A 55,397-nucleotide genomic window follows, 5' to 3' on the forward strand; every position below is an offset into this window, starting at 1 on the left:
CGATAAGCCGCAGCGAGACGCACTGCCGTGCTCGCAGAAACACCGAATACAGCCGCCGCCGCACGCGCTGAATGGCCCTGCTCTATATATCTAACGATCCGTTCCCGAAGATCCAATGAGTACGGTTTGCCCATGAAGCACCTCCTGACGGAAGTGAATCACATAAATACACTAAGGGGAATCCCTTCAATGATTCCTATAAAACGCAAAATGCTTTAGTTTTATCGCAAATCGGCTGCGTTCGGGCTCCTGAAGTCGATGTTTGATGGGCGAAAATGCTTTTTCGGGTAGTTTTTTCAACCTTCCAACAATCTTGTGAAACGCAGAAAACCGGCCCGTTTCAAATTAATTTTCCACCTGAATGCATCTGTCTAAAAGGCGATGCTTGCATGACATGATCGAAGTTTGTATTAAGGCGCACCCACACCGGTACTTCCGGTGTGTTTGGTATGCTTGTGTGCGGGCGTGGCGGAACTGGTAGACGCGCTGGATTTAGGTTCCATCGCTAATATGTCCCACTAATGCACAACACCCTCCGAACGTAGAGCCAGCCTTGGTTTCAGGGCTGGTTTTTTCTTTGCCTCAATACATCCCACTTTGGCGATGGATATTGGTGCAATACCCCAATGGTGCAATGGCGGTGCAAAACCGCAGAAAACCGGGCCTCTCCAATTAGGTTGCACCTTAGATAAGCCGGTTACTTCCCCATGAGATTTACGCCAGCAAAAGGAACATCGAATGACCGCTACGAAACTTGATGAACTGAACCTGAAGACCACTTATGGCGAGCCTTTGGTTGCCCGTCAGATCGACCTGGAGCTTCGGATGTTGGGATTAGGTAAGGACGCTTTTCAGAAGAAAGTCACAGACGCCCGCCAAAAGAAGAACGAAGCCGGGACCCGGTATGGTCAAAGCCTGCTCCTTCATGGCCTTGATCCGGTGGTGAAGGGGATTGAAGATTTTATGGAACAGGCAAACAGTGGTCGGGCAGGTAAACGTCACACCGCTGTCCACTACTTCAACGAAATGGATAAGCAGGTCGCTGCTATGCTGGCGCTGCGGGTTGTCATTGATGGTGTAACAGCACGACGTACCCTTCAGGCTCTTTGTATCCAGATTGGGAGCCGTCTTGAAGTGGAGCGCAGGTTCCACGCATTGCAATCTCAGGATCGCGTGATAGACGGTGAGACAGGCAAGGAGAAGGAAGGTAAGACCATCAAGTATGTGAAGAAGAAGGTCGCCAAATCAGCGGACTTTGGATACCGCCGTAACATCCTTGCAGTGGCGATGACCCGTAATGACTTCGATTGGACCCCGTGGCCGGAGGTGGATAAGCTCCATGTTGGCCTGAAGATGCTTGAGATTATCATTGAGCGGACAGGTCTGGTTGAAATGATGGACATCCAGAAAGGTAAGCACAAGACCGTCCGCTATGTGGTATGCAGCGAAAAGACAAAGGGTTGGATTGATAAGCAGGTGGCCCGTTGTGAACTCCTGACCCCTCAATGGCTCCCTACAATCATCCCTCCTGTCGAATGGACCAATACCCGTGACGGTGGATATCATACGGATGCAGTGCCGCAACTCCCGCTGATCAAAGCTGTTAATCATAACTATCTGGATGAACTGGACCATCGCACGGATGGAATGCCGATGCTGTATGAGGCTGTTAACCGGCTTCAACAGTCGGCTTATCGTATCAACTCGGAGGTGCTTGAAGTGGCCCGCCAGATTTGGGACAGGGGCAACGATGTTGCAGGTCTCCCGATCCGTGACGACGTGAAGCATGTTCAATGTCCGAAGTGCAATGCCGCAGTGCCTCTAGGGACCACCGCCAGTGGCCGTAGAGAAGCTTGGGGTCACGAGTGCTTCGAAAATGATGAGAACGCCCTGAAGGACTGGAAACGGCGAGCAATGCGTATCCACGAGCTTAACCTTGCTATGGGGTCGAAGCGCGTCCAGACCAACCGCACTCTTTGGGTAGCTGATATGTTCAAGGACGATGCGGCGATCTACTTCCCGTATCAACTCGACTTCCGGGGACGTATCTATGCAATTCCCTCGTTCAATCCACAAGGCCCGGACCTGATGAAGGGTCTTTTGACATTCGCTGAGGGGAAGCCGATCAATGATGGTGTCGCCGCAGGTTGGCTTGCTGTGCAGGGTGCGAACGTCTTTGGATATGACAAAGCCAGTCTTGATGACCGCATCGGGTGGGTTGAAGATCGCAATGAGAAGATCAAAGCGATAGCTGAAGACCCGCTCGGGACAATGCACATGGATTTAGGGGAAGGTAAATCATGGTTGGATGCTGACAAACCTTGGCAGTTCCTCGCGTTCTGCTTTGAGTGGGCCGGTTTCCTGACCGAGGGTTACGGCTACAAGTCCAGCCTTCCTATCGCTTTGGACGGTTCTTGTTCAGGTATCCAACACTTCTCGGCAATGCTTCGCGATCCGGTCGGGGGCAAGGCTGTGAACCTTGTTCCATCTGATAAACCTTCAGACATCTATGGGATAGTCGCAGAGATTGTCAGGGAAAAACTGCGTCTAATGGGTTCCACAAGTGGGACGCATAAGCTTGACGCAGAGAAACTTCTTGCACTCGGGATCGACCGGAAGACCACCAAACGTCAGGTGATGACGTTACCCTACGGTTCAACGGTATTTTCGTGCCGGGAATATACGGAGCAATGGATGCGTGAAGAACGGGGTGATCGCCTTGGTTTCCCTGAAGAAGACCTGTTTCGTATGAGCCAGCTTCTCAGCACCCAAATTTGGGATGGCATCGGTGAAACTGTAATCGCGGCAAGGGCCGCTATGGAGTGGCTTCAGGGTTGCGCCAAAATCGTTGCAGGTGAGGGCCTACCGATCACTTGGACAACACCTGTAGGTTTCCCGGTGCTTCAGGAGTACCGGACCATTGAGCATTGCAGGGTTAAATCTAAGATGGGGGATAGCGTTATCTTCCTATCTCTCGCAAAGGAGAGCAAACGCCTAGACAACAAACGGATGCAGTCCGCAGTCAGCCCTAACTTTGTTCACTCAATGGACGCAGCCCACCTCATGATGTCCGTGGATTACGCGGCGCAGAACGGGGTGACACACTTTGCGATGATCCATGACAGCTTCGGGACACATGCAGCGGATACTCAGATGCTTGCTGCGTGTCTCCGGGAAGCCTTCGTGGATATGTATGAGGAACATGATGTTCTTCAGGAGTTTCGAGAGGCCATCGTCTCTCAAGTCTATGATGACGAGAAGAAACTGAAAATCAAACCGGTCCCGCCCAAAGGCACCTTGGATTTATCCTTGGTAAAAGGGTCGGACTTCTTTTTTGCTTAATGCATCCCACAAGTGAGATATAATCAGTAGACACCTGTTGGCACACCTTTAGCTCTCCCTATGCGGACAGTGAAATCTCGTTGTCCGCATTCGGCACACCTCAAGCGTCTCGTGAATGTCCAGATGCCAATCTCAAGGCCGACCATCTTAGCCAGCTCGGCGGGGGATTTGCTCACGTGGCGATGACAGGTCCGACAAGTGAAGTGGATTTCTTCATAGTCATGGCGGACCAGCTCCGACACCGGGACGCCCTCATTCTCAATATCCATGTGCTTCCTCAAAATAGAAGCACCCATGCCCTTCACAGACCTTAGCGGAAACCGAGGCAGACCGCCAGTTTCCAATTAGGTTGCACCTAAGAATGAACCAACGTTTTTACGTATCCGACAACCGGAAAGGAATACATATGGCTGAAGCCAAGAAGATCACCAAAGAAGTCATGAAGTCGGTCAAAGAGGACCACATCGTTCTTGAAATGGATATGAAGGAAGCGCGGGTGCTTCGCGCCCTTCTTGGGGCCTGTCGAACCAAAGGTAGTCCCTCGGGTGAGTTGAGCTATCGCATGTATTCGAAGCTACAAGATCAGCTCCTTAAGATGGGCGACTGTCAGATGGTAAGTTCCACCACCTACTTCGATCAAACTCCGATCTGGAGAGTTGACGCCAACATTGGCTAACCCGCAGCCAGCCTAAAGAAATCAATTAGGTTGCACCTAAGAATTACCAAGCCGGTCCTCATGTCGAGGGCCGGTTTTTCTTTTGGCGTTCTTACGCACTCGACAAATGAGAAAAAGGAAAACTCCATGCCTATCATTAAGCGCGAAGGTCCGGCCTTCATCCGAGAGAAAACGGTTGAGGTGACCACGAAGGAAATCCGCCAAGGTGTGTCTCGCTTCGGTGAGCTGTTTGTGCGTTGCTGTGGCCGTACCGATGCTGTGGTCCGCCTTGGTTTCAGTGCATCGCCTCTCGGACACCCTCCTGTCATTTTTGGTCTCGAACCGAAGGCTCTCCGGTCACTGGCTGAGACCTTTAACGGGCTGGCAGATGTTATCGAAGGGAACGACAATGGCGACTTTTGATATCGAACTCAGCACCCCGCAGCACCGTACCACTTGGTTGCGTGAAGCGGTGGCCGAAGCCCTTTTCAACGGCGCTTTCGGAAATGACCACGAGGTTATTTGTGACACCCCGGCTGAAGCCATTGCCTTTATCCGCGAGCTTGCCGCTGTTGATGCGTTCGACCTGATCGACCCGGCTTCCGTGACCATCACGGTTCGCTCAACGAACACCACGAAGAACCTTGACGTGGCCCTTTGTGAAATGGGTCGTCAAATGGATTTCGTGACCGGCAAGCTCCACAAAGTCCTGCTGGATTACCGCAACAAGCGTCCGCAAGGAGGTCTCAATGTCGCGGCTTGATCGGGACCTTATGACTAACCTGCCGGTTAAGGCTGCTGCGGTCTCGTCAATGACCGTGATTGATAGCCTTCAGGATATGACGCCGCATGAGCAAATGGTTGGCATCACGTCAACCTTCCTACTGGCCTGTGAGCATCACAAGGTCAATCCCCAGGACGCATTTACCTGCGTCGATAACATCATGAACCATGCAGAAGGCCGTCGTGCCGAGTTCATGGCGGTTCGCAAATACATGGAGAATGAGTGGTGAACAAACTCGAAGCTTTCTGCGGAAAGCACAACATCAAGCCGGACGTTACAGCTATTGTCGTCGGTATCCTTCTGATCCTGTTCGGGATCATATTCGCCAACTGGCCGTCCACCGCGCAAGCTGGTTATTCTTCCTTCCGTTCGACCCCGAGTTTCTCCCGGTCGTACTCCTATTCCCGACCGTCTTATCGGGCCACGCCAAGCGTACCCAAGGTCAGCTCCCCGAAGGTGACAGCGCCAAAGGTCAGCAGCCCGAAGCCCTCAACCACGAAGGCTTCAAGTCCGATCACGAAGACCCAACCTGCTGCCTCGGTATCTGCCCCGGTTGTGTCTTCGCCTTCTCCGCTTTGGTATATGGTGCCGTTCATGTGGATGGGGCTGGTTGACAACGACGGGCCAGACGCGGAGGGCGATGAATGACCCGACTTATTCCTGTTCTCGACCGGGTGAACACCAAGCGTCTTCTCGGTCATATGGATGTATCCGAATTCAACCGGCCACATAACCACTATACCGTTCACTACTTGGTGCAGGACGAGCCGCGCTATCGCGAGCCGTGGTCTCCATTCGTCGCAAACACCCGCCAAGTTCGGCTCCACGTTGAACATGTACCGAGTGCGGATGGATGGGATGTGGAGACCATCTTCCTTACCGATGCGCCTCTTGAAGACCTAATGAAACTCCGTCAGTTTCGCCCGATTACAGGACGTAACAGCCTGACCGCTTATGAAAAGGCACGGGAAGAATTGGAGCGTCTCTATCAGCGGCGACCTGATTTGTTTCATGTAAACCCCGCCTTACAGTTCCCCCGGTATCCCATCGCTTACCACCTGTAACCACAAGCCACACAAAGACAGCCGAAGGACCTACAACTGGTAATCGGCTGTCTTTAACTCTCCACATATGCAAAGGAAATACATGGCCCTTAAAACTGAATACAGCCCGAAAGGTAAATTCGTTTACCCGAAGTTTCTTGTAGCTGACACGAAGTTTGATGCTGAAGGTATCTATTCCGTGAAGCTGATCCTTGATGCGGACACCGCTGGTTCGTTTATCGAGAAGATCGACGCAGCCATTGAGGCTTCCTATCAGGATGCTCTTGAAAAAGCTGAGACCCCGGCCAAGAAAAAGAAGGTCAAGAAAGCAGACGCGCCTTACAGCGAAGTTCTGGACGACGACGGTAACGAAACCGGCGAGATCGCGATTAACTTCAAGCTGAAAGCCAAAGGCAAGAACTCGAAGACCGGCGAGACTTGGGATAACTCGGTCAAGATTTATGACGCCCGTGGTCGTGTCATCGCTGGTGCAAAACGCAAAGCCTTGAAGATTGGCTCCGGCACGGTCGGGAAGATCGCTTTCCAGATGAACCCATTCTTCACCGCACAGGTTGGTGCCGGTGTCAGCCTCCGTCTCCTCGGCGCTCAGATTATCGAGCTGGTCGAATTTGGTGGCGGTGATCTTGCTTTCGGTGCTGAAGAAGGCGGCTTCGACGCTGACGATATGGAAGATGGCTTCGGCGACGAAAGCGGCGAAGACCAGTCCGATGATGGCGATGATGCGGGTGACGATGAAGAAGACTTCTAATAGCAAGAAGTCTGCCTCCACGCCACAACAGGTCGGCCTTAAGTACGGCTTTCGGTCGGGGCTGGAAGAAACGGTAGCAAAACAGATTGAACGGGCAGGGCTGAAAGTCCGCTTTGAGACGGACGTAATTCGATACGTAAGACCCGCGTTCAATGCCAAGTACACCCCCGACTTCATCCTTGAAAATGGAATTATCATCGAGACCAAGGGACGGTTCGTAACCGAAGACCGCCAGAAGCACCTGCTGATCAAAACGCAGCACCCTGCGCTGGACATCCGGTTCGTGTTCTCCAATCCGAACTCCCGTATCTCGAAGCAGAGCAAAACGACTTACGCAATGTGGTGCGACAAACACGGCTTCAAGTATGCCAAGGGCACGATCCCCTTGGTATGGCTTGACGAAGCCCTGTCCACCGAACGCGGGGATGCGCTCTCTAACGTAGGTATCAACCTGAATGCGTAAGGTAACAGACTTCATCATCATTCACTGCGCTGCCACCAAGCCCTCAATGGATATCGGTGCAAAAGAAATCGACCGCTGGCACCGTGAGCGCGGCTGGCTAGGCATCGGCTACCATTGGGTCATCCGTCGCGATGGTACAGTAGAGCGTGGCCGCGATGTCAATCAGGTAGGCGCTCATGCCAAAGGCTTTAATGACAAGTCGGTCGGTATCTGCCTAGTCGGCGGTGTCCACGAGACGCTCATTAAGGATCGCCACCCGAAACCTGAAGCCAACTTCACGCCGGAACAATGGGAAGCACTGGATGTCCTCGTGGACCAGATGCTTGAAATGTATCCGGGCGCGGAGGTCATCGGTCACAACGAGGTGGCTGATAAAGCTTGCCCTGCGTTCAATGTGCAGGACTGGCTTGCTGATCGCAAGGTCAGCGAAGGTGAGCGAGACGGGCGGGCCTGTAAGGCTTGCAACCATTGCTCAAACTGCGGTGCCGCCAATTAGGTTGCACCTTAGATCAGAGTAGCGGCTGGTCATTTTCATCTCTCCCTGTCAGGGGCGGGCATCTTCGGGTGCTCGCCCTTTTCTTTTTCAGTTTCCAGCGCCGGTTTATGCGCAACCAACAGAAGGAAAGGAAACGTATGAGTAACCAATTTGAAGTAGGCATGGTCGTTAAGGCTTTGTCATCCGCTGGCCGTGCTGAAGGTCACGTCGGGGTTATCCGTGAGGTCAACGCCCGTGGTTATTTTGTCGAGTTCAATACCGACTTTGATGGTCACACAGGCAATGGCGTGGGTCGCCGTGCAGCCGAGCCGGGTATCATCGAAAAGCCTCATGGCTGGTATCTCAGCGGTCACGCCCTTGTCGCTGTCCAAAGCGAGGAAGCCAAGGAAGCCGGAATTATTGGTATCCCGGATATCCCGATGCACCTTCTGTCTCCGCAGGAACAGACCATCTTCAAACACATTGTCAGCGCCGGTCACATCACCGCCCTTGATGCGATGGTCAACTATGGGATCACCAGTGCTGCCTTGTCTCGCCGCATCTGCGACATGGAAGACCTTGGCGTCCGCTTTGAGCGTGAACGTCGTCAGCATCCGGTGACCAAGAAGCGTTACACCCGGTACAAATTCTCGGGCAGCTACAAATGAGAAAGGACCTCGTTGGGAATGCACTGGCAGTCGGTGACACGGTTGCTTTTGATGTCCTGAGCTACCGCAGCTCCAGCCTTCGCTGTGGCGAGATCAAGAAAATCACTGAAGGCACTTTCGGTTCTCACTACGCAACCATAGGCTATCAACTCCACGGGAAAAACCGAACCATCACCCGCTTAACCACGACGGTTATCAAGGCAATCAAGGAACTCTAAGAATGATCTTCAAGAAAAACCTCGACACCATCCTGTCCAACTTCCGCAAGACCCTCGACCAGCTCGAAGCCCACATGGAAACGACCGCCGATAAAATCCGGGCGAACCGCCAGATCATCAAGTCGATCCGTGAAGAAAACTCGGCGCTGGCCGACGAAAACAACCGCGCTTTCAAAGCTGCGAACAACCTGAAGACGTTCCTGGGCGAAGGTGCCTAAGACATTTTCGACGCTATAGGTAACCTGATTGCCGAGGGAGACCTTGTAGCCTGCAAACCTGATGGCATTTGTGAGCCTCGGGTAGGGCGCATCCTCTCCCTCAAGCAGTCCGATCAAGACCCTTCGGTGACTATCGAAATTATCACCAAGGGCATCATCGCTGAAATCACCAAGCACCCGCGTTTCACCCTGAAGGTGAGCCGGGTGTTTTAATTTGAAAGGGACTTCATGGGTCTTTTACTTGTTCTTCTGACCGTACTTTTCGTCGGTCTTAAACTTTGCGCTGTGATCGCTTGGTCGTGGATTTGGGTGCTCGCTCCTCTCTGGCTTGGCTTCCTGTGGGGCGTGATATGGGTCATCGTCATTGTCGTTGGCGGTCTTGTCCTAGCCTCTAAGAGCCGTTCTGTTTGGTGCTAACTTGACAGACCGCGACGATGACAGCGAGTTCCTTGAAAAGGGACCCTGCGAGGAATGCGGTTCAAGCGATGCCTGTGCTTTGTATTCAGACGGGCATCGCCACTGCTTTTCCTGTCACCACTACTACCCGCCCGAAGGCGAGGAACTCCCCCAACGAAAGAAAACCCGCGTGTCCGCAGACCTCCTAAAGGTCGAGCCAATCGACCGCGTGATCCGGGAGATAACCCCGGATACCTTCAAGAAGTTCGGATATGGTGAAGCCACCATGTCAGGCCAGCGTGTCCATGTTGCATCCTACCGCGATGAAAGCGGTACTGTGATTGCGCAACACGTTCGAACGAAAACCAAAGATTTCCCGTGGATCGGGGACAAGAAAAAGACGCAGCTATTCGGTCAGCACCTTTGGCGTGACGGCGGCAAGATGCTCACGATTACCGAAGGCGAACTTGATGCTATGTCCATGTCACAGATATGGGGCAACAAGTATCCCGTAGTCAGCATCAAGTCTGGCGCACAGGCTGCAAAGAAAGATATTGCGCAGTGGCTCAACTGGATCGAACAGTTTGAGACCGTCGTGTTTCTGTTCGACATGGATGATCCGGGACAGGAAGCCGCACGTGAATGCGCCCTGATGCTTACCCCCGGCAAAGCCAAGATCGCCTCGTTGCCACTCAAAGACGCAAACGAGATGCTCAAAGAGCGCCGAGGTAAGGAGCTAATCGACGCTGTATGGGGTGCAAAGGTCTATCGCCCCGAAGGCATCGTGACGCTATCAGACATCAAAGGTGAGGCCCTGAAGCCTATTCAGGTCGGTCTCCCTTGGGTCCTCCCGACGCTCACCAAGTTAACCCACGGTCGGCGCTATGGTGAAATCTACGGTCTTGGTGCCGGGACAGGGGTTGGTAAGACCGACCTCCTGACACAGCAAGTTGACTTCGATATCACCGAGTTGAACCAGAAGGTCGGGTTGTTCTTCCTTGAGCAACAGCCGGTCGAGACTGCCAAGCGCGTAGCAGGGAAGAATGCCGGTCGCCGCTTCCATGTCCCGGACGCAGGATGGACTGAGCAAGAACTTATCGACACCATTGAGAAACTCGAAGTCACAGGTAATCTCTATATGTTCGACCACTTCGGGACAGCCGATTGGGAGATCATAGAGAAGCGCATACGCTACCTGTATCACAGCGAAGGCGTCCGCATCTTCTATTTGGACCACCTGACGGCGCTTGCTGCTGCCGAGGAGGACGAGAAGAAGGGCCTTGAGCGGATAACTGCTGACATGGGCGGTCTGGTCAAAGAACTAGACATCATGATCATCCTCGTTTCCCACCTTGCGACACCTGATGGTAAACCGCACGAGGAAGGCGGGCGCGTTATGATCCGGCACTTCAAAGGCTCACGCGCTATCGGCTTCTGGTGCCATTATATGTTTGGCCTTGAGCGCAACCAGCAGGCCGAAGACGAAGAAGAACGCCAGACGACAACCTTCCGCGTTCTCAAGGATCGTTATACCGGCCAAGCAACCGGCCAAGTTTTCTATCTCGGATACGACCCCGAAGAAGGGCGACTATTCGAGAAGCCCGGAATGTTCGACGACGAAACCGGCGAGAGCTTTTAGCTTTTACATTCCACTAGTGCAATCCAGTTCTGACTTCCTCCCTCAACTTGCGGGGTCGCCTTCGGGTGGCCCCGTTCTTTTCCAGTCACTCCAGCGAGAGGACGCTTTTATGATTTTCAAAGCACCAAAGATTACAGGTTTTCGGACCACTGAGCTGCCGTTGCCTACGGTGGAACAACTGCAAGCCGGTCCCTGTGGTATCCACCGGGGCACCTATGGGGACGTTCTGGAACACTTCCCGGAGCTGGCTGCGGTCATTCGCTGCTCGCCTATCCCTCTCTTGGGGGACTATGAATACGATGTCAAAATCCACATGCTGTTCAAGGGAATGTATCCGTGCATCCCGAACTGGCACTGCGACAATGTGCCGCGTGGTGACGATGGGAAGCTTGATTACTCCAAAGTCGATCCCAATGCGGACCCGATGTTTCTTTGGGTGAGCGGGAAGCCGACCACCGAGTTCATGGGGCAGGGCTTCCAGTTCGAGTATGCACCGAAAGATCATGGTGACCTCGACCGTCATATGAAGAAGGACCCGCTGAAGGACCACAACTTCGCAGTTCCTTCCCAAGAATGGGTCCAGATGGATCAGCTCACCCCGCACCGTGGCACCGCCGCGACCGAGGATTGCTGGCGCATCTTCATCCGGGCAACTCCGAAATCCATTGCCCCAAGCCGTCCTGTGGTGAGCGTCGTTCGTCGCCATGCCCAGGTGTATCTCCCTCACGATTTTCACTGGTGATCTATGACAGCCGAAATCCCTTCTATGGAGATGGTTGCCCGTCTCCGAAATGAAGTGAAGCGGGCTGCTAAAGTTTTCAACCGGGCACCCTCGGTTAACACAGCAATCCGCCTTCAGAATGCAGCAGACAAATATGAAGCTGCTTTTCTTGCGCGGCGCAACTCAATGCGACTGGTTGTCGATAACGAGTGAACCGCCTGATCTTTGACTGCGAGACGAACGGTCTCCTAGATACGATGGATACCGTTCACTCGTTGGTCCTGAAAGACCCCGACGCCGGGGCAGTGCTCTCTTGTTGCGAGTGCTACAACGTTCTGGACCAGAAACCAGACGTTACCTACATGAGCATCGAAGACGGCCTTCGTCTTCTGATGGAAGCTGATCAGGTGATCGGCCACAACATTATCAACTTCGATATCCCCGCCCTCCGAATTGTCTACCCTTGGTTCAAGATCGAAGAAAGCAAGGCGCTGGACACCCTGATTATCTCCCGCCTTATCTGGCCGGAAATCCGGGACAACCACTTCAAGTTCGCCAAGAAACACCCTGAGTTCCCTAAGCAGCTAATCGGAAGTCACGGCCTCGAAGCTTGGGGTCATATCCTCGGCTTACACAAGGGCGACTACTCCAAGGAAATGAAGGCAAAGGGTCTTGATCCTTGGGCCGCTTGGAACATCGCAATGCAGGATTATTGCGAGCTTGACGTAGAAGTTACCCACGCTCTCCTCCTGAAGATCGAAGCCAAGGAATACAGCCAGCAGGCCATTGAGCTTGAACACAAGTTCGCTTGGGTCATCTGGAAGCAAGAACAGTTTGGCTTTCCGTTCAACTCCGAGAAGGCTTTTGAACTCCACCGGAAACTCCTGACCCGACGACTGGAGCTTGAACAAGCCCTTCAGGAAGCATTCCCGCCGTGGGAAGTGAAGACACCTTTCGTACCCAAGGCCAACAACAAGTCACGCGGTTATGTCAAGGGACAGCTCACCTACAAGACAAAGCAAATCGTCTTTAACGCTGGCTCCCGTGATCATATCGCAGATCGTCTCAAGGCTATCTATGGGTGGACACCATCTGAGTTCACGACCAACGGCAAGCCGAAGATTGACGAGACCACGTTGGATAAACTGGAGTGGCCTGAAGCCAAACTCCTGAACGAATACCTGATGATCCAGAAGCGCCTCGGTATGTTGGCTGAAGGCCGCAACGCTTGGCTGAAGATGGTGTTGTCCGATGGGCGTATTCATGGCCGGGTAATCACCAACGGCGCGGTCACTGGACGCTGCACCCACCGCAATCCCAACGTCGCTCAAACCCCTTCCGTTCGCGCCCCCTACGGCCATGAATGCCGAGAGCTTTTCTACGCCCCTGAAGGGTGGAAGCTGGTGGGGGCAGATGCCAGTGGTCTTGAGTTGCGCTGCCTCGGTCACTTCATGGCGAAGTACGATGCGGGCGCTTACGTTGCGATCCTGCTTAACGGGGATATCCACACGGTCAACCAATTGGCCGCTGGACTTCCGACCCGCGATAACGCCAAGACCTTTATCTATGCCTTCCTGTATGGGGCAGGGGACGAGAAGATTGGCTCAATCGTTCTTCCTCTCGCCAGCCCTCAGCTCAAGAAACAGAAGGGTAAGGCTCTCAAATCTAAGTTCCTGAAAGAGACCCCTGCGCTCAAACGTTTGCGCGAAGAAGTCGCAGCCGCAGCAAAGCGCAAGAAGTACCTCAAGGGTCTTGATGGTCGCCGTCTACACATCCGGTCGGCCCATGCTGCCCTGAATACCCTCCTGCAATCCGCAGGTGCGCTTATCGTCAAACAGGCGACGGTCTTCTTCTACGAGGAGCTGACCGCTCGTGGTTACGTCTTTGGCGTTGACTATGCCTTGGTAGCGCACGTCCACGACGAACTCCAGACACTCGCAAGAGAGGACATTGCCGATGAAGTCGGTCAAGTCGCAGTCGAGTGCATCCGCCGAGCCGGGGAGCACTTTGGCTTCCGTTGCCCTACCGATGGTGAATACAAAATCGGAAACAATTGGGCCGATACCCACTGATCACGAGGGCAAGAAACTCCTCAAAGTGATCCACCGGGCCTATCTCAAACCCTTCACCACCAGATCTAATTTCGCTCGGGTCCATGCCGAGGTCGTGGCTCAAGCTGCATGTTGCGGTCTGATCACCACAATCACCGATAAGCGGACCTTCAGTAACACCTTCAGGCCAACGCCGTTTGGGCTGGTTTATCTATGGGAGCACTTCAGTAGTGACTGATGCAGAACGTGAAGAAATCGAAGCCCTCGTTGAGGCGGCAGAGCAGCCTTATTGGGTGGTGTCCCGACCTGATATGACACCGCAGGAACGCGCTAAAGCCTATGCAGAACGAGAACGGAAGATGGCTAAGTGGAAACAAGGCCGCAACCGTCTTATTGAACGGATGCAGAAAGCCCTGAAGCGTGTGCTGGATAACCCGAAGCATTTTGAAGTATGGAGCAACAAATGACCCCCGGAGATTTGATCGGATATGGGCTTGCTGCGGTTGTATGGATGTTCGCCCTTATACTCGCTGCGTTCCTACTCCAAGTGGTTTTCGGGAAAGAACCTGAGAGCGACGTGGTGTGTTTCTAATGGCACATTACGATTGCTCCCGGTGCGGTCATCACCAAGGAATTGCGCCACCGTATTGCAAAGTCTGTACTACCCCTGAAGAACTCAAAGAACACGAGACTAGCTTACAAGAAGCCAAGGCCATCCGTGAGGTTCGCGAGGGTCTATCTGCTTTAGGGATTGATTTTATGGCTGACTACAACCGACGCAAGACCCTTGTTTCTCAACAAGTTTATAACTTCCTAGGTCCGCTTCCCGGTCTGGAAGTGAGGGAGGATACACCTGACAACACTTTTGATTGATGGCGATGTCGTCGCCTACAAAGCCTGCTCGTCATCCGAAGTTGCCGTAGAGCTTGAACCGTTCGAGTGGCAACTTTGGGTGAACGAAAAGGAAGTCCGCGCCAAAATCAATGCGGAAATCCAAGACTGCATGAAGAAGCTCAAAGCTGATAAGGCAGTCATTGCATTGACAGACAGTGACGGGAACTTCCGAAAGAAAGTACTGCCGACCTACAAAGGCAACCGTCTTAACACCCGCAAACCGATCGCTCTCAAGCGTATGCGTGAATGGTTGATCGAAGAAAGCGGGTACGAAACCTTCCTTCGTCCCGGTCTTGAAGGGGATGATGTCCTCGGTATTCTGGCAACGTGGCCGAAGTTCAAACGCGAGCACGGCCAGCCGATCATCGTCTCTCTCGACAAAGACATGAAGACCATCCCCGGTCTGTATTGCCGCCATCTTGAGGACGGTGTGCAAGAGATCAGCCCTGAGGAAGCAGAGTTCTGGCATATGTTCCAGACGCTCACAGGGGACACCACGGATGGTTACAGCGGTTGTCCGGGGGTAGGCGCAGAGAAAGCCCGGAAGGCGCTGGAAGAACTCCAGAAGCTCGTTCCATATCGCCATGAGATCACCCGAGGTAAGCGCAAAGGCCAGGTCGAAACCCGCTACGAGTTCGCAGACGCGGACAGCATGTGGGATGTCGTTGTGTCCTTCTACGTCGCTGCCGGTCTTTCTGAAGCTGAAGCCCTTACGCAGGCCCGAGTGGCCCGTATCCTCCATTACGAGGACTACGACTTCAAGAAAGCCAAGCCGATCTTGTGGTCTCCTAAATAAGGAACTCAATGCAATCAAATATCAACATGCCGGGGGTCCGTGAAGTGCCGGACCTCATAGGCATCTATTCCCCCGTGATGGGGAGCGGTAAGTCTGAAGTCGCTAAGGTCCTGATCGAAGAACACGGCTACAAACTCGTGAAGTTCGCCGGATGCCTCAAAGATATGACACGAGTGTTCCTTGATCATCTTGGGTTTGAACCTGAAACGATAGAGCGGATGGTTGAAGGGGACTTGAAAGAGGAAGGCATCGGTAACCTTCGCGGATGGGTCACCACCCGTCGTCTGCTTCAGACCCTCGGAACGGAGTGGGGCCGGGAGCAAATCCATAGTCACCTTTGGGTGGACGTGGTGAAAGCCCGTATCGAGAACCTGCTATCCAAAGGACATAACGTTGTCGTGGACGATATGCGGTTCCTTAACGAAATCGAGCTGATCCGTTCGCTCGGTGGCCGCACCATCAAAGTGACCCGTCCCTCCGCCAGTAGCACGACAAACTCCCACCCGTCCGAAGGTGCTTTGGATGGACTTGAAGTTTTTGACTACTGGCTTCTCAACAAGGGGTCCCTTGAGGACCTGAAGCATATGACAAGGAGTGTCGTGAAGTGAACGAAGAAGGCTTCATGAAGAAAGGAATGCGCTGGCTGGCGAAGACCAAAGCGGGCCGTGTTGTAATCCTTGTGTCCCTAACGCTCACGCTCCCATTCATCGTAGCGTGGTGTCTTGGGGAACATTTGGTCGATAATGTCTGGCCCGAGCTTAAAGAGTTTCTGAAGGATTACCGCGAGTTCTACGCCAACGGTTACGACTGAGCTTAATTAGGTTGCCCCTAAGAGGAAACCCTAGATGAACTCCAAGTCTATCCCATCCTGCCCTGACATCCCTCAATCACTTATTCGGTATTTGAAACATATGTTTCCCGAAAAGTCCCCGTCTCCGGGGGAGACCCATAGTGAACTCATGGTCAGGGCAGGGAACGCTGAAGTCGTTCGTCATATTATGATGAAGTACGACCAGCAGAATGAAGTCCAGTACGAGGATTAACTATGTGCGTGGGTAGTAAACCCAAAATCCCCGAAACCAAGATGCCTGAAACGCCCAAAGCTCCACCTGAGCCTGAGAAGGTCGCTGAAGCTCCTGAAATGCCGGTGGACCGTGAGCGAGAAGGTAAAGATGTGAAGGCGAAGAAGAAGGGGACTTCGGCACTTCGTATTGATCTTGCAGTGAACCAGCCTTCCGGCAACGGCCTGACCGTACCGCAGGGCTAGACCATATGGCAGATCAGAGTGTCGGCACTGCCGAAGCTCGCTATAATCTGCTGAAGTCTGACCGCCAGCCTTACCTTGACAGGGCAATCAAATGTTCTGAGTTAACCTTGCCGATGTTGATCACAGATCAGCACCGACCGGCAGGAAGTAAAGTCAAAACACCTTATCAGTCAGTAGGCGCACGTGGGGTTAACAACCTCGCGGCTAAACTGCTGCTTGCCCTCCTTCCTCCGAACAGTCCGTTCTTCCGCCTGATAATTGACCGGGCAGTATTGAAAGCGGACGATCAGGAGGAACTCAAGACTGAGCTTGATCAGACTTTAGCCGACTACGAGAAGGCAGTCATGGAGGACATCGAAACAGCCGGTGTCCGCCCCCAAATCTTCGAAGGTCTCAAACACATGATCGTAGGCGGGAACATCCTGTTCTACGATGACGATGATGGCACCCGAGCTTACCCGCTCAATCGCTATGTTGTTAAGCGTGATCCGATGGGGTCTGTGCTTGAGATCATCACACACGAACAAGTCGCGCCCGATACTCTTGAACCCGGCTTCCTGTCCCGCTTGAAGGGGCAACCGGACTACAAGGAGAAATCAGGAAGCGACCGCGTTCTAAACATCTATACCCATGTGAAGCTCTACGGCGACCAATGGCAGGTCTATCAGGAGTGCATGGGCCAAATGATCCCCGGTACGTCCGGGACATATCCCAAGGATGCCTGCCCGTTTATTCCGCTCCGCTTCAATCACATTGATGGTGAAGATTATGGGCGCGGGTATGTCGAAGAAATCCTTGGCGACCTGAAGACCCTTGAAGGTCTGACCAAAGCTATCACGGAAGGCGCGGCTGCTGCTGCCAAAGTCCTGATCTTGGTTAAACCGAACGGCTCGACCAGACCGGATACGATCTCGAAAGCCCCTAACGGTGCAGTCCGTAGTGGTGATGCTAACGATGTGTCCACCTTACAGCTCGACAAGTTCGCAGATTTCCGAGTGGCCTATCAGGTCATTGAACGCATTGAGGAACGGCTTGCTTTTGCCTTCCTGTTGAACACGTCAATCCAGCGGAACGGCGAGCGTGTCACTGCTGAAGAAATCCGGTATATGGCCGGAGAACTCGAAGATGCCCTTGGCGGTGTCTATTCGATCCTCTCCCAAGAATTTCAGCTTCCCTTTGTCAACGTCAGGATTAACCGCCTACAACGTGAAGGCAAGCTTCCGGTCCTCCCTAAAGATATCGTCAAGCCGACAATCGTAACAGGCGTAGACGCTTTGGGTCGAGGCCACGACCGTAACAAACTCGTGTCGTATCTCACAACCCTAGCACAAGCAGTCGGTCCCCAGGCTATCCCGCAGTATCACCATGTCGAAGAAATCTCAAAGCGACTGGCGATGTCGGAAATGTTGGACCACCAAGGGCTAATCAAGACACGCGAAGAAATCCAGCAGGAACAGCAGGCACAGCAACAGCAGGCCATGCTGGCACAGTTTGGACCCGAAGCCATGAAGCTTATGGCGCAAACCCCTCAAGCAACACAAGGAGAGTAACCTTTGAGTGAAGAAGCGAAAGGCTCACCGGCAGAGAAAGACGCACCCGTGATTGGTCGTCAGGATGCCAAGAAACCCAAAGCCAGCAGCCCGAAGATTGCCCGCGAAGTCAATAAAGCAAAGCCGGTCAGCACTTCGGAAATGCGTGGTGGCACCGTCCGTGAGGACTACTAATGACCACTTTCATTGAACCCGAAATCACCGGCCCGGACGCACCGAAGCCTGATGAAGCCCCCGAGGTAATCACCGAAGGTCAGCAGGCGGATGACCAGAAGGAAGCTGAAGAAACTCCGAAGACCGAAGATGCTCCCAAGCAGACTGAGGATGAAACCCCGGACCCCTATGGGCCGGTAATCAGTTCTGCATTCGATCAGGCCGGTTTAAATGCGGCAGAAGTGACCGCCCATTTTGAAGAACATGGCGAAATCACCCCTGACCATTATTCGGCGCTGGAAGGTGCGGGTTTCTCTCGCGATCTTGTAGACATCCACCTCGCAGGTGTCAAAGCCCTTAAAGCCGAGGCCGAAAAAGCCGAAAAGGCGCAGGAAGAACAGGTAGTTGAACTCGCTAAGGCAGATATCACCGCAATCAAAGCGGTTGCTGGTGGCGACGATGGTTACTCCAAGATGGTCAAATGGGCGCAGCAGGCACTACCGGATGCTCAACTTACCAGCTTTAATGAAGCCGTATCCTCGGGTAACCGGGCGATGGCGGAATGGGCTGTTAAAGGTCTCCATGCTGAGTTCATCAAAGCTACCGGATCGCGTCCGCAGTTCGTCCGTGGTTCGGCTGGTGATGATGGCCCGGTCGGCTTCCGGTCGCGTCAGGAACTTGTCGCGGCTATGAGTGACCCTCGTTACGGCAAGGATCGTGAGTTCACTGCTGATGTTGAGGCCCGTGTAGGTCGCTCAAGCATTTTCGGTCGTCGCTAATGATCCCTGCCGGTGCCCTAATCACAGGGGTCGTTACCCTTATCTCGAAGTTCTTTGAGCGCAAACAGGTGGAAGCTGAAGGCCGTATTGATATTGCCAAAGCTGAAACCCAAGCCAAGGTTCGTCGTGTTCTGTCCGAACAGGAAGCCGACCAGAAGTGGGATGAAGCCCAAGCTGAAGGTTCAAAGGACTCATGGAAAGACGAGTTCTGGACAATCCTGCTTGCTATTCCGTTGGTCATGCTTTTCTGGCCGGACCCTGAGATCAACAAAATTGCGTCATCCGGCTTTGCCCGCATGGATGCTGCACCCGATTGGTATGTGGGGGCTGTCATGTTGGCTATTGGCGCAGCTTTCGGATACCGGAAGTTCATCAAACCGTTCATTGAAAAGAACAAGAAGTGAGCTTCCAGACATCTTCCGGCTCACCCTTCGGGGTGGGTCGGTAAGCCTTTGTAACCCTGACTGAAATTCGACCGCGCACCTCTTTAGGTGGCGATCAGGAGGCCCGCTGTTGGGTCCCTGAGCTTATTTCAATTACAGGGAATAAAATACATATGGCTGATCTTACCCTTTCGCGTCCTGGCGTTGTTAACGCTGCTGACCCGGCTGGTGCTTCTTACACCTACGAAGAACGCACTGCGCTGTTCAAGGACGTATTCGCTGGCGAGGTCCTGACCGCCTATGAGAAGGCTTGCGTATTCAAGGAACTTCAGCTTGAGCGTACCATCTCGAATGGTAAGTCTGCTTCCTTCCCGGCCACGTGGCGTCTGTCCGCTCGTTACCATACTCCGGGCACCCCGATCCTTGGTTCTAACAAGCTGGAGATCAAAGAACGCATCATCAAGATTGACGACCTACTGATCGCTGACGCGGCAATTGGTGATCTTGAAGACGCTATGTCGCACTATGACGTTCGCCAAATCCACTCGACCGAACTTGGCCGCGCTATGGCTCAGGCTTATGACAAACGTGTTGCTCAGGTCATCGTGAATGCTGCCCGTGCTTCGGGTAACACCGCGTCGTCTCCGGGCGGCTCGCGTCTGACCAATGCTTCTGCCAAGACGGACGGCGAAGTTCTGGCTTCCATGATCTTCAACGCCAATCAGGTTCTTGATGAAAAGGATGCCCCGGAAGATCGCTTCTGCGCCGTTAAACCGGCTCAGTTCTATCTGATGGTCGAAACCACCAAGCTTCTTAACCGTGATTGGGGCGGCGCTGGTTCCTTCTCGGACGCGGCCCTGCCGAAGGTTGCCGGAACGCGCATCGTGAAGACCAACAACCTGCCGACCACGAATATTGCTACTTCGGTTGCAGGTGAGAACAACGATTACACCGGGGACTTCACCACGACTGCCGGTGTCGTTGCGACCAAACAGGCTGCTGGTACTGTCAAGCTTCTGGACCTGAAGATGGATATGTCGGGCAATGACTTCAACGTCATGTACTCGGCTACCCTGATGAAGGCTTCTCAGGCTGTCGGTCACGGCATCCTTCGCCCGGAATGTGCGGTCGAGCTGGCCACCGCCTAATCTTCCGACATTCTTCTTTTGGGGGCAGTCCTTTGGGCTGTCCCCTTTTTTTCTTGAGGCCCACCATGAGTAGCTTTGTTACCCCGACGACCGAACTTGAGGCCGTCAACATCATGCTTCGGACCATCAAGGAAGCACCTGTCAACAGCCTTTTGAACGATCAGATTGTTGATGCGGTCATCGCTCGTGATCTTCTCAGGGAAGTCTCCCGAGAGGTCCAAACCGAAGGCTGGTACTTCAACACAGAAATCAACTATCCGATTGTACCCAACGCCCAAGGAGAGCTTCGGCTCCCTGAGAATGGCGTAAGGTTTAAACCGGATCGCTACAAGACTTATGACAGGTCATCCCTCGTGATCCGTGGTCGCCGTCTTTATGACCGCACCCGGCATAGCTTCAAGTTCACCGAAGCGGTCTATGGTGAACTTCTCATTCTCCTACCTTTTGATGAACTCCCCGAAACAGCCCGCCGATACGTGCTTATCAAAGCTGCCCGAGTGTTTGTGAACAACACGTTGGGAGAAGGCGATCTTGAAGGGTTTGCTTTACGTGATGAATACACGGCCCGGTCTATCCTGATGGATGGTGAAACCGAGGACGGTGATCACAGCATCATCTTTGACGAGGTAGGGACCTTTGACATTCTTCGGAGGTAATATTGGCGCTCGTAAGCGATAGTATTCCAAACCTCGTAAACGGTGTCAGTCAGCAGCCCCCCGCCCTCCGCATGGCCTCACAGGCCGAATACCAGAAGAACTCCATGTCCTCTTTGGTTGACGGGATGGGTAAACGCCCCCCGCTCAAGCATGTATCCAAGGTGCATGATGGTTCATTAGGTGCTGCCTACACCCACACAATCAACCGTGATGTAGCCGAACGCTACAAGGTGATCATTCAAAATGAGAGCCTGAAGGTGTTCACCTTGGGAGGCGAGGAGCGCACCGTAGCTTTCCCGGAAGGGAAGGCATATCTGGCCTCAAGTAATCCCCAAGCTGACTTCAGGACTGTTACGGTTGCCGACTACACGTTCATCGTGAACCGCTCCAAGATCACGGGGATGGACAGCACGTCTATCCCTGAGAAACCTGTTGAAGCAATCATCTTTGTCAAGCAGGCAAACTATTCGACCGACTACAAGATCAAAGTCAATGGCACCGAACAGGCATCCTTTACAACAGGCTCCAGTGGCGACCTTAAAACCACGACGATTGCCGAAGACCTCAAAAGCGACCTAACGACCAATCTTGGGGAAGGCTGGTCTATCGTCCGTGAGGGCGCTGTTCTCCACATCAAGAAAAACGATGGGTCGGACTTCGAGATTAAAGCTGAAGATAGCCGGTCGGGTACGCAGCTTGTTGCGACGAAAGATGTTGCGCAGAAGTTTTCTGATCTTCCTACCGTTGCCCCTCGTGGTTTCACGGTTGAGATCGCAGGAGACGAAAGCTCAAAGTTTGACAACTATTACGTTGAGTTCAAACCAAACAACGACACTGCGGATTTTGATAGTGGCGTCTGGAAGGAGTGCGTTGGTCCGGGTATTCAAACCAAGATTGACCCCGCAAATATGCCTCATGCTCTTGTCCGTCTTGCGGATGGAACTTTCGAGTTCAAGCCCCTTGATTGGGCCGAGCGTAAGACGGGCGATGAAGATAGTAACCCTGATCCCTCGTTCATAAATCGCAAGATCAACGACATTTTCTTCTACAAGAACCGCTTAGGTCTCCTTGCAGACGAGAACGTGATCTTCAGCGAGGCTAGCGAGTTCTTCAACTTCTTCCGAACCACCGTCACCACGATTGTTGACAGCGATGTAGTGGACGTAGCCGCAAGTCACGTCAAGGTCTCCATCCTTCAACATGCTGTCCCGTTCAATGAACGCTTGCTGCTGTTCTCAGATCAGACACAGTTCACGCTTCCTGAAGGCCCGATCCTTGCTTCTGAGCCGCCTGATATTGAAGTGCTCACAGAGTTCGAGAGTTCGCTTCTGGCGAAGCCGGTAGGATCAGGTAAGACAGTGTTCTTCGCTACCTCACGCGGGGAATATGCGGGCCTGCGTGAATACTACGTCATGCCTGAAACCGAGATTAGCGATGCGGCTGACATTACGGCGCACGTCCCTGCCTACATCAAGGGTCGCATAACGAAGCTGGCTGTGTCCTCTAACGAAGACATCCTGTTCTGCCTGACCGACACCGAGCCTAACAAGGTGTTCGTCTACAAGTTCTTCTGGCAGGGCAATGAGAAGGTTCAGTCGTCTTGGTCGTTCTTCGAGTTTGAGCCTGAAGCTACCGTATTGAACGTGGACTTCATTGATAGTGAAGCATTCTTCGTCACTCAATATGCGGACGGTGTTTACCTTGACAAGATGCCAGTCCAGCCTAGCCCGGTCGATCCTAACGCGCCCTTCATGTATCTTCTGGACCGCAAGGTGTCGAACCTTGAGTGCCCTTCAGTTACCTACGATCCAATCACCAATTCGACCTCCTACGAACTTCCTTATGCTGTGCTTGGGGATATTCAGGTGGTCTCCCGGCACTATGATCCTTTAACCGAAAGCAGCCCAATCGCTTCGGGGGTTGTTCTCACGAAGGAAGAACAGTCCGGGAACATCGTTCGGGTGAGGGGAAATCACGCTACCACTCCAGTTTATATCGGATTGAGGTATGAACAGCGTTACCGCTTCTCCACGATCTATGTGAAGGCGGATGCATCGGGTGGTGGTAAGGCCGTGATCGGCACGGGACGTTTGCAGATACAGACGTTCACCGTCGTATTCTCGAAGTCCGGCTTCTTTTGGGCTGAAGTTACAGCTCAAGGTCGCGACATGAAGACCTACAAGTTCACGGGTAAGGTGATCGGTTCCAACAGCGCCGAGATTGGCAAAGTGTCACTCTCCGAAGGTTCCCATACTTTCCCGGTACTCTCGAAGAATGACCGAGTGACCATTGAACTTGTCAACGACACATATCTGCCAAGTAATTTCTTATCTGCCGAGTGGGAAGGGACCTTCTCTATGCGAAGCTACCGTTTGGGGAGCCGCCGATGACGCAGTATTGGAGACCTGCAACGCTTGAAGATGTCGATTGGGTAGCCCCGCGCCTGCGTAAAGCTGACGTGGAGGAGATCAAGGCGTCTTGCGGAACATCTGCTTACGAAGGGCTTTACGCTTCCTTCGCTGCAAGCAATCCTGCCCTGGCACTTGTGGACGGCGATGGTCCGCCTTTGGGTATCTTTGGTCTCGTACCGGATGCGGACGGTAATGCTTGCGTCTGGATGCTCGGGACCAGCGATATTGAGAAGTACCCGATGACGTTCTTGCGAAACTCCTTGGAGTGGGTCAGGCAGTCAAACCGTCAATATCCAATCCTTTACAACCAAGTGGATGCTCGCAATGGAGTTCACATAAAGTGGCTCCGCTGGATGGGCTTCACGTTATTCCGCGAAGTGATCTATGGACCGGAAAACAGGTTGTTCTACGAATTTTTCAGGATCGAACCATGTGTCCAGTAACAGGAGCCGCAGCAGGAACAGCAGCCGCAACAGCTTCAACAACCGCTGCCACCACTGCGGCAACAACAGCAGCCACTACCGCGAGTATGACTGCTGCACAGATGTTTGCGGCTAGCTTGGCAACAACAGCCCTATCTACCGCAGCATCGCTCGCTTCCTCCATGTATCAATCAAAGCAGCAGGCAAGCTATCAACAAAAGATGGCGGCTCGTAATAATGCTTTCCGCGAGGCGAACGCCAAGGCGGTAAATGAAGACTACATCGAGCAAGCTGCAACCAAGAACATTCAGCTCGGACAGGCGCAAGAGGCGTCCAGTCAGGAGCTTCAAGCTATCCAGCGCGAACGTCGGCGGGCGGAAGGTACTGCCGTTGCCAGCTCTAACGGGGCAGGGGTGTCCTTTGACATGCTTATGCGCGACTTCAACGCCGAGGAAGCCCGTTACCGCGATAGCGTCCGCCAGCAGCTTGATTGGGACTTTGATCAAGGCCAGCGGGAAATCGCCGGTATGAGGTCTCAGGCGGAAAGTGCAATCAACAGCGTTCAGCCCTACACCCCGCAGCCGATCAACACCCCGAGCCTCTTGGGGGCAGGCGCTCAGTTTGCCGGGGGTGCTCTTAGTGCCTTCGGGACGTATGCGCGATATGACCCTGACAAAGGGAATTATTCTTTCTAACAAGGACAACGAATGGCTGAAGTTAAATTCCGGCCCGGTATGCGGCGACTATCGCCCACTGCGTCTCCGGTCAGTACCTATGTCCGACCAGAAATGGGGGCGGCTCCGGTCGCTCCCTCTCAAACCAATGCCCTCTCGGAGCTGGCTTCAGGTCTCCAAGAGTTCAACCCAAAGCTCCAGCAGTTCTTTGCGCAGAAAAATGCAGATCAGCAGAAGCGCGATTATGAAACCTATGCGCTGAAGTTTGACACACTGCGCAAAACTTGGGCGCAAGCAGTGGAAGATGGGGATGTCCCGGTCGGAGCATCTCCCTTTGCCCGCAAGGGTTATCAGGAAAAGGCAGGCCAGTGGTCAGCTCAAAGTGACTACCATCTGAAACTCATGGAAGGCTGGAAGTCCTCCGGTCTAGCTACCACGAAATACGGTAGCGAAGTTGAAGCTGCCAACGCTTTCCGTGAATACATGGCCGAGAGCCGCAAGGGTTTCATCCGGGAGAACTTGGGTGAAGGGCAGATGGACGTTGACTGGCTCCGAGGTTTCGAAGGTTCGGCCAATGCGGTTGAACAGCAGCTTATCCAGCAGCACGTAACTGCCCGCGCCAAGTTCAATGAGGACAATCTGGAGGCTACCAGTCGGCAGGAAATCGGTAACATCTTCTACGGTGAAACCGATGACATCGCCGGGAAGATCGCAGAGTTACGTGACGGCGACCCTGTGAAAGCTACGGAGGGTCTCCGGGCACTCGGGATCACAGACCAGAAGTTCGGCTCTTGGGTTATGAGTGAAGCTAAGACGGCGGCTGAAAGTCTGGCCTATGCCGGTCACTTCCAGCAGGCCCGAGAGCTTGTAGTGCGACTTGATGAAATTCAGGACAGCACCGGAAGACCACTTGGAGAAACACCGGAAGGGCGCAAGGCGAAGGTCGATATGGAGGAGATGCTTACCCGCATCCAGTCCAACGCAGAGAGCCTTGAGTATTCCCGGATGACACGTGGGTGGGCCATAGCTGACCGGAAGCTTCAGCGCCTAATGCTGGAGAACAACGCGGCCAACATCCCATATATCCAGAAGCAGCGCGAACGTGCTGAGAAGGATCAGCAGGACGCAGACGCAAGAGACCTGAAGTTCGCTGAAAGCCTCTCAGCGGTGCTTCTGGAGCCGGGAAAGGACCATGAGCCGCTTCTGGCAGAACTTGCGAACGACCCGAACTATGCGCCGCTGGTCTCCCCATTGCGGTCTGCGTGGTCTCAGCGGTTGAATGCACAGGCCGACGTGAACATGACCCCGGAACTTGTAGCCGCTGCCGGTCAGCTTGAAGTGGACATCATCCGTGGTGATGCGACGGTTCAAGATGTTCTGGATAGCATCAAGGATCGCAGGATCGACGCTCCAACTATGGGTCGCCTTATCTCGACTTGGAGTTCCTCACAGCGTTACCAAGCGCAGCTCGAAGACAGCGGGGCGCGTGTGAAGGAGACTGCCGATGAAGGAGAGGTTTTCATAAGCCGTATCCTCTCAAAGGCCGATGCGATGGGGCAGGAAACCAACGGTACGCTCGTGATCCAAGCAATCATGCACTATCAGGACGAAATCCAAAGCTTCCTGATGGAAAATCCCCAAGCATCTCCTGCGGCTGTGCGTCGTAAACGTAACGAAATCATCAAAGAACTCACCGACGATCCTATCTATCAGGCGGATATGAACATGGGTGGGCGACCCTCAATCACCATCCCCGGTCAGCAGCCTGCAACAGGTGAACCTGATTGGGCGCAATAGGTAATGAATGGAAACACAAGCACCTACCCAAGAGGATATTCAGTATCTTCAGAATAACCCCGCGCTTGCCCCCAAGTTTGATGCCCGTTTTGGGGTAGGCGCTTCCTCCAATTTCCTCCAGTCAGCAGAAAGTACGGCTCAAGCCCCGCAAGAAGAACAACCTGAAGCCGGGCTTCTTGACACTTTAGGAGACATGGCGGCTGCTGTTCCTGACGGGGCGCTTACGGCTGTTCAAGAAACGGCCGATTTTATGGACGAAGTTATACCGCTCGGCTCAATTGGGGTGGGCGAGGAAGGAGTGGAGTTCACACCTCCACCTTCCGGCTCTTGGACACGTGATGTCATGGATACCGTGGGTATCACCGCACCTGAAGAACAGGGTGCTATGGCAGAAGAAAGCGCCGTCCGCCTTGATGAAGTTATTGACGACCCTGATACGGTCGCTGGTGGCATCACCAAGTCCGTCTCGCAGTTCGTCACAGGGTTTGCTGGTGGGGGTCGCGCTTTGAAAGCTGCCGGATGGGCTGCGGGTAAAGGTCCAGCGATGCTCCGAGCTATGTCTCAAGGTGGTATTGCTGACTTCTTCGCGTTTGATGAACATGAAGGGAATGTCTTCAACCTCGTTAACGACATCCTCCCTGAGAAGTCTGATCTGGTCGAAGAATGGTTCGCAACTTCGGATGAAGATGGTGTTATTGAAGGGCGCTTGAAGAACCTCTTTTCGGGGGCTTTGGTTGGCGCTGGTCTTGATATTGCCACCGGGGCAGGGAAAGCCGCATGGAACAGCTTGAAACGCTCTAAAGAAGCTGCTGCGCTTCGGTCGGCAGGTAAGCCGCAGGAAGCCGCTGAAGTATTGGCAACAGCAGCGGAAGAAGCTGATACGATCCTCAAGGGATCAGAAGAAACTCCTGTCAATATCCCAAAGGAAGGTAAGCCTGAAGCTGACCGGGTGAAAATGAAGGTTCTCAATAATTGGGAGCCTGAAATAAAACTGACTGAACCGGAAGCTGCTGCGGCTACCGCCTTGGGCGTAGATGCTTCACAGCTTAAGATGGTTACCAAACGTCTAGGTGAAGATAATATCCCGGCAATCATCCGTGAACTTGATGTTGATCTGAAAGATTGGGATGCGGATCGTGCCTACGGCGCAATCAAAGCCGTGGAAGACATGGTGAAGCAGTACCGTCCGGCATCTATCTCAGACACGATGACCGCTGCCAAGGTTAAGAAGATTGCTGAGAGCTACCTTCAAGAACCTGAAGCCCTCCTAAGTCGTCTTGAAGCGGACGCGAAGAACATGCACGAGGTTTCAGCCCGGATCGAAGCGACCGACGCTGTTGTGTCTGTGATGCTTCGCAAAGCGGCAGAGACCTCCGACGATGTGGAGTTTGACCGTCTCTACGATCTAATCGAGCAAACGATGTTTGACCGGGGGCTTGTCGCGACACATCTAGGGCGTGGCCTTCAGTCGCTCCAGAACCCGCGAACGCTTCTCCCCGACTTGGAGAACTCCGTAGACGCAGCCAAGAAAGCGGTCTCAACTCGCCGCAAGTATGGTGGAGACCGTCAACAGTTCCAACGTCGCTTGAAGCAGTGGAAGGACAGTCCGAACGTTGCCAAGCGTCTCGTAGCCCATGCTGCGACACATAAGACGTGGGATGTGGTCAACGAATATTGGCGCAACTCGGTCCTATCCGGTATCCCAACTCATGTCCTGGGGATGGCTTCAGGTGGCACCGAAATTCTGATCAAGCCACTTGAAAATGCAGCCAAGGTTGCGCTTGTTAATCGTTCCGGTGCTGATGGGGTACGCGCTTTGCGTGGTTCCTATGCCGGAATGTTCCAAGCCTCACGAGAGACCTTTGGTTATCTTGGGTCGGTCCTTCACGGCACTTTGGGTAAGCCGGGTGTTTGGGATGATGTCGCGATCAATAACCCGATGGGTAACGCGGTAAAGACGTTCAAAAGCGAACAACCCGTTCTTGACCCGATGGCTACATTCATGGACAGCACCGGCAACGAAGTCGATAGCACTGCGATCCGGGGAACTCTTGGGCGGGTTGTTCGTATTCCTCAGCGGGCTTTATCTGCTGCCGACGAGATCATGAAGGGCATCGCCTACCGATCCCAAGTCACCTCAGATGCTACGACTATGGCTTGGAAGCTGGTGGATGAAGGTGTCCTGACCAAAGACCAGATCGGCGCATTCGTTGCTAAGAAGGTCAAGGCCAGTGTTGATCCTCAGACAGGCGCATTCACCGACCCCAAAGCGATGCAGTATGCGCGTGAAGTTACCTTCCAGCAGGACCTCCCGGCAAACAGTTTCGGTAAAAGCATCCAGAAACTCGCCTCCGATGTCCCGGCACTTCGCACAATCGCCCTACCGTTCGTCAAAACCCCAATGAACCTTCTGTCCCATAACTTCGAGCGAATGCCTGCTATCGGTCTTCTGGCACGTCGTAACCGGGATGCACTGATGAAGGGGACACCAGAAGAACGCGCTGAAGTCCTCGTTAAGCAGGCTATGGGAAGCGCAACGTTGGGCGTCGGTATGCTCATGTCCGAGAACGGTTTGCTTGTTGGCAACCTCGGGACAGGCCGGGAGCGCACACAGGCTGAGATGGGTGGCAAGCTGTCCTACTCAATCAAGGTTGGTGACAGTTACGTCCAGTTTAGCCGGATGGACCCCCGGTTTATCACTTGGGGCCTACTTGCTGACTTCCACCAGATGCGCGGAGAAATGTCAGAGACGGAGATTGGTGAGTTCGTCGGCGCTTTTGGCGCTGTGACGAGTGAGCTATTCATGAACCGTGCTGTCTTTATGTCGGCCTCTAATTTCGTGGAAGCCTTTTCATCTGGTGATCCTGAGAAGACAAAGCAGTGGGCGGCTCGCTACATGGGAAGCTACGTGCCAACGGCCATTAGTAACCTGACGATGGACCGTGAAATCAAGGAAATCCGTGACCTCATGGACGGTGTTCTTGCCCGTGTTCCCGGCGCTTCCGGCATGGTCGAGCCTCGCCGTAATATCCTCGGTGAAGTGGTCGAACGTCCGGCTGGCTGGCCTGCAAGCTGGATGTCACCTATCTCCGTTTCAAAGCAGCTTGACGAACCTGTCCGTGAAATGCTGGCAGGCATGGAGCATGTCTTCACGCCACCCAAGCGCACTGAAGGTACGCTGGACTTTACCAAGCTCAAGTCACCTTCTGGTCAGTCCTTCTATGACCGCTGGCAGGAACTCACAGGCGAGGTGAAGGATAGCTCAGGGAAACGCTTGGCGGACCACCTGAACGCCTTTGCTGAAGACCCGCAGTTCCAGCAGCTTCTCAAAGTTGCCAACGAGACTGACCGGGAGCGCGGGTATGTGTCTAAAGCCAGCGAACTCATTCAGCGCGTTGTGCAAGGTTATCGGCAGAAAGCCTTCAACACTGCGATGAATGAAGCTGATTTCTCGAATGTCAAAGACGCCTACATCGCAGAACGCATGAAGATGAAGGCCGCGCCCACGATGGGCTTCAAGTCGGCTCAGGATTACCTCCAGAACCGCTAACCGACTTAAACACTGAATACTCCGGGACCGCTCGTGGCTAACGCTATGGGCGGTCTCTTTTTATGGAGACGCAATGTCCAAATACAGCGAAGAATTGGGATATGGTAACGGTTCAACGACCGTTTTCACAATCCCGTTCAAGTACCTCGCCAAAGATCACGTCAAAGTTTACGTGGATGGTGAGGAAGTGAGCTTTGAGTGGCTCACAGATTTCTCTATCTCCATCACCCCGGCACCGGCAGCGGGCGTTCCTGTCCTCCGGCGACGTGTAACCCCGATTGACAAGGCTGAAGTAGATTTTCGTGACGGCTCAAACCTTGAGGAGCGTGACCTTGACGTCCAGTCAGACCAGCTTCTTTTCGTCACGCAAGAAACGACTGATGCTTTGAACTCTCGACTGGCCGAAGATACCACTGGAGAATATGACGCTTTAGATAAGCGTATCCAGAATGTTGCCGATCCGGTTGAACCTGCGGATGCAGTAAACAAACAATATGCTGACCAGACGCTTGACGCTGTTGAAGCCGACCGTATTGCTGCTGAAGTAGCCCGCATTGGCGCTGAGACTGCACAGGTAGCCGCTGAGACGGCTCAGGGTGCATCTGAGACAGCTCAAGGACAGGCCGAAGCCAACGCCCTCGCATCCGCAGCCAGCGCACAGGAGGCCCAAGATTGGGTCGAAATGATTGGCAAGTATGATGTTATCCGCATCACTTCCAACTACAACCTGACAGCGGCAAACCTCGGCAACATGATTGCGGTCGATGCTTCGGCAGGCCCGGTTGACGTCAATGTGCCGAGCATTACCATTCTTGGCGAACCCTTCCATTGGCGCACCAAGAAAATTGACACGACCAACAATCAGGTTCGGGTTGTCTCACCGGATACCATTGATGGCTTCCCCGACCCTTACGTGATCACCGCGACAAACGCAGGGGCCACCTTCCAGACTGACAAAGACGTGGAAAACAATATCGTCACGTCTGCCTTTGGCGCATCGGCTAATGTCGTGTCCCGCCCGTTCTTCTTCACGGCAACCGAAGGCCAGACCACGTTCACCGGCCCGGACGACTATGGGAATACCTTGGCGTACACCCCCGGTAAACTCAATCAGGTGGTGGTTGACGGCGACGTTATTGATACCCGTGGCATGACCGCTGCGGATGGTATCAGCCTCGTGTTCCATGAGCCGCTTGTAGCTGGACAGCAAGTCTTCTGTGAGCCGTTCGCCTCGTTCGCCGTGGCGTCTACCTATTCCAGTGGTGAGATTGACAGTCTCCTTACCCGTGTTGCGAACGGTTACATCGGGGAAGTTATCCCGATGGCGGGTAACACGCTCCCGAATGGCCTGTTGTGGTGTGATGGGTCGGAAGTGAGCCGGACGACGTACCCGGACCTTTTCGCCTATCTTGGCACGATTTGGGGTGCTGGTGATGGTTCCACCACGTTCAACCTGCCGGACCTCCGCGAGTGGTTCTTACGCGGGGCCAGTGATGCTTATCCGGTTGGCTCCGAGCAACTTGATCAGATGCAACAGATCACCGGTTCTATTGGAACGCTAATGTTGCCGAATGGCACGTCGCAGGTAGGTGTAGGCGCGTTTACCTTTTCCAGCCTTGGTGTCGTTGCTGACGGTTCATCCAACAGCCGCGTGAAATACCAAGCGGATTTCGATAGCTCCAATTCACCCGGTGCCCGTACAGGTGACGAAACCCGCCCAAGGAACAAGGCGGTTCGGTTCGCTATCAAAGCGTTTCACCCGGTACGCATTCTGACTTCCGGTGCCGAAGGTGTTTCCAAATCTGGTGACCTTATGGAAGGCCCATTGCGGCTTGCGGGTGACGCCGTGCTGGAAGATGAAGCGGTCACGAAGCGTCAGCTCGACGCAGTAGACGCGAAAACCGATTTCACGATCATTTATCCGAATGGTGGGAGTGAAGTTTCACCGGCAAATGTAGTTTCACCAAACCGTTACGTAGAGGCTAACCCGTTTGCGGATAGCCGTGTTAACTGTCGCGTGGAGGTATTTGTGGGTGGCGTTTGGGCTGATCCGGGGTGGGCCTACATTACAGGTAACGGCGGCTATGGGGTGGTGGCAGGTCAAGTCGAAGATCAGATCATAGTGCAGACAGGTAGCTCGGCTTGCGTGGGCACAAGCCCTACGTGCGGAGGTCTTCACGGATATGGTGGGGCTGGCTTGACATCAGTGCCTTGTCGTGTGCTCGTGCATAAAACGAAAGGGACAGTACCGTGACCAGTCAAGCCTTTCAGATCGCGGCAGGTGTGCCCGGTCCACTACCGTTCCGCGTCCTTGTCTGGAAAGTCAAGGGGACGGTTGCGTAATGTCTGATCAATCAAACGACAACCCTGTGTATCTCATGCTTGGCCGGATCGAAGGTAAACTTGATGCCATGCACGGGAAGTCCCGTGAACAGGATGATCGGCTTAATAACCACTCGGAGCGCATCGGGCGCTTGGAGCGATGGAAGGTATGGCTTGTAGGGCTTGCAGCCGGAGTAGGCGCAGCCGCAAGCCAACTTCCCGAACTAATCAAAGGACACTAATGGGTAAACTTGATGAACTCCTAGAACAGCTTCATGAGGGACTTGCCCGAGACCTTCTGAAGCGCGTTACGTCAGGCGAAGCAACCGCATCTGACCTTAACGTTGTCCGCCAGTTCCTCAAAGACAACGGCATCGACAATGTTCCGAAGAAAGGTAGCCCGTTTGGTGAGCTGGTAAGTAGCATCCCGGACGATCTGCCGGACGAAATCCCCTACAACTAACACCCTCCAGAAGCCGCCCAGGAGTCGCTCTTAGCGTCTTCAGGTCCTCCAGCTATGTCTGCCTTCCGAAAACCCTGAGAGCTTCTCTTGGGGCTTCTGGCTGGCTTATGGAGACATCCCCTGCATGAGTGCAGAGAAAGCCGGGTGGTGGCGCAAAGAGTTTCCACCCGACCAATGGCGCATCTTCGAGGATTTCAGGTACTTCCTGCTTCTCGTATGGTTGCAGCTAAACCTTCCTCACCCCACACCAGTTCAATACGACATTGCCGACTTCCTGCAACATGGCCCACGGCGCTCAATCATTGAGGCTTTCCGTGGTGTCGGTAAATCATGGATCACCAGCGCCTATGTTATCTGGCTGCTTCTCCGTGATCCACAAATTAAGATTATGGTCGTATCCGCATCCAAAGAACGTGCGGACCAATTTTCGACCTTTACGTTGCGTCTCATTGCCGAGATGCCTCTCCTAAACCACCTGCTTCCCAAAAGTGACCAGCGGCAATCCAAGATCGCATTCGATGTTGGACCCTCGCAGGCTGACCACTCACCTTCGGTCAAATCCGTTGGTATCTTCGGACAGCTCACCGGCTCCCGTGCAAACGTGATCATCGCCGATGACGTGGAGGTCCCGAACAATTCCGAGACCCAAGGGATGCGGGACAAGCTTTCTGAGCGCGTGAAAGAGTTTGACGCAGTTCTGAAGCCGGGTGGCCGCATTATCTATCTTGGGACGCCGCAATGTGAGGACAGCCTTTACAACCAGCTCCCCGAGCGTGGGTATGAGGTCCGTATCTGGCCTGCGCGGTATCCGGCTGCAACAGCTTTAGGGACTGTCTACGGCTCCCGATTGGCTCCACGTCTCTTGGAGAAGCTTGAAGCTGACCCGAAGTTGGCTTTGAAGCCTACGGACCCCAAGCGGTTCTCGGCGGAAGACCTCATGGAGCGTGAAGCATCTTATGGTCGCTCCGGGTTTGCCCTTCAGTTCATGCTTGATACACGACTGTCTGACCAAGACCGTTACCCGCTGAAGCTTACCGAACTTATCGTCATGAGCCTCAACGACAAGGCTGTCCCTGAGAAGGTCATCTGGTCTGCTGATCCGCAGTATGTACTCAAGGACCTCAACTGTGTCGGCCTCAACGGTGATCGGTATTATCGACCGGCTGTGACAATGGGCGACTGGTTGCCCTATCAGGGCGCAATCATGTTCATCGACCCATCCGGGCGAGGCTCAGATGAAACTGGTTATGCCGTCGTCAAGATGCTCAACGGTTATCTCTATGTGACTGCCGCTGGCGGTCTCCGGGGAGGTTATGACGAAGAAACCATGATCGCGCTGGCGAACATTGCAAAGCGTGAGGCTGTAAATGTGATCGTCATTGAAAGTAACTTCGGTGACGGGATGTTCAATCAACTTCTCAAGCCATACCTCCAGCGCATCTACCCTTGCTCGATTGAAGAAGTCCGATCCAATAAGCAGAAAGAGCTGCGGATCATTGATACCCTAGAGCCTGTCATGAACCAGCACCGTCTGATCGTTGATCCCAAGGTGATTGAGCATGATATGGCATCGACCCGCGACTATCCGGCTGAGAAAGCCCTGAAGATGCAGCTTTTCTATCAAATGAGCCGCATCACGAAGGATCGCGGGGCGCTGGCCCATGATGACCGATTGGATGCTCTTGCGGGAGCGGTGGCCTATTGGGTCGAACAGATGGGCCTTGATGAAGATCAGGTCATCCAAGATCGACAAGAAGCAATTCTCGAAGCCGAACTTCAAGCTTTCACAGGGTCACCAGTGCTGACCATTGATCGCCTTGCCCTCGGCATGACGTTTGAACAAGCCTCTATGGTCTCCGATGGTGACGGTGGCTGGTTCGAAGAATATTGAACAAAGGAAACTAAATGACTGCCTATACCGTACCGGGAGCACAGACTATCGAGATTGGTGTGACCACCGATAGCGGCACCTCCTACAAAGCAACCCGCATGACTGTGACACGTGACGGCCATGGACGGATTGTCTTCAACGATGGTGTGAAGGATATCGTGAGCCATTCCTCGGATGAAGGAATTGCTAAGTTATTCAAGGAACTAGCGGCTATTGCTGCCAGCTAAAGTGATCGGGGAGGGGCCTATTAGGCTTCTCCCTTATCCTCTTGATTTACTTGGGGTTTCAATTAGGTTGCACCTAAGAGAAGACCCCAAGTAAAACACTTATAGTATAGCTTATAGTCTGCTTGAAATCGCTCCAAGCCTACTCAAGGTCAGCTACCCTTCCTATCCACCCTTGCCAGCATGACAGGATCGCCTTTCTCTATGGCGTACCTGCGCATAGCTCGCTTGAATATCTCCTTATGGGCCTCACGTTCCGGGCTAGTATCACCTTCGACCCTTCCCATACCATCAAGGTCCAACGGACCATTAAACGATGAAGGATCAGGTGCTACCCCGAGACGCTTGAGGTCCATAAGAAGCTGTTCTTCAGGCCCACCTTCAGTCCCGAGGAAGTCATCCAGAAGTCTCTTTAGGGTCTTCATGCTTACTTCTCAGAGATCGGTACGCAGCTATATTGAATGCCCTTGGCTGACATCTGCCTTAGAGCCTCTCCGGCTGCTACGCAGGTCTCCATGTTTGGTAGTTCCTTCGTTTCCACATCCATAGAAATTCCCCCGCCGACACCACCTGAGTGCAAGTACGCCAGGACCACCAAAAGAACCTTCATAGAGCCACCTTATGTTTGCTTGATGCTGTCTTGAAGTAAACTTCTTGTCGGCTTGCTGTCAACTTGAAGTGGGGCTGCGGGTGTTTTTGGGTCAAAAATCTGAATGGGTATACGCTATGGCCCGAACGGCGACTTCCCCCCTTGGGGGTGGCCCTCTTTTCATCCTCATATGACGCGGCCAAGGCGCAAAGGGACGGGGTGGGGGCTGTCTTTACACCTATGTTTGCACCACGCCACGGGAAACCATTGGTTACTCTCATAGTCCACTGGATTGTGTATCCATAGTTACACCTTATGACGGCTTGATGTGGGCTATGGGTGGCTTGATGCTGTCTTATAGTGTCGATCCCGATCTAATTTTTCTGTTATGTTATAACATAACAATTTCTTATCATCTGTTCATTTTGCCTTTAGACCAACCTCATACCACCTAAAGCCCTCTACAAGTCCGCCAGAAGCCCACACAATGCATCTAAGGATTACATCTCATAAGTGGGCCGTAAGAGGCTTGAAGTCGCTTGTGGTGAACTAAAACACCTACAAATACCCTGCTAAACTCTAGGATTTCTGCGAGAAATGTAAAAAAGTTGTATTTGGTGTAAAAAATCTATTGTGTATCGCCAAAGTGGGATGTATAAAGATTTCAACAACGACGGGAAACAACCCGACACCGGCACTAAGACCCAAGACCAACAAGAGGCCGCTAAGGCCCTGACACAAGCAACGCTCTTTAACATCGTGAATATGACGTTTCCAAATGATCTAGACAGCTAAGGCTGGTTATCCGGCCTTAGTCATGTGGATCAACCAAAGGAGACTTTGAGATGCTCTATTGCATTATCACAGGCGGGGAATACCCGGAACTTGATCAGGTGGTCGAAACCAAGACCCAAGCAGAACGCGAAAAGCGCGACCTGATCAAGCTAGGATGTGAAGTCAAGATTAAGGCCGTTGCCGACTGGGATGCAGCGAATGAACTAGAAGAGAAGCTAAGGAGTTATTGAGATGCAAGACGCTTTCACATTGCTAGGTCTTTGTTTGATTTTGTTTGCTGTTTTCATCTTACCGATAATCGCGATGGAACGCACCGAACGAAAGTTACGGAATGCTTCTATGAACGCACGGTCAGACAAACGTTAAACGAACCTATCCACCACCGCGATATTCCACACAAAAGCAACAATAAAGAAGTCGCAAACAGTCACCTGATGAGGGCCCTTGAGTAAGGCCGAAACGTGGCCCTGAGTATCTATAGGGGTTGCGTCGTGATAGCTCGCTGTCACCGCCCGGTAATTGTGCCGGGTGAACATCGGAGGGAAAGCCTATGCACTGGTTGCTGAGGCTCCTCGTAAGGGAACTGATCAGGCTCTTTGTTGAGTTGGTCCTTAACAGACCTGATCAGTAACCCGTAACGAGGCCAAAGGTTGGCTTCAAGCTAACCTTTGGTCCCTCCGAATATCTCATAACGAGGCTAGGAGATCAAGCTCATGGGTGAAGATGCGAAACAGCCTTTAACAGGACTGGACCGGATAATCCAAGATCAAGCCGCATATTACGGTTTGACAGTAGAACAACACGGTAAACTTCAAGGTGATCTAGCAGACGCTCAAGAGCTTATCGAAAAAGAGGGTGAAGGTCATGAGTGATCGCAGAATATTCGTGCAATGCCTTGCGAGTTACAACGCGGGATCAATTGTTGGTCGTTGGATCGACGTAGACGGGGAAACAGAAGACAGTCTCCATGATCAAGTGATTGATATCTTGCGGGGCTGTATAGAGCCGAACGTGACCGGGTTTAAAGCTGAATGTGCATGTGGTGAGACCTTCAAGGAAACCACAAGCCAGCCAGTCAAGCCGGGTGACCTCTTGGCCGAATGTCACCATTGCGAGGGACGCGAAGCGAAGGTTATTGAAGCTTGGCCGTCTGGCGAGGAATGGATGATTGCAGACACAGAAGGGTTTGACGGGAATATCAAGGAATATTCGCCCCTGTCTCTCGTGGTTGAACTCGCGGAAATTCTAGAAGATTTAGGCGAAGAAGCGGACGCATACCTTGCGTGGTGGAGTAACCAAGGCGGGGACATGCCAAGTCAATCTGACTTCGAAGACGCCCTTGTTGATAAGGCGGAAAGCTTCAAGGATTGGGCGGAAGAATTTGCGGATGAATACCTACTTGATAACGAGAACATCCCGCAAGAAGTGAAGCAATATTTCGACTATGAAGCTTATGCGCGGGACTTGGAGCACGTCTATACAGTCCTAGACCTCCCGGACGGTAACAAGGCCATTTTCCGCGATTAGTCCGCCTAAAGCATCCCACAAGTGGAACGTAAAGCGAAACCAAAAGCGCACCAAAAGCAACAATAAGCCCCGCGCTTTGGTCGGTCACGGGTGGTTCCGTGGCCCTGATGAAGCCAGCCAACAAAGGAGATTTGAGCATGTCTCATTACTTCACAGAGAGCATGACAACGGATGCACCGGAACGTGATCACGTCATTTGCTTTCAATCTGATCTTGTGACGTTGCAACAGGCTAGGCCGGAAGGTTTCGCCGTTCGTTACGGGAAAGAAGTGCATAGCGAACTGACCTATGCCGACGCTTGTTTTCGCTTGGGGCAGGCTCTTATGCATCAACTGGCGTGTGAGGGTCTTCTGGATAATGGCGACTTGGAGGATGCAGCATGAGCAAGGGTAAAGAATACGTCGTGTCATGGGTACAAGACACCTTGCCGGGTATCGGAGGCGGGGCGTCTCATTTTGAGCGATTTGAGGATTATAATGAGGCGTTACATCGTTATGAGGCTCTCAAGGGTCTCGATTACGTTGACTATGTATGCCTTTCCAAATCCCTAAAGGGATCAGGTCCAGATACAGCCTCGGTTCACTTTCGGTTAGACGGGGGTGAAGTATGAGCACCCCTGTAATCTTCCGTAAGTGGCGCAAAGAACCCCTCAAAGGGCAACTTGTCGCTATCTTCCCGACGCTTCCGGCTGATCGTCTTGGGTACGAACTCACGACCTACGAACGCATCGGGCAACATGGGGCCGCTGATCGGGTTGAGATTATCAGCCTCACGGTTCCAGTGGATATGACCAAAACGGTCGATCAGGCGCTTGTGTCCAAGTTGACTAAAGAACTTGAAGGTCAAGGATACATCGACTTGTCAGTGTGCAAGCGTATCACGGCAATGATGAACTATGAGCGAAGGGAAGCGGCTAGGAGGGTCTCAAAATGAAAACCTTCCATGCACACGTCACGTTTGACCTTGAGATCACCGCAATCAACCGGGAGCAAGCCGAAAGTCACCTTCAAGACGCCAAGAGCAACCTTGCGCGGTCTATGGGCCGCTTGAAGCTGGTCTCCCCGGTCGCCTTTACGATTTCAAATCTGGCTTATTCGATCAGGAGTATTGAGGAATGATTATAGAGCAGGCGTTCCCGTCGGGCGCGTGGGTGATAAGCGAAGAAATTAACGGTAGCTTGGAGACACGCCGTTACTTCGACTTCTCAAAAGAAGAAGCTATCGAACTTTTCGAAGAAGAATTGGGGGTAGCTGATGACCAATGACAACCGCGAGAAACTCCAAGCTGATCCTTTTGTCACGGCCTATGTGACCGCGATGTTTTGGGCGGATATCGAACAGACTGAGGAATTTGAAGACAAGGATTTATGCCTTGAAGACCTCGCCCCGGAAACCGTGGACCGCATCTTGACCGATTGTGCCCGGTTCCAACTTGAGGCCAAAGAGCCGCTTGAATTGGCCCATGATGAACATGGTTACGACCTCCAGAACCAAGCCGGTCATGACTTCTGGTTAACCCGTCGCGGTCTTGGTGGTGTCTTTTGGGAGCGCAGATGGGGGGATTGCGGCGACACCCTAAGAGAACTGGTCGGCCATTGTACCGATTTCCCCGATCAAACCCCGTATTTGGGCGATGACGGCCTGATTTATTTGGCCTGATGTATTCCACAAGTGCAACGCAAAGAAGCCTTTATGACGGCCACGGGATGACCTGCCGTGGTCGCGATGAATGCTTTGCTTTAACGAAAGGAGATCAACCAAATGTCCGAACCTAAATTCTATGGACTTACGCCCCGGATGTTCACCCAAGAGGTTTCAAAGGTGGTCGCTCGGGTCTCTAAATACATGGCGAGGGAAGACCGGAAGAATAAACTTCGCATCCTCTACCCCGCATACCTTCGGGAAATTTGTGATTTGCAGGCCGCTTTATTTGTCCGCGACCGCTGTAAACAGGCGGTAACTGAAGGCATAGAGCCGCTGGACGAAGAAAACAAAATCCGCGTAGCGAACCACCTTTCACATGGAGCCGCAAAAATTCTCATTGAGATTTGGCACATGGACAACCGCCGTCGCTTTGACCCGGACAAATTTGCAGACCTTGAAGATATGATCCTCAAATCAAAACGCGCTTTTGCGGCGAAGAAGTTAGGGAAATCCTGAAAATGACCCGTTCAAACCACACGATTTATTACACCGATCCGGGCGTTAAGCGGGCTTTGATCCGTCAAGATGCACCTGGCTTTTCTTGTCTCGTGGAAGCGGCGCAGAACCTTTGGGAAGCTTACATTGATGGCTACCTTGGAGAGCGCGAAACGCGACCTGATAACTATAAGGATTTCGATCAGTATCACCGGGATTTCGGCACGGTTGATCTGCGCAACGAACTCCGTAATGAAAACATCTTGGCCGCTGTGTGCCTAGGGATCGAAATCGCCCGGACGGATGATAAGTTCACCGGCTGTTATGATTGGGAGTTCTGCCCGTGGTTCCTTGAAAACTGCATTCAGGTGGGTACTCAATCGGTGACGCTTAAACATGACTGGCTGGATCGCTGTGAGGCGCTCAAGGATCAGGAGAAAGCGGCATGAGTAAAAGCGGGCGTTACATCCTCAAATCAGATGCACCAATGGTCGATGTCACCCATGTTGAACCAATCCCTAATATTTTAGGAGCGACACATCCTGTTGATCACGTCGCTTTCTTTAGTAGGGCAGTCCAAACCATCGTCTCTCGTTTGACCTCCTTTACGCTTAACATTGATATCAACCCTCCGAAAATGAGGATCATCATCGTCGCTAAAAACACCATTGAGATCATGACTGAACCTTACACTTACGAGGGTCTGTATATCGTTCGTAAACCGGACGATAGCCTTGAGGTTATGTCTTTTGAACGTTTCCATGACAGGTACGTCAAGGCAGGTGCGGCATGAATGAGGAGCTGGAAAAAGGAAAGGCGAGCGCAGTTAGCTTTGAGCGTGACACAAGCGTAGTTAGCTTTGACCCTGAGATGCCTGAAGTATGGGAGTATCTCGCGGACGCTGTAGCTTTGCTAATTTGCATGGCGTTGTTCTTTGCCCTGATCTACGGATCAGCGATCTTTGGTGCCCTATACCATACCTGATATCGACCATCGGTTATGCTTATATACTGAAGAATATGAGAAGGTAGCGTTAAAGCTACCCAAAGTAGCCTTTAGGTGGGCTTAGACTCGCCTAAGATGGCGTAAAACAATCCAAGGTGTAACGGAAGAACTCCCGTATTAATAAAAAGAATAACCTCGCGGTAGAACGAGCAAAAACACCACTCCCTACGTGTAGTTGTTAACGACACATTAACTGCATATGAAGGTCCGCATAAAGAAACCTGAAAAACGGGTAGCGAGCACTTCTTATGTTTTTGTGCATGAATAACGCGAGTTTTGAATGAAGTATCACTATCTTGAAATCCCACGTCTCGGTTCCATCTATGCAGAACGATCCGTACATGCTAAATGGTTGAAATACGACCATGAATTGCACCCCGGCGAGGTTGAAATACTTTGGGGGCGGTGGCGGTTCATTCTGACTTCTTGGTGCCGACTAAAAGAAGAAAGGGAAGTAAATCATGAACCAGACTTTGGAGAACTTTTTGAATGCCTTGGAGGAGATGCGGAAGCTATCCACCGAGATACCTGCTGTCCGCATCTCGATCCTTGTAATGATCGCTACGAGCAAGGAGCCGGTGACCTATGCAGACATCGAAAAGAAGCTCAAGCTATCTAAATCCTCAGCTTCCCGGCATATCCAAGCTTTGAGCGACACGGATAGGCACGGAAAGCCGGGTTTGGGTTTCATCAAAACTGCAAGTGATCCGAACGATTGGCGACGTAACATAGTGGTCCTGTCACGCACTGGTGAAGCTATGGTTCGCCGCTTCCTGATTATCCTGAACGACACTGGAGGGAAAATTAAATGACCAAGCAAAAGCTTCCAAAAGGTATTACCCAAAGGGGTGAGACGTACCGTTGGTCACTCATGGTGAACGGTCAGAGGCTTTCTGGTACAGCGGCAACGATAGCCGATGCTGAAGTGGACCGTGCCGCAGCCAAGCGGAGACTTCTGACAGGCTCAGAAGACGGGCTTAGTGTGGCTTCAAGCATCCCACAAGTGGCAAGCACATGGACCTATGTAGAAACGATGGAACAGTGCTATGAGCATCCATCACCCGACGGGTGGGGAGGTGCTAAATCCCGCGATCACCTGCTAATGCAGGCAAGGGACGTGGGGAAGCACTTCGGGATGTCCACACGGATAGGGGCAATCGACAAAGCTGCTATCAATGGCTACGTGCGCTCGCTTATCGCGCTTCGCAAATCAAATGCGACGATCAACAGGAAGCTCTCGACACTCTCGAAATTACTGAAGTTTGCTTTCAAACAAGGGGGGTTAACTGTGGTCCCCGATTTCCCGACAAGGTTTGAGGAAAATAACATCCGTGAGCGTGAGTTGAGTTACGAGGAGGAGCGTCAGCTTCTTCATGTCCTACGTAACGTGCTCGGGCGAGAAGATCATGCTCAGGCTATCGAATGTATGATAGACCTCGGGGTGCGTAACTCCGAGTTGTGGGCGATACGCTATTCAGATGTTAATTTCGCAGACAGAGCTGTGACCATCAAAGGGAAGGGCGGTAAGGGTACAAAGAACGGCACCATCCGAACCTTGTTGATGTCCAAGCGTGTCCTAGCGATCTTTGAGCAGCGGTGCGCCAGTCTGAGCGCAAATGATCGTGTCTTCCCTCATGATAACGCATGGTTAAGGTGGACATGGGATAGGGCAAAGGAGTTGATGGGCCTCTCAGGGGATGATGAATTTATCCCTTACGTTTGCCGTCATACATGCGCCAGTCGTATTGCCCGAAAAGAGAGCAACCTGTTTAAGCTGCAATACTGGATGGGCCATAAGACCCTAGAGATGACCCGCCGTTACTCCCACATGATGCCTACCGACATGGAAAGCATTCGATCCATCGTGGACAACGAAGGAGACGCTGCTGAAATGAACATGGGCCTGCATGTGCGGACACAGGCTAACATAGAGGCGAACAAGTAAGCCTGTCTCAAGGCATTGACCACGTAAAACAGAAAGGCTATACACCCGCGTCTACCGGGGCAATTAGGGTAGTAATATCCAGCGTTGTCCAGTGGATGTGCCCGAGGAGTAAATAAGGTGAAATTCGGGTGCAAAATGGTGTTAATGGTGCAAAAGCGGAAGTGGCGGAATTGGTAGACGCAGCAGGTTTAGGTCCTGCCGCCGCAAGGCGTGGGGGTTCGAGTCCCTTCTTCCGTACCATCTTTAGAAGTGGATTTAGGTTCCAGTGGAGCAATCCGTGGGGGTTCGAGTCCCTTCGCCCGTACCATAAGCTGACCATAAATTAAGACCAGGATGCATATTCGTTTAGTCATATTGACTTTCTGAGGTCCGGACTGCGTCGCGTAACGGACATTATTCGAACCAAGCAAAAGAGTTATCTATGCAGGTTACTGAAACCAAAAACGAAGGCCTGGCGCGCGAGTTCAAAGTCGTTGTGCCCGCCGCTCAGATCGAAGAAAAAGTCGTCGCCAAACTCGACGAGATCAAAGACCAGGTTCGCCTGCCGGGCTTCCGTCCGGGCAAGATTCCGGCGAAACTGCTGCGCCAGCGCTATGGCCAGGCTGTCATGGGCGAAGTTCTCGAAGCCGCTGTAAACGAAAACACCGGCAAGGTTCTTAACGACAATGACCTGCGTCCAGCCGTTCAGCCGAAAATCGAAGTGACCTCGTTTGACGAAGGCAAGGACCTTGAGTTCGCCATTGCTGTCGAAGTCATTCCGGCCATCGAACCGATGGACTTCAAAAAGCTGAAGCTGACCCGCGAAGTCGTTGAACTTGACGATGTGAAGGTCAACGAAACGCTTGACCGTATTGCAGCAGCGCAGGGCACCACCGAGCCGCTCGCACGCAAGCGCAAGTCGAAAGCCGGTGACGTTGTCGTCATCGATTTCCTTGGCAAAATCGGCGGCGAAGCTTTTGAAGGCGGTAAAGCCGAAGATTACGAACTTGAACTTGGTTCGGGTTCGTTCATCGAAGGTTTCGAAGACCAGCTGACCGGCGTTAATGCCGGTGACGAAGTTGTCGTCAAAGTGAAATTCCCGGAAGCCTATGGTGCGGCTGAACTTGCAGGCAAAGATGCCGAGTTCGACGTAACTGTCAAGGAAATCAAGGAAAAGAAACCGGCTGCTCTTGACGATGAACTCGCCAAGAAACTCGGTCAGGAAAGCTTTGACGCCCTCAAAGACGCAATCCGCAAGGATTTCGGTCGCGAGTACGAATCGGTTGCCCGTCAGAAACTGAAACGCCAGCTGCTTGATGCATTGGCCGAAAACCACAGCTTCGAACTGCCGACCAGTCTGGTCGAGAACGAGCTGGAAGGCATCATTGCCCAGATCAAACAGGCACGTGAGGCGGGTCAGGAAGATGACGAGACCAAAGGCAAGTCCGAAGAAGAACTGACCGACGAGTTCCGCGAAATCGCAGAACGCCGTGTTCTTCTTGGTCTGCTTCTGGCAGAAGTCGGCCGTAAAAACGAAATCCAGGTTACCCAGGAAGACGTGAACAAGGTCCTTGTTGCCGAGGCCCAGAAATATCCGGGTCAGGAACAGCAGGTTATTGAATTCTACAAAAATAACCCCCAGGCCTTGCAGGCGCTTCAGGGCCCTGTATATGAAGACAAGGTCGTGGATTACATCGTCGAACTCGCCAAGGTAGAAGACAAGACCGTTTCGGTCGAAGATCTTCTGAAACCGGAAGAGGAAGACGAAGCTCCGAAGAAGAAATCGGCTGCCAAGAAGGCATCGGCTAAAAAAGATGCAGACAAAGAGGCTCCGGCCAAGAAATCTGCTGACAAGAAGCCGGCTGCCAAGAAAAAAGCCGATAAATCGGAAGAGAAGTAATCCGTCCGACATACCGGTTTAGGATGCAGCAAGGAGATTGCAGTCGATGATTGAAGCACAGATGAACTCGCTCGTGCCGATGGTGGTTGAACAGACCAGTCGTGGTGAACGGGCCTATGACATCTTTTCCCGTCTTCTCAAGGAGCGGATCGTCTTCATCAACGGCCAGGTCCATGACGGCATGTCGTCACTGATCTGCGCGCAGTTGCTGCATCTCGAATCGGAAAACCCGGACAAGGATATCTCGCTTTATATCAACTCCCCGGGCGGGGTTGTGACGTCGGGTCTGGCGATCTATGACACCATGCAGTACATCCGTTGCGATGTTTCCACGGTGTGCATGGGGCAGGCGGCTTCCATGGGTTCGCTGTTGCTGATGGCCGGTGCAAAGGGCAAGCGTTACTGCCTGCCGAATGCGCGCGTCATGATTCACCAGCCGTCCGGCGGGTTCCAGGGGCAGGCATCGGATATCGAAATCCATGCCCGCGAAATTCTGGCATTGCGTCAGCGTCTTAACGAGATTTATGTCGAACATACCGGCCGTGATCTCAAGACGATTGAAGACGCGATGGAGCGTGATAACTTCCTTACCCCGGATCAGGCCAAGGAATTCGGCCTGATTGACGAGGTGGTAACGTCGCGTCCGAAGCCGGAGTCTGATGCGAAAAAAGATTGATCGTTGCATAACGATCCGATGAAAACGCCCCGGTGTTTTGCCGGGGCGTTTTTTTTATGGCTTGCGCACATTCATCCTCAGGTCATAGACAGGACGTATAAGTAGGTTCTGTGACATTGTTTGGAACATGCGAAATTCCATAACGTTCAGGTGATAATGAACAGGGGTTTCGCATCCTTGGGTGCGCTCCCATATCAAACATGTGGCCATATGGCCGATAAGCGCAGATTAAACGTTGAGATCGGTATCGTTTACCGGCTAACATGGCGATAAAAGATAACGTCAAACGTAATTGGGGTTTGTATGAGCAAATCGAATAGCGGGGACTCCAAGAACACTCTGTATTGTTCTTTCTGTGGAAAGAGCCAGCACGAGGTTCGCAAGCTCATCGCCGGTCCAACCGTATTCATCTGTGATGAATGCGTAGAGCTTTGCATGGACATCATCCGCGAAGAGCACAAAACCCATCTCGTCAAATCGGCTGACGGGGTGCCTTCTCCGCAAGAGATTTGCAAGGTTCTTGACGATTATGTGATCGGTCAGGGCCATGCGAAGAAAGTTCTCTCTGTCGCGGTTCACAACCACTACAAACGCCTGCATCATGCCAGCAAGAACGAGGATATCGAACTTGCCAAGTCGAACATCATGCTGGTCGGTCCGACCGGTTGTGGTAAGACGCTTCTGGCGCAGACGCTTGCGCGCATCCTTGATGTGCCTTTCACCATGGCTGATGCCACGACCCTTACCGAAGCAGGTTATGTCGGTGAGGACGTCGAGAATATTATCCTCAAGCTGCTTCAGGCGGCTGACTACAATGTCGAGCGTGCACAGCGTGGCATCGTCTATATCGACGAGGTCGACAAGATTTCGCGCAAGTCCGACAACCCGTCGATCACGCGTGACGTGTCGGGCGAGGGTGTGCAGCAGGCCCTTCTGAAGATCATGGAAGGTACGGTTGCATCGGTTCCGCCGCAGGGTGGCCGTAAACACCCGCAGCAGGAATTCCTGCAGGTCGACACCACCAATATCCTGTTCATCGTGGGCGGTGCCTTCGCTGGTCTGGATAAGGTGATTTCGCAGCGTGGCAAGGGCAGTGCGATCGGGTTTGGTGCGGATGTCCGCAGCCCCGAAGACCGTCGTACCGGCGAAGTCCTGCGCGAAGTCGAGCCTGAGGATCTGTTGAAATTCGGCCTTATTCCGGAATTCATCGGTCGTCTGCCGGTTCTGGCAACGCTTGAAGACCTCGACGAGGATGCGCTGGTCAAGATTCTGACCGAGCCGAAAAACGCGCTTATCAAGCAGTATCAGCGTCTGTTCGATATGGAAGACGTGAAACTGACCTTCCAGCCTGATGCGCTGGTGGGAATCGCCAAAAAGGCGATCGAGCGTAAAACCGGTGCGCGTGGCCTGCGGTCAATCATGGAAGGTATCCTGCTTGATACCATGTTTGATCTGCCGACCCTTGAAAGCGTCGAGGAAATCGTGATCAACCGTGATGTCGTCGAAGGAAAGGCAAAACCTTTGCTGATCCATGCCGAACGACGTGAAGGTGTCGAACACAGTGCCTGATTTCTGATCCCGCACCGGCATCCTATTGCGGTGCGGGGATTTCAGATTATCTTTTGAATGTTCGCGTTACTGGCGGGGCCTATGGCAGGACCCCAGCAACGTTTTGGCTCAGAATAGGGAATAGAACATAATGGTTGAATTGGCGCGTGGCGAAATTTACCCGGTACTGCCGTTGCGCGACATCGTAGTGTTCCCGCACATGATTGTTCCGCTGTTTGTCGGGCGTGAAAAATCAGTGCGCGCACTTGAAGATGTAATGCGCGAAGACAAGCAGATTCTGCTTGTTACCCAGAAAGACGCGGGTCTTGATGATCCGTCGTTCAAGGATCTGTACGAAATCGGTACTGTCGCAACCGTGTTGCAGCTTCTGAAGCTGCCGGACGGGACGGTCAAAGTGCTTGTCGAAGGTGGCAAGCGTGCAGAGATTTCCGGTTTCGTCGACAATCCTGAATTTTTCCAGGCTTATGCCGCTGTTCGTGAGGAAGCGGATGAGGACGATAGCGAGCTTGAAGCGCTTGCGCGTTCCGTCGTGACCCAGTTCGAACAGTATATCAAGCTGAACAAGAAGATACCGCCAGAAGTTCTGGTATCGGTTAATCAGATCGAAGAGCCTGCGAAGCTTGCCGATACGGTGGCGTCGCATCTGTCGCTCAAGATTTCCGAGAAACAGGAACTTCTGGAAACCACCCTCGTCGGGGATCGTCTGGAACGCATTTTCGGTTTCATGGAATCGGAAATCGGCGTCTTGCAGGTCGAGAAAAAAATCCGCAACCGCGTCAAGCGCCAGATGGAAAAAACCCAGCGCGAGTACTATCTGAACGAGCAGCTTAAAGCCATTCAGAAGGAACTGGGCGAGGGCGAAGATGGCAAGGATGAAGCTTCTGAAATCGAAGAGAAGCTGAACAAGGCCAAGATGCCGAAGGAAGCCAAGGAAAAAGCCCAGGCCGAGCTTAAGAAACTGCGCAATATGAGCCCGATGTCCGCCGAGGCCACCGTGGTGCGCAACTACCTTGACTGGATGGTGTCTATTCCGTGGAACAAACGTTCGCGGGTTTCGCTTGACCTGAAAAAGGCCAAGAAGGTGCTCGACAAGGAGCATTACGGTCTTGAAAAGGTCAAGGAACACATCCTTGAATATCTTGCCGTTCAGGCGCGCGTCAAAAAAGTCAAAGGCCCGATTCTCTGCCTTGTCGGTCCTCCGGGCGTTGGTAAAACCTCGCTTGGGAAATCGATTGCCAATGCGACCGGTCGTACCTTCGTGCGCATGTCGCTTGGCGGGGTGCGTGACGAGTCTGAAATTCGGGGTCATCGCCGGACCTATATCGGTTCCATGCCGGGCAAAATCATCCAGGGCATGAAAAAGGCGAAATATTCCAACCCGCTTTTCCTTCTCGACGAGATTGAAAAAATGGGTTCGGATTTCCGCGGCGATCCGGCTTCGGCGTTGCTTGAAGTTCTTGATCCGGAACAGAATTCGACCTTTAACGACCACTATCTTGAGGTCGATTACGATCTTTCGGATGTGATGTTCGTGACGACTGCCAACAGCCTGCGCATGCAGCAGCCGTTGCTCGACCGTATGGAGATCATCCGGATTTCGGGTTACACCGAAGATGAAAAGGTTGAAATCGCCAAGCGCCACCTGATCCCGAAACAGGTCAAGGAAAGCGGTCTGAGAAAAGGCGAGTGGAGCATTTCGGACGACGCATTGCGGGATCTGATCCGGTACTACACCCGAGAGGCCGGTGTGCGTAGCCTTGAGCGTGAGCTGGCAAAGCTTGCCCGTAAGGCGACCAAGCGCATCATGCTTGAGAACCTGAAAACCGTTCGCGTAACGCCGCGCACGCTTGGCAAATATGCCGGGATTCGCAAGTTCCGTTATGGCGAAACCGAAGGCGAAGATCAGGTCGGTGTTGTTACCGGTCTGGCCTATACCGAATTCGGCGGCGATCTGTTGCAGATTGAATCGGTCACCGTACCGGGCAAGGGCAACATGAAAACCACCGGCAAGCTCGGTGAAGTCATGACAGAATCGATTCAGGCGGCAACCTCGTTTGTCCGGTCGCGCGCCACCCAGTTCGGGATCAAGCCGACCCTGTTCCAGAAACGTGACATTCACGTTCACGTTCCGGAAGGGGCGACACCAAAAGACGGTCCGTCGGCTGGTGTTGGCATGGTGACGTCGGTGGTTTCGGTTCTGACGGGCAATCCGGTTCGCCGGGATGTCGCGATGACGGGCGAAATCACGCTTCGCGGTCGTGTGCTTGCGATTGGTGGTTTGAAAGAAAAGCTTCTTGCGGCATTGCGCGGCGGTGTCAAAACCGTCCTGATCCCGCAGGAAAACGAAAAGGACCTGGAAGACATTCCGGACAACGTCAAACGTGGCATGGAAATCATTCCGGTTTCCCATGTTGACGAGGTTCTCAGCCATGCGCTGGTCAATCCGCTGGTTCCCATCGAGTGGGAAGAAGAAGTGGATGACGTCGCTGTCAAAACCAAGGACGGCGAAGAATCGGAAGTCGGTGGTGTTACCACGCACTGATTGACGTCAAAAAGGTCTGAATTCAAGGGGGGATGGCGCTGTCATCCCCCCTTTTCTGTGGATAACTTTGGCCCAGAATCGGCAATGATCCACAGCCGTGTTGCTGTAAAGGCGAAAAAAATCAAAAAAACGTTCGAAACCGCAGAAAACTGCGACTGTCGCATTGACGGGATGTTGGCTACCTGCTTACACTGCCGATGCAACAGGTTTGGGGCAAACCAAATTTCCTCATAACTCCGAACGTCCAATAAGGGGGCCAGGAAGTGAATAAAAACGATCTCGTTGGAAGTGTAGCTGCTAAAGCCGATCTGTCCAAAGCAGACGCTGCTAAAGCCGTTGACGCTGTTTTCGATTCCATTACCGAATCTCTCAAAGGCGGTGACGAAGTTCGTCTCGTCGGTTTCGGTACCTTCGCTGTCGCTGCTCGCGCTGCTTCAAAAGGTCGCAACCCGCGCACCGGTGAAGAAATCGACATTCCGGCATCGAAACAGCCTAAATTCAAGGCTGGCAAGGGTCTTAAGGACGCCGTCAACTAAGTTTGACGATGTTCTGAAAAAAAATGCCGGTGACGAGCGTCACCGGCATTGCTTTTTCAAAAAAGCATGTTATGTTCCGCCCGCTTCCGCAAAACGGAGCATCAAAATACGGGTGATTAGCTCAGCTGGTTAGAGCATCTCGTTTACACCGAGAGGGTCGGGAGTTCGAATCTCTCATCACCCACCATTCTTGCAAAAGTCGGCTTCGTGCCGGCTTTTTGCGTTTCTGTGCAATTCGATTTTCTTTTTGCGAATCAGCGTCCTATCGCAGTGCACCCCCGAATCCTTTTGAAGAATCGGAACGTGATGCAACGGTTGACGCCATTGCGCCTGACAGGCAAGCTTGATCAAGCTCCCCAAAGTCAGGATGACGCTGCGATGACCATGATTTCCAAAATCCCGTTTTCCGCGCTTGTAGCGTCGTTGCGCAGGGTTGCTGCCCATCGGGGCCAATTAATCGCTCGTGGGGCTCTGTTGGCGATTATAGCGCCCCTGATGCTGGTTAGCTGTTATCTTCCCGAAGCCTTCACCATCGATCTTAATGTCGAACAGAATGGCGATTACCGGTTCAGCTATCGCGGGCTTCTGGTTCAGCCGACAATTACCGAGGCCCTTCTGAACGAAGAAATTGATGCCGACGAGGAAGAGGAACGGGTTGCCAAGGTTCTGGCCGACCTGAAACGCGATTCCGGCGTCAAGCAGCTGACCTATCAGGGCAAGGGGATATTTAATATCGTCTATGAACGGCGCAGCAACATCATGCGCGATAAAAGCTTTGTGTTTGTCCGGCGCAATTCGCGAATCCTTGAAATGTTTTTCCGCGCAGATTCGAACACTGTTGAAATACGCGGCGGCTTTGTTCCCGATAAGTATGAAGAACGTCTGACCGCACTGGGCTACCAGATGACCGGCAAGATCGAATTGCGCACCACGGCCGGCATTCGCAGCCATAACGCCGCCGAGTTCATTGAGACAGGCGGGCAGAACAGGCTGCGCTGGGAAATCAGATCGATTACTGATCCGGTGCCGAATGTGATCATCGGATAGGGTTGCCGACTAGAGTGTCAGGCAGGGTGATCGGATCCGAAAGGTCGAAAATTTTCATCGGCTGGGATGCAGTGGCTACATTTTTCAATGGCCCTGTTTTTCTGATAGAAATCGATCATCGCACCTGCACACTACAATGGCTTTGTATCCTGCCTTTGTCATCGTTCTTAATTTTGTTCTTGATTTGTTCTTTTTGTTGTGGTAAAGATATTTTATCAACTTGATAATTGCGTCGGCATCGCGGGCGAGAGGGGGCGGAATTTTCGGATTTCAGGCTCCTGAATAATTTCCCAGACAATTCCGGCATGACGCCGTCACAGGATGTTTGCAGTGCAAACGGAACGGACGGCGCATGTATTGTTCCAAAAGGAAAGAGGGCCATGATCACGAATGTCGATGACGAAGGGCCGTGATGCCGTCAGGGCACTGGCCGAGGCGCGGGGCAGGCGGGATGCCTGTTGAACCCGCGTTCCGAACCCGGCAGGCATGAAGATTTCATGCAGCGGTATATTGGACTGTCATGTGAGCGGAGGAAGATAAAGTCACGGCGCGATGCCAGCCGTCATTCAAGGCATCCGAAACAGGGGCCGCAAGCCCGAAAATGGCAAAAGTCATTACGGAAGTAGTTTGTCAAATTCGCAAAAAGAAAGGCCAAAAAAAGGGACGACAAGCTGCCGTCCCGTTTCGGGGGAAAATCTGGCTCGCGGTTCAGGCCGGATGCCGGAGATCAGTAGACCATTTCGTCCTCGCCACCCCCTTCGGTGATGACGATCTGACCCTGTGCGGCGAGTTCCTTGGCGAGCTGGACGATCATCATCTGGGATTCCTCGACATCCGACAGACGGACGGGGCCCAGTGCATCCATGTCTTCGCGCATCATCTTGCCGGCACGTTCGGACATGTTTTTGAAGAACAGGTCGCGCATCGCATCGGTCGAGCCTTTGAGGGCCAGTGCGAGTTTGTCTTTTTCGACCTGACGCAGCAGCGTCTGAACGCCGTTGTTGTCGAGACGGGCCAGGTCTTCGAAGGTGAACATGAGCGCCTTGATCTTTTCCGCAGAGTCGCGGTTGCGTTCCTCGAGGGCGGTGAGGAAGCGATCCTGGCTTTGGCGATCCAGGCTGTTGAAGATATCGGCCATCAGTTCGTGGTTGTCGCCGCGCGAGCCGCGCGCAAGGTTCGACATGAATTCGGTGCGCAGGGTTTTCTCGATATTGTCGAGGACCTCTTTCTGGACGGCCTCCATGCGCAGCATACGCATGATGACCTCCATCGAGAAGTTTTCCGGCAATAGCGACAAAACGGCCGCAGAGTGAGACGATTTCAGTTTAGAGAGCACCACGCCAACGGTCTGGGGATATTCGTTTTTCAGATAGTTGGCGAGAACGGCTTCGTTCACGTTGTTGAGCTTGTCCCACATGGTGCGGCCGGCGGGGCCGCGAATCTCTTCCATGATGCCGTTGACACGGTCTTCGGGCAGGACTTTGGACAGCAGGCGTTCGGTCGTATCGAACGACCCGACAAGCGAACCGGTCGAGGAAAGCTGATCGGCGAATTCGACAAACAGACGTTCAACGATATTGGAGCTGATGGTGCCAAGGCCCGACATGGTCTGGGAAATCTCTTTGATTTCCTCGTCATCCATCATGCTGAACATTTTGGTGGCGTGTTCTTCACCAAGTGCCAACATCAGAATCGCGGCTTTTTCCGGCCCGGCCAGCGACCTGTATTCTTCTTTAACGCGCCCCACTGGTGGTCTTCTCCGTCACTGCGTTTATTCGTCTGGTTTGTGCGCTTGCGCAAACATGCCTGTCTTCAGGCTCCTGTCCCTACGGCAAAGAATATATTCTATTTATCAACAATTCTATAAAACCCGTGCACAGGATGCAAAGGTAACCGGCGAAACCATGCATGGAAGTGATTGGAAAAACGATATTTGTCGAAAATCCGGGGGCTGTGACATGTTTCACAGGGTGATGATCTCTGGCGCAATTGACGAGATGGTTGAAAACGCTGGTATCAGCTTGACTTGGCATAGGTGCTGGTCTAACAAAGGCGCGCCAATAGCTGGTCATTTGGGGGCGTAGCTCAGTTGGTTAGAGCGCCGGCCTGTCACGCCGGAGGCCGCGGGTTCAAGTCCCGTCGCTCCCGCCATGATCACCTATCTGTTGTCTTTCGTCGGGCGTTTCGTCCTTTCCGCGATCGCTTTTTCCTGCACAGCCGATGTTGCTTTGCAGGAAAGGGACTTGATCATGGCGTTGCGCGGTCCGATATCGGAGAGCAGGGAATGGCAAAAAGATTAGGAAGTTTCCGGCCTTAGGCGGTGTTAAAACCGCTTACGGGGCTGGAACTTGTGCGGTGCATACGTTATGGTGCGCCGGTATAGGCCGGGTGGGGACCTGGTCGGGTCAAAAGAGGCCTGTTCTTGAGAGGTCAGAGAGATGCAAGAGCTTCTTTCGGAATATCTTCCGATCCTGATTTTCATCGGGATCGCCGTCGGTCTCTCGGCGGTTATCGTCATCGCGTCGCTGGTTCTGGCCAAGCAGGCTCCTGATGTTGAAAAGCTGTCCGCATACGAATGCGGATTTGCGCCGTTTGAGGACGCGCGCATCAAGTTTGACGTCAGGTTCTATCTGGTCGCCATCTTGTTCATCATTTTCGATCTCGAAGTTGCGTTCCTGTTCCCGTGGGCTGTGACCCTTGGTGACATTGGCACCTTCGGTTTCTTTTCTATGGTGATTTTCCTGGCTGTGCTGACGGTCGGATTTGTCTATGAATGGAAGAAGGGAGCTTTGGAATGGGAGTGAGCACCAATACAGGCGCACCCCTGGCACCCGGTCAGGATCAGGATACCCTGCTTAAAGGCGTGTTCGACGAGATGAATGACAAGGGCTTTGTCCTTGCCAATCTCGACAAGCTGGCAAGCTGGGCGAGCACCGGTTCGCTGTGGCCGATGACGTTCGGTCTGGCCTGCTGTGCTGTGGAAATGATGCATGCCGCCGCATCGCGTTACGACCTTGACCGTTATGGTCTTGTGTTCCGTCCGAGCCCGCGTCAGTCCGACGTGATGATCGTTGCCGGGACGCTGACCAACAAAATGGCCCCCGCATTGCGCAAGGTTTACGACCAGATGGCCGAGCCGCGCTGGGTGATTTCGATGGGTTCGTGCGCGAATGGTGGTGGGTATTATCACTATTCCTATTCGGTGGTGCGCGGTTGTGATCGCGTTGTGCCGGTGGACGTATATGTTCCCGGGTGCCCGCCGACAGCCGAAGCGCTGATTTACGGCGTGATGCAGTTGCAAAAGAAAATCCGCCGTACCGGTGTCCTGACACGCTGATCCTTATAGGGGGCTTGCATGAGCGAAGTGCTCAGCGATAACAGCGCCGCGCTGAAAGATCTTAAAGATCTAGTGGTGTCCCAGTTTGCCGACAAGGTTCTGGAAACCCAGTACCGTTATGGCGAACTGACCATCGCGGTCAAACGCGATGCTATTCTTAAAGTTCTGACATTCCTTCGCGATGATGCGGGCTGTCTGTTCAAGCAGCTTGTTGACATTTGCGGGGTTGATTATCCCGAACGCGCCCAGCGCTTCGACGTCGTGTATCACCTGCTGTCGCTCAAGCATAACCTGCGTGTGCGCGTCAAGGTCAGCACCGACGAAGAAACCCCGGTGCCAAGTGCCGTTTCCGTTTACAGCGCCGCCAACTGGTTCGAGCGCGAAACGTGGGATCTGTTCGGCATTTTCTTTGATAATCACCCGGACCCCCGCCGTATCCTGACGGATTACGGTTTCGAAGGTCATCCGCTTCGCAAGGATTTCCCGCTGACCGGTTATGTCGAGGTTCGCTATGACGACGAGCAGAAGCGCGTTGTCTATGAGCCGGTGAAACTGGTTCAGGATTTCCGTAACTTTGATTTCGAAAGCCCGTGGGAAGGCATCCAGCATGTTCTCCCCGGCGATGAAAAGGCGGAGGGCAAGGCCTGATGTCGGAACAGAAAATCAAAAACATGACCATGAACTTCGGCCCGCAGCACCCTGCGGCGCACGGCGTTCTGCGTCTGGTTCTTGAAATGGACGGCGAGGTTATCGAACGCGCCGATCCGCATATCGGCCTTCTGCACCGCGGTACGGAAAAGCTGATCGAATATAAAACCTATATTCAGGCGACGCCGTATTTCGACCGTCTCGACTATGTCGCGCCGATGAACCAGGAACATGCCTATTGCCTGGCCATCGAGAAGCTGATGGGTGTCGATGTGCCGAAACGCGCCCAGTATATCCGCGTCCTGTACGCGGAAATGGGTCGTATCCTGAACCATCTTCTGA

General features: G+C 53.0%; 63 protein-coding genes, 3 tRNA genes, 1 other RNA gene and 1 pseudogene (1 of these 68 running past the window's edge). 64 read left to right on the forward strand and 4 right to left on the reverse strand.

The features are described from left to right. A partial coding sequence (locus ABIE64_RS12885; protein ID WP_354377740.1) for an IS630 transposase-related protein occupies nt 1-134 on the reverse strand: 134 nt, incomplete at its 3' end. 604 nt (nt 135-738) lie between these two features. Here ABIE64_RS12885 and ABIE64_RS12890 point away from each other — a divergent pair. The 5 genes from ABIE64_RS12890 (at nt 739) to ABIE64_RS12910 (ending at nt 5,010) form a co-directional block, all read left to right on the forward strand. After that, a complete protein-coding gene (locus tag ABIE64_RS12890) occupies nt 739-3,342 on the forward strand; it encodes a DNA-directed RNA polymerase (protein ID WP_354377625.1) in 2,604 nt (867 codons plus the stop codon). Nucleotides 3,343-3,748: 406 nt separating this feature from the next. Beyond that, complete coding sequence (locus ABIE64_RS12895) at nt 3,749-4,018, forward strand: hypothetical protein (RefSeq protein WP_354377626.1); 270 nt, start codon at nt 3,749-3,751, stop codon at nt 4,016-4,018. A 126-nt stretch (nt 4,019-4,144) separates the two neighbouring features. After that, on the forward strand, nt 4,145-4,420 hold the full coding sequence (locus ABIE64_RS12900; RefSeq protein ID WP_354377627.1) for a hypothetical protein: 276 nt from the start codon (nt 4,145-4,147) through the stop codon (nt 4,418-4,420). Further along, the gene (locus tag ABIE64_RS12905; protein WP_354377628.1) at nt 4,407-4,760 is read left to right on the forward strand and encodes a hypothetical protein; all 354 of its coding nucleotides are present in this window, start codon (nt 4,407-4,409) and stop codon (nt 4,758-4,760) included. The genes ABIE64_RS12900 and ABIE64_RS12905 overlap by 14 nt, the downstream gene beginning before the upstream one ends. Further along, nucleotides 4,747-5,010 (forward strand): hypothetical protein, encoded by a 264-nt coding sequence (locus ABIE64_RS12910; RefSeq protein WP_354377629.1) that lies wholly within the window; start codon nt 4,747-4,749, stop codon nt 5,008-5,010. Before ABIE64_RS12905 ends, ABIE64_RS12910 begins: the two co-directional genes overlap by 14 nt. Nucleotides 5,011-5,194: 184 nt before the next feature. Here ABIE64_RS12910 and ABIE64_RS12915 read toward each other — a convergent pair whose 3' ends face one another. Then, nucleotides 5,195-5,377 (reverse strand): hypothetical protein, encoded by a 183-nt coding sequence (locus ABIE64_RS12915; protein ID WP_354377630.1) that lies wholly within the window; start codon nt 5,375-5,377, stop codon nt 5,195-5,197. A gap of 48 nt (nt 5,378-5,425) precedes the next feature. Between ABIE64_RS12915 and ABIE64_RS12920 the strand changes: the two genes are divergently transcribed. The 32 genes and pseudogenes from ABIE64_RS12920 (at nt 5,426) to ABIE64_RS13075 (ending at nt 34,825) form a co-directional block, all read left to right on the forward strand. Then, a complete protein-coding gene (locus ABIE64_RS12920) occupies nt 5,426-5,845 on the forward strand; it encodes a hypothetical protein (protein WP_354377631.1) in 420 nt (139 codons plus the stop codon). A gap of 82 nt (nt 5,846-5,927) precedes the next feature. Further along, a complete protein-coding gene (locus ABIE64_RS12925) occupies nt 5,928-6,593 on the forward strand; it encodes a hypothetical protein (protein WP_354377632.1) in 666 nt (221 codons plus the stop codon). Beyond that, complete coding sequence (locus tag ABIE64_RS12930; RefSeq protein WP_354377633.1) at nt 6,553-7,056, forward strand: PDDEXK family nuclease; 504 nt, start codon at nt 6,553-6,555, stop codon at nt 7,054-7,056. The genes ABIE64_RS12925 and ABIE64_RS12930 overlap by 41 nt, the downstream gene beginning before the upstream one ends. Beyond that, nucleotides 7,049-7,552 (forward strand): peptidoglycan recognition protein family protein, encoded by a 504-nt coding sequence (locus ABIE64_RS12935; protein ID WP_354377634.1) that lies wholly within the window; start codon nt 7,049-7,051, stop codon nt 7,550-7,552. The genes ABIE64_RS12930 and ABIE64_RS12935 overlap by 8 nt, the downstream gene beginning before the upstream one ends. A 137-nt stretch (nt 7,553-7,689) precedes the next feature. Beyond that, on the forward strand, nt 7,690-8,199 hold the full coding sequence (locus tag ABIE64_RS12940) for a helix-turn-helix domain-containing protein (protein WP_354377635.1): 510 nt from the start codon (nt 7,690-7,692) through the stop codon (nt 8,197-8,199). Then, nucleotides 8,196-8,417, forward strand: coding sequence for a hypothetical protein (locus ABIE64_RS12945; protein ID WP_354377636.1), 222 nt, complete (start codon nt 8,196-8,198; stop codon nt 8,415-8,417). The genes ABIE64_RS12940 and ABIE64_RS12945 overlap by 4 nt, the downstream gene beginning before the upstream one ends. Before the next feature lie 2 nt (nt 8,418-8,419). Next, entirely contained in the window at nt 8,420-8,635 is a 216-nt protein-coding gene (locus ABIE64_RS12950; RefSeq protein WP_354377637.1) for a hypothetical protein, read from the forward strand. A 418-nt stretch (nt 8,636-9,053) separates the two neighbouring features. Beyond that, complete coding sequence (locus ABIE64_RS12955; RefSeq protein WP_354377638.1) at nt 9,054-10,670, forward strand: DnaB-like helicase C-terminal domain-containing protein; 1,617 nt, start codon at nt 9,054-9,056, stop codon at nt 10,668-10,670. Between the two features lie 109 nt (nt 10,671-10,779). Then, on the forward strand, nt 10,780-11,412 hold the full coding sequence (locus ABIE64_RS12960) for a hypothetical protein (protein ID WP_354377639.1): 633 nt from the start codon (nt 10,780-10,782) through the stop codon (nt 11,410-11,412). Nucleotides 11,413-11,753: 341 nt separating this feature from the next. After that, a complete protein-coding gene (locus ABIE64_RS12965; RefSeq protein WP_354377640.1) occupies nt 11,754-13,463 on the forward strand; it encodes a DNA polymerase in 1,710 nt (569 codons plus the stop codon). Nucleotides 13,464-13,672: 209 nt separating this feature from the next. After that, nucleotides 13,673-13,909 (forward strand): hypothetical protein, encoded by a 237-nt coding sequence (locus ABIE64_RS12970; protein ID WP_354377641.1) that lies wholly within the window; start codon nt 13,673-13,675, stop codon nt 13,907-13,909. A gap of 124 nt (nt 13,910-14,033) precedes the next feature. After that, the gene (locus ABIE64_RS12975) at nt 14,034-14,315 is read left to right on the forward strand and encodes a hypothetical protein (protein ID WP_354377642.1); all 282 of its coding nucleotides are present in this window, start codon (nt 14,034-14,036) and stop codon (nt 14,313-14,315) included. Beyond that, nucleotides 14,308-15,132, forward strand: coding sequence for a hypothetical protein (locus ABIE64_RS12980; RefSeq protein ID WP_354377643.1), 825 nt, complete (start codon nt 14,308-14,310; stop codon nt 15,130-15,132). Before ABIE64_RS12975 ends, ABIE64_RS12980 begins: the two co-directional genes overlap by 8 nt. Before the next feature lie 8 nt (nt 15,133-15,140). Continuing rightward, nucleotides 15,141-15,740: a deoxynucleotide monophosphate kinase family protein gene (locus tag ABIE64_RS12985; RefSeq protein ID WP_354377644.1), complete on the forward strand. Its 600-nt coding sequence runs from the start codon at nt 15,141-15,143 to the stop codon at nt 15,738-15,740. Beyond that, nucleotides 15,737-15,943, forward strand: a complete 207-nt coding sequence (locus ABIE64_RS12990) for a hypothetical protein (protein ID WP_354377645.1) — start codon at nt 15,737-15,739, stop codon at nt 15,941-15,943. Before ABIE64_RS12985 ends, ABIE64_RS12990 begins: the two co-directional genes overlap by 4 nt. A gap of 240 nt (nt 15,944-16,183) precedes the next feature. Further along, complete coding sequence (locus ABIE64_RS12995) at nt 16,184-16,399, forward strand: hypothetical protein (protein WP_354377646.1); 216 nt, start codon at nt 16,184-16,186, stop codon at nt 16,397-16,399. Between the two features lie 5 nt (nt 16,400-16,404). Then, a complete protein-coding gene (locus ABIE64_RS13000; protein ID WP_354377647.1) occupies nt 16,405-17,949 on the forward strand; it encodes a portal protein in 1,545 nt (514 codons plus the stop codon). A gap of 3 nt (nt 17,950-17,952) precedes the next feature. Next, on the forward strand, nt 17,953-18,123 hold the full coding sequence (locus ABIE64_RS13005) for a hypothetical protein (protein WP_354377648.1): 171 nt from the start codon (nt 17,953-17,955) through the stop codon (nt 18,121-18,123). Continuing rightward, complete coding sequence (locus ABIE64_RS13010; protein WP_354377649.1) at nt 18,123-18,881, forward strand: capsid assembly protein; 759 nt, start codon at nt 18,123-18,125, stop codon at nt 18,879-18,881. The genes ABIE64_RS13005 and ABIE64_RS13010 overlap by 1 nt, the downstream gene beginning before the upstream one ends. Continuing rightward, nucleotides 18,881-19,285 carry a hypothetical protein gene (locus tag ABIE64_RS13015; protein ID WP_354377650.1) on the forward strand — a complete coding sequence of 135 codons (405 nt, stop codon included), beginning with the start codon at nt 18,881-18,883 and terminating at the stop codon, nt 19,283-19,285. The genes ABIE64_RS13010 and ABIE64_RS13015 overlap by 1 nt, the downstream gene beginning before the upstream one ends. Nucleotides 19,286-19,437: 152 nt before the next feature. After that, complete coding sequence (locus tag ABIE64_RS13020) at nt 19,438-20,412, forward strand: major capsid protein (protein WP_354377651.1); 975 nt, start codon at nt 19,438-19,440, stop codon at nt 20,410-20,412. A 65-nt stretch (nt 20,413-20,477) separates the two neighbouring features. After that, the gene (locus tag ABIE64_RS13025) at nt 20,478-21,068 is read left to right on the forward strand and encodes a phage tail tubular protein A (RefSeq protein ID WP_354377652.1); all 591 of its coding nucleotides are present in this window, start codon (nt 20,478-20,480) and stop codon (nt 21,066-21,068) included. A 2-nt stretch (nt 21,069-21,070) separates the two neighbouring features. Continuing rightward, entirely contained in the window at nt 21,071-23,458 is a 2,388-nt protein-coding gene (locus tag ABIE64_RS13030) for a phage nozzle protein (RefSeq protein WP_354377653.1), read from the forward strand. After that, nucleotides 23,455-23,922: a hypothetical protein gene (locus ABIE64_RS13035; protein ID WP_354377654.1), complete on the forward strand. Its 468-nt coding sequence runs from the start codon at nt 23,455-23,457 to the stop codon at nt 23,920-23,922. Before ABIE64_RS13030 ends, ABIE64_RS13035 begins: the two co-directional genes overlap by 4 nt. An 86-nt stretch (nt 23,923-24,008) precedes the next feature. Further along, a complete protein-coding gene (locus ABIE64_RS13040; RefSeq protein WP_354377655.1) occupies nt 24,009-24,596 on the forward strand; it encodes a virion core protein, T7 gp14 family in 588 nt (195 codons plus the stop codon). 12 nt (nt 24,597-24,608) lie between these two features. Further along, nucleotides 24,609-26,372: a hypothetical protein gene (locus ABIE64_RS13045; RefSeq protein WP_354377656.1), complete on the forward strand. Its 1,764-nt coding sequence runs from the start codon at nt 24,609-24,611 to the stop codon at nt 26,370-26,372. A 7-nt stretch (nt 26,373-26,379) separates the two neighbouring features. Beyond that, a complete protein-coding gene (locus ABIE64_RS13050) occupies nt 26,380-29,922 on the forward strand; it encodes a hypothetical protein (RefSeq protein ID WP_354377657.1) in 3,543 nt (1,180 codons plus the stop codon). Between the two features lie 73 nt (nt 29,923-29,995). Then, nucleotides 29,996-31,387, forward strand: a pseudogene (locus tag ABIE64_RS22670) (phage tail fiber domain-containing protein); the annotation flags it as partial. A gap of 877 nt (nt 31,388-32,264) precedes the next feature. Beyond that, entirely contained in the window at nt 32,265-32,486 is a 222-nt protein-coding gene (locus ABIE64_RS13060) for a hypothetical protein (RefSeq protein ID WP_354377659.1), read from the forward strand. Next, nucleotides 32,486-32,707 carry a DNA packaging protein gene (locus ABIE64_RS13065; protein WP_354377660.1) on the forward strand — a complete coding sequence of 74 codons (222 nt, stop codon included), beginning with the start codon at nt 32,486-32,488 and terminating at the stop codon, nt 32,705-32,707. The genes ABIE64_RS13060 and ABIE64_RS13065 overlap by 1 nt, the downstream gene beginning before the upstream one ends. Before the next feature lie 124 nt (nt 32,708-32,831). Further along, the gene (terL, locus tag ABIE64_RS13070) at nt 32,832-34,598 is read left to right on the forward strand and encodes a phage terminase large subunit (RefSeq protein WP_354377661.1); all 1,767 of its coding nucleotides are present in this window, start codon (nt 32,832-32,834) and stop codon (nt 34,596-34,598) included. A 14-nt stretch (nt 34,599-34,612) separates the two neighbouring features. Next, nucleotides 34,613-34,825, forward strand: a complete 213-nt coding sequence (locus ABIE64_RS13075; RefSeq protein ID WP_354377662.1) for a hypothetical protein — start codon at nt 34,613-34,615, stop codon at nt 34,823-34,825. A gap of 149 nt (nt 34,826-34,974) precedes the next feature. On the opposite strand, the gene ABIE64_RS13080 is transcribed toward ABIE64_RS13075, so the two are convergent. Further along, nucleotides 34,975-35,247: a hypothetical protein gene (locus tag ABIE64_RS13080; protein ID WP_354377663.1), complete on the reverse strand. Its 273-nt coding sequence runs from the start codon at nt 35,245-35,247 to the stop codon at nt 34,975-34,977. 1,009 nt (nt 35,248-36,256) lie between these two features. On the opposite strand from ABIE64_RS13080, the gene ABIE64_RS13085 reads away from it, so the two are divergent. From ABIE64_RS13085 to ABIE64_RS13190, 22 genes are all read left to right on the forward strand, one after another. Further along, the gene (locus ABIE64_RS13085; RefSeq protein WP_354377664.1) at nt 36,257-36,436 is read left to right on the forward strand and encodes a hypothetical protein; all 180 of its coding nucleotides are present in this window, start codon (nt 36,257-36,259) and stop codon (nt 36,434-36,436) included. A 483-nt stretch (nt 36,437-36,919) separates the two neighbouring features. After that, nucleotides 36,920-37,078 (forward strand): hypothetical protein, encoded by a 159-nt coding sequence (locus ABIE64_RS13090; RefSeq protein ID WP_354377665.1) that lies wholly within the window; start codon nt 36,920-36,922, stop codon nt 37,076-37,078. Then, entirely contained in the window at nt 37,071-37,733 is a 663-nt protein-coding gene (locus tag ABIE64_RS13095; protein ID WP_354377666.1) for an antirestriction protein ArdA, read from the forward strand. The genes ABIE64_RS13090 and ABIE64_RS13095 overlap by 8 nt, the downstream gene beginning before the upstream one ends. 31 nt (nt 37,734-37,764) lie before the next feature. After that, nucleotides 37,765-37,856: hammerhead ribozyme type II (locus ABIE64_RS13100), an RNA gene on the forward strand. Nucleotides 37,857-37,870: 14 nt separating this feature from the next. Beyond that, nucleotides 37,871-38,116 carry a hypothetical protein gene (locus tag ABIE64_RS13105; RefSeq protein WP_354377667.1) on the forward strand — a complete coding sequence of 82 codons (246 nt, stop codon included), beginning with the start codon at nt 37,871-37,873 and terminating at the stop codon, nt 38,114-38,116. Between the two features lie 223 nt (nt 38,117-38,339). Then, nucleotides 38,340-38,666: a hypothetical protein gene (locus ABIE64_RS13110; RefSeq protein WP_354377668.1), complete on the forward strand. Its 327-nt coding sequence runs from the start codon at nt 38,340-38,342 to the stop codon at nt 38,664-38,666. After that, nucleotides 38,663-38,851: a hypothetical protein gene (locus tag ABIE64_RS13115; RefSeq protein ID WP_354377669.1), complete on the forward strand. Its 189-nt coding sequence runs from the start codon at nt 38,663-38,665 to the stop codon at nt 38,849-38,851. Before ABIE64_RS13110 ends, ABIE64_RS13115 begins: the two co-directional genes overlap by 4 nt. Further along, complete coding sequence (locus ABIE64_RS13120; protein WP_354377670.1) at nt 38,848-38,997, forward strand: hypothetical protein; 150 nt, start codon at nt 38,848-38,850, stop codon at nt 38,995-38,997. Before ABIE64_RS13115 ends, ABIE64_RS13120 begins: the two co-directional genes overlap by 4 nt. Further along, the gene (locus tag ABIE64_RS13125) at nt 38,987-39,391 is read left to right on the forward strand and encodes a hypothetical protein (protein WP_354377671.1); all 405 of its coding nucleotides are present in this window, start codon (nt 38,987-38,989) and stop codon (nt 39,389-39,391) included. Before ABIE64_RS13120 ends, ABIE64_RS13125 begins: the two co-directional genes overlap by 11 nt. A gap of 102 nt (nt 39,392-39,493) precedes the next feature. After that, nucleotides 39,494-39,892, forward strand: coding sequence for a hypothetical protein (locus ABIE64_RS13130; RefSeq protein ID WP_354377672.1), 399 nt, complete (start codon nt 39,494-39,496; stop codon nt 39,890-39,892). 2 nt (nt 39,893-39,894) lie between these two features. After that, nucleotides 39,895-40,320: a hypothetical protein gene (locus ABIE64_RS13135; RefSeq protein ID WP_354377673.1), complete on the forward strand. Its 426-nt coding sequence runs from the start codon at nt 39,895-39,897 to the stop codon at nt 40,318-40,320. Then, complete coding sequence (locus tag ABIE64_RS13140) at nt 40,317-40,664, forward strand: hypothetical protein (protein WP_354377674.1); 348 nt, start codon at nt 40,317-40,319, stop codon at nt 40,662-40,664. The genes ABIE64_RS13135 and ABIE64_RS13140 overlap by 4 nt, the downstream gene beginning before the upstream one ends. Before the next feature lie 673 nt (nt 40,665-41,337). Further along, nucleotides 41,338-41,688, forward strand: a complete 351-nt coding sequence (locus ABIE64_RS13145) for a winged helix DNA-binding protein (protein ID WP_354377675.1) — start codon at nt 41,338-41,340, stop codon at nt 41,686-41,688. After that, nucleotides 41,685-42,821 (forward strand): tyrosine-type recombinase/integrase, encoded by a 1,137-nt coding sequence (locus ABIE64_RS13150; RefSeq protein WP_354377676.1) that lies wholly within the window; start codon nt 41,685-41,687, stop codon nt 42,819-42,821. The genes ABIE64_RS13145 and ABIE64_RS13150 overlap by 4 nt, the downstream gene beginning before the upstream one ends. 155 nt (nt 42,822-42,976) lie before the next feature. Beyond that, nucleotides 42,977-43,061 (forward strand) — tRNA-Leu (locus ABIE64_RS13155). Between the two features lie 181 nt (nt 43,062-43,242). Further along, a complete protein-coding gene (tig, locus tag ABIE64_RS13160; protein WP_354377677.1) occupies nt 43,243-44,700 on the forward strand; it encodes a trigger factor in 1,458 nt (485 codons plus the stop codon). Between the two features lie 46 nt (nt 44,701-44,746). Then, on the forward strand, nt 44,747-45,376 hold the full coding sequence (clpP, locus tag ABIE64_RS13165) for an ATP-dependent Clp endopeptidase proteolytic subunit ClpP (RefSeq protein ID WP_007089400.1): 630 nt from the start codon (nt 44,747-44,749) through the stop codon (nt 45,374-45,376). A 303-nt stretch (nt 45,377-45,679) separates the two neighbouring features. Continuing rightward, nucleotides 45,680-46,945 (forward strand): ATP-dependent Clp protease ATP-binding subunit ClpX, encoded by a 1,266-nt coding sequence (clpX, locus tag ABIE64_RS13170; protein ID WP_007089401.1) that lies wholly within the window; start codon nt 45,680-45,682, stop codon nt 46,943-46,945. Nucleotides 46,946-47,075: 130 nt separating this feature from the next. After that, nucleotides 47,076-49,487: an endopeptidase La gene (gene lon, locus ABIE64_RS13175; RefSeq protein WP_354377678.1), complete on the forward strand. Its 2,412-nt coding sequence runs from the start codon at nt 47,076-47,078 to the stop codon at nt 49,485-49,487. A gap of 263 nt (nt 49,488-49,750) precedes the next feature. Beyond that, nucleotides 49,751-50,023 carry a non-specific DNA-binding protein Hbs gene (gene hbs / locus ABIE64_RS13180; protein WP_007089403.1) on the forward strand — a complete coding sequence of 91 codons (273 nt, stop codon included), beginning with the start codon at nt 49,751-49,753 and terminating at the stop codon, nt 50,021-50,023. 110 nt (nt 50,024-50,133) lie between these two features. Then, a tRNA-Val gene (locus ABIE64_RS13185) sits at nt 50,134-50,210 on the forward strand. Nucleotides 50,211-50,329: 119 nt separating this feature from the next. Continuing rightward, nucleotides 50,330-51,070 carry a hypothetical protein gene (locus ABIE64_RS13190; RefSeq protein ID WP_354377679.1) on the forward strand — a complete coding sequence of 247 codons (741 nt, stop codon included), beginning with the start codon at nt 50,330-50,332 and terminating at the stop codon, nt 51,068-51,070. Between the two features lie 727 nt (nt 51,071-51,797). Here ABIE64_RS13190 and fliG read toward each other — a convergent pair. Next, nucleotides 51,798-52,817, reverse strand: coding sequence for a flagellar motor switch protein FliG (gene fliG / locus ABIE64_RS13195; protein ID WP_063091910.1), 1,020 nt, complete (start codon nt 52,815-52,817; stop codon nt 51,798-51,800). A gap of 327 nt (nt 52,818-53,144) precedes the next feature. Between fliG and ABIE64_RS13200 the strand changes: the two genes are divergently transcribed. From ABIE64_RS13200 to ABIE64_RS13220, 5 genes are all read left to right on the forward strand, one after another. Continuing rightward, nucleotides 53,145-53,221 (forward strand) — tRNA-Asp (locus ABIE64_RS13200). 287 nt (nt 53,222-53,508) lie between these two features. Beyond that, nucleotides 53,509-53,874: an NADH-quinone oxidoreductase subunit A gene (locus tag ABIE64_RS13205; protein ID WP_007089406.1), complete on the forward strand. Its 366-nt coding sequence runs from the start codon at nt 53,509-53,511 to the stop codon at nt 53,872-53,874. After that, on the forward strand, nt 53,865-54,407 hold the full coding sequence (locus ABIE64_RS13210; RefSeq protein WP_007089407.1) for a NuoB/complex I 20 kDa subunit family protein: 543 nt from the start codon (nt 53,865-53,867) through the stop codon (nt 54,405-54,407). Before ABIE64_RS13205 ends, ABIE64_RS13210 begins: the two co-directional genes overlap by 10 nt. An 18-nt stretch (nt 54,408-54,425) precedes the next feature. Continuing rightward, entirely contained in the window at nt 54,426-55,055 is a 630-nt protein-coding gene (locus tag ABIE64_RS13215) for an NADH-quinone oxidoreductase subunit C (RefSeq protein WP_007089408.1), read from the forward strand. After that, nucleotides 55,055-55,397: the beginning of an NADH-quinone oxidoreductase subunit D gene (locus ABIE64_RS13220; RefSeq protein ID WP_354377680.1), read on the forward strand. Its footprint extends 836 nt past the window's final position; the window shows 343 of its 1,179 coding nt (coding positions 1-343); it begins with the start codon at nt 55,055-55,057; the stop codon falls past the right edge of the window. Before ABIE64_RS13215 ends, ABIE64_RS13220 begins: the two co-directional genes overlap by 1 nt.

This window comes from Thalassospira sp. MBR-102, assembly GCF_040549275.1.
GTDB classification, from domain to species: Bacteria; Pseudomonadota; Alphaproteobacteria; order Rhodospirillales; family Thalassospiraceae; genus Thalassospira; species Thalassospira xiamenensis.

What these genes read in the sequence shown, in the direction of transcription:
- ABIE64_RS13135 (WP_354377673.1), top strand. Translation starts at nt 39,895, where the DNA reads ATGACCCGTTCAAACCACACGATTTATTACACCGATCCGGGCGTTAAG.
- ABIE64_RS12890 (WP_354377625.1), top strand. Translation starts at nt 739, where the DNA reads ATGACCGCTACGAAACTTGATGAACTGAACCTGAAGACCACTTATGGC.
- ABIE64_RS13075 (WP_354377662.1), top strand. Translation starts at nt 34,613, where the DNA reads ATGACTGCCTATACCGTACCGGGAGCACAGACTATCGAGATTGGTGTG.
- clpX (WP_007089401.1), top strand. Translation starts at nt 45,680, where the DNA reads ATGAGCAAATCGAATAGCGGGGACTCCAAGAACACTCTGTATTGTTCT.
- ABIE64_RS13060 (WP_354377659.1), top strand. Translation starts at nt 32,265, where the DNA reads ATGTCTGATCAATCAAACGACAACCCTGTGTATCTCATGCTTGGCCGG.
- ABIE64_RS13120 (WP_354377670.1), top strand. Translation starts at nt 38,848, where the DNA reads ATGATTATAGAGCAGGCGTTCCCGTCGGGCGCGTGGGTGATAAGCGAA.
- ABIE64_RS12965 (WP_354377640.1), top strand. Translation starts at nt 11,754, where the DNA reads ATGAGCATCGAAGACGGCCTTCGTCTTCTGATGGAAGCTGATCAGGTG.
- ABIE64_RS13020 (WP_354377651.1), top strand. Translation starts at nt 19,438, where the DNA reads ATGGCTGATCTTACCCTTTCGCGTCCTGGCGTTGTTAACGCTGCTGAC.
- ABIE64_RS13035 (WP_354377654.1), top strand. Translation starts at nt 23,455, where the DNA reads ATGACGCAGTATTGGAGACCTGCAACGCTTGAAGATGTCGATTGGGTA.
- ABIE64_RS13065 (WP_354377660.1), top strand. Translation starts at nt 32,486, where the DNA reads ATGGGTAAACTTGATGAACTCCTAGAACAGCTTCATGAGGGACTTGCC.
- ABIE64_RS12940 (WP_354377635.1), top strand. Translation starts at nt 7,690, where the DNA reads ATGAGTAACCAATTTGAAGTAGGCATGGTCGTTAAGGCTTTGTCATCC.
- ABIE64_RS13105 (WP_354377667.1), top strand. Translation starts at nt 37,871, where the DNA reads ATGTCTCATTACTTCACAGAGAGCATGACAACGGATGCACCGGAACGT.
- ABIE64_RS13040 (WP_354377655.1), top strand. Translation starts at nt 24,009, where the DNA reads ATGACTGCTGCACAGATGTTTGCGGCTAGCTTGGCAACAACAGCCCTA.
- ABIE64_RS13000 (WP_354377647.1), top strand. Translation starts at nt 16,405, where the DNA reads ATGGCAGATCAGAGTGTCGGCACTGCCGAAGCTCGCTATAATCTGCTG.
- ABIE64_RS12900 (WP_354377627.1), top strand. Translation starts at nt 4,145, where the DNA reads ATGCCTATCATTAAGCGCGAAGGTCCGGCCTTCATCCGAGAGAAAACG.
- ABIE64_RS12960 (WP_354377639.1), top strand. Translation starts at nt 10,780, where the DNA reads ATGATTTTCAAAGCACCAAAGATTACAGGTTTTCGGACCACTGAGCTG.
- ABIE64_RS12915 (WP_354377630.1), bottom strand. Translation starts at nt 5,377, where the DNA reads ATGAACGGCACCATATACCAAAGCGGAGAAGGCGAAGACACAACCGGG.
- ABIE64_RS13025 (WP_354377652.1), top strand. Translation starts at nt 20,478, where the DNA reads ATGAGTAGCTTTGTTACCCCGACGACCGAACTTGAGGCCGTCAACATC.
- ABIE64_RS12985 (WP_354377644.1), top strand. Translation starts at nt 15,141, where the DNA reads ATGCAATCAAATATCAACATGCCGGGGGTCCGTGAAGTGCCGGACCTC.
- ABIE64_RS13010 (WP_354377649.1), top strand. Translation starts at nt 18,123, where the DNA reads ATGACCACTTTCATTGAACCCGAAATCACCGGCCCGGACGCACCGAAG.
- ABIE64_RS12905 (WP_354377628.1), top strand. Translation starts at nt 4,407, where the DNA reads ATGGCGACTTTTGATATCGAACTCAGCACCCCGCAGCACCGTACCACT.
- ABIE64_RS12930 (WP_354377633.1), top strand. Translation starts at nt 6,553, where the DNA reads ATGATGGCGATGATGCGGGTGACGATGAAGAAGACTTCTAATAGCAAG.
- ABIE64_RS12945 (WP_354377636.1), top strand. Translation starts at nt 8,196, where the DNA reads ATGAGAAAGGACCTCGTTGGGAATGCACTGGCAGTCGGTGACACGGTT.
- terL (WP_354377661.1), top strand. Translation starts at nt 32,832, where the DNA reads ATGAGTGCAGAGAAAGCCGGGTGGTGGCGCAAAGAGTTTCCACCCGAC.
- ABIE64_RS13190 (WP_354377679.1), top strand. Translation starts at nt 50,330, where the DNA reads ATGCAACGGTTGACGCCATTGCGCCTGACAGGCAAGCTTGATCAAGCT.
- ABIE64_RS13090 (WP_354377665.1), top strand. Translation starts at nt 36,920, where the DNA reads ATGGGTGAAGATGCGAAACAGCCTTTAACAGGACTGGACCGGATAATC.
- ABIE64_RS13115 (WP_354377669.1), top strand. Translation starts at nt 38,663, where the DNA reads ATGAAAACCTTCCATGCACACGTCACGTTTGACCTTGAGATCACCGCA.
- ABIE64_RS12975 (WP_354377642.1), top strand. Translation starts at nt 14,034, where the DNA reads ATGGCACATTACGATTGCTCCCGGTGCGGTCATCACCAAGGAATTGCG.
- ABIE64_RS13085 (WP_354377664.1), top strand. Translation starts at nt 36,257, where the DNA reads ATGCTCTATTGCATTATCACAGGCGGGGAATACCCGGAACTTGATCAG.
- ABIE64_RS12935 (WP_354377634.1), top strand. Translation starts at nt 7,049, where the DNA reads ATGCGTAAGGTAACAGACTTCATCATCATTCACTGCGCTGCCACCAAG.
- clpP (WP_007089400.1), top strand. Translation starts at nt 44,747, where the DNA reads ATGATTGAAGCACAGATGAACTCGCTCGTGCCGATGGTGGTTGAACAG.
- ABIE64_RS13140 (WP_354377674.1), top strand. Translation starts at nt 40,317, where the DNA reads ATGAGTAAAAGCGGGCGTTACATCCTCAAATCAGATGCACCAATGGTC.
- ABIE64_RS12920 (WP_354377631.1), top strand. Translation starts at nt 5,426, where the DNA reads ATGACCCGACTTATTCCTGTTCTCGACCGGGTGAACACCAAGCGTCTT.
- tig (WP_354377677.1), top strand. Translation starts at nt 43,243, where the DNA reads ATGCAGGTTACTGAAACCAAAAACGAAGGCCTGGCGCGCGAGTTCAAA.
- ABIE64_RS13150 (WP_354377676.1), top strand. Translation starts at nt 41,685, where the DNA reads ATGACCAAGCAAAAGCTTCCAAAAGGTATTACCCAAAGGGGTGAGACG.
- ABIE64_RS12895 (WP_354377626.1), top strand. Translation starts at nt 3,749, where the DNA reads ATGGCTGAAGCCAAGAAGATCACCAAAGAAGTCATGAAGTCGGTCAAA.
- ABIE64_RS13205 (WP_007089406.1), top strand. Translation starts at nt 53,509, where the DNA reads ATGCAAGAGCTTCTTTCGGAATATCTTCCGATCCTGATTTTCATCGGG.
- ABIE64_RS13210 (WP_007089407.1), top strand. Translation starts at nt 53,865, where the DNA reads ATGGGAGTGAGCACCAATACAGGCGCACCCCTGGCACCCGGTCAGGAT.
- ABIE64_RS13125 (WP_354377671.1), top strand. Translation starts at nt 38,987, where the DNA reads ATGACCAATGACAACCGCGAGAAACTCCAAGCTGATCCTTTTGTCACG.
- ABIE64_RS13045 (WP_354377656.1), top strand. Translation starts at nt 24,609, where the DNA reads ATGGCTGAAGTTAAATTCCGGCCCGGTATGCGGCGACTATCGCCCACT.
- ABIE64_RS13095 (WP_354377666.1), top strand. Translation starts at nt 37,071, where the DNA reads ATGAGTGATCGCAGAATATTCGTGCAATGCCTTGCGAGTTACAACGCG.
- ABIE64_RS13215 (WP_007089408.1), top strand. Translation starts at nt 54,426, where the DNA reads ATGAGCGAAGTGCTCAGCGATAACAGCGCCGCGCTGAAAGATCTTAAA.
- ABIE64_RS13080 (WP_354377663.1), bottom strand. Translation starts at nt 35,247, where the DNA reads ATGAAGACCCTAAAGAGACTTCTGGATGACTTCCTCGGGACTGAAGGT.
- ABIE64_RS13145 (WP_354377675.1), top strand. Translation starts at nt 41,338, where the DNA reads ATGAACCAGACTTTGGAGAACTTTTTGAATGCCTTGGAGGAGATGCGG.
- ABIE64_RS13130 (WP_354377672.1), top strand. Translation starts at nt 39,494, where the DNA reads ATGTCCGAACCTAAATTCTATGGACTTACGCCCCGGATGTTCACCCAA.
- ABIE64_RS12925 (WP_354377632.1), top strand. Translation starts at nt 5,928, where the DNA reads ATGGCCCTTAAAACTGAATACAGCCCGAAAGGTAAATTCGTTTACCCG.
- ABIE64_RS12950 (WP_354377637.1), top strand. Translation starts at nt 8,420, where the DNA reads ATGATCTTCAAGAAAAACCTCGACACCATCCTGTCCAACTTCCGCAAG.
- ABIE64_RS13110 (WP_354377668.1), top strand. Translation starts at nt 38,340, where the DNA reads ATGAGCACCCCTGTAATCTTCCGTAAGTGGCGCAAAGAACCCCTCAAA.
- ABIE64_RS13050 (WP_354377657.1), top strand. Translation starts at nt 26,380, where the DNA reads ATGGAAACACAAGCACCTACCCAAGAGGATATTCAGTATCTTCAGAAT.
- lon (WP_354377678.1), top strand. Translation starts at nt 47,076, where the DNA reads ATGGTTGAATTGGCGCGTGGCGAAATTTACCCGGTACTGCCGTTGCGC.
- ABIE64_RS13015 (WP_354377650.1), top strand. Translation starts at nt 18,881, where the DNA reads ATGATCCCTGCCGGTGCCCTAATCACAGGGGTCGTTACCCTTATCTCG.
- ABIE64_RS12910 (WP_354377629.1), top strand. Translation starts at nt 4,747, where the DNA reads ATGTCGCGGCTTGATCGGGACCTTATGACTAACCTGCCGGTTAAGGCT.